This window comes from Pseudomonas sp. IT-P294 (genome assembly GCF_949767865.1).
Lineage (GTDB): Bacteria > Pseudomonadota > Gammaproteobacteria > Pseudomonadales > Pseudomonadaceae > Aquipseudomonas.
This window is the reverse complement of the sequence record NZ_CATKQW010000004.1, coordinates 1-54,791: the sequence shown is the minus strand read 5'-3', so window position 1 is coordinate 54,791 and position 54,791 is coordinate 1. Positions and strand designations below refer to the sequence as shown.

The 54,791-nt window shown below is 60.7% G+C and carries 57 protein-coding genes and 1 pseudogene (1 of these 58 running past the window's edge); 28 read left to right on the top strand and 30 right to left on the bottom strand.

Annotated features, from left to right (window positions below; translation table 11 throughout):
* Both ACM6I0_RS03600 and ACM6I0_RS03595 read left to right on the top strand, forming a co-directional pair.
* A protein-coding gene (locus ACM6I0_RS03600; RefSeq protein WP_414921468.1) for a methyl-accepting chemotaxis protein crosses the window boundary here: on the top strand, positions 1-600 show its 3' portion. 1,005 nt of this gene lie to the left of the window's left edge; the window shows 600 of its 1,605 coding nt (coding positions 1,006-1,605); the start codon falls outside the window, past its left edge; the stop codon is at positions 598-600.
* Between the two features lie 121 nt (positions 601-721).
* Positions 722-925, top strand: coding sequence for a hypothetical protein (locus ACM6I0_RS03595; RefSeq protein ID WP_285435854.1), 204 nt, complete (start codon positions 722-724; stop codon positions 923-925).
* A gap of 9 nt (positions 926-934) precedes the next feature.
* Here the strand turns inward: ACM6I0_RS03595 and ACM6I0_RS03590 are convergent, their stop codons facing one another.
* The 3 genes from ACM6I0_RS03590 to ACM6I0_RS03580 form a co-directional block, all read right to left on the bottom strand.
* Positions 935-1,174, bottom strand: a complete 240-nt coding sequence (locus tag ACM6I0_RS03590) for a DUF2789 domain-containing protein (RefSeq protein WP_084323168.1) — start codon at positions 1,172-1,174, stop codon at positions 935-937.
* Positions 1,175-1,305: 131 nt separating this feature from the next.
* A complete protein-coding gene (locus tag ACM6I0_RS03585) occupies positions 1,306-1,536 on the bottom strand; it encodes a hypothetical protein (RefSeq protein WP_414921467.1) in 231 nt (76 codons plus the stop codon).
* Positions 1,537-1,694: 158 nt separating this feature from the next.
* On the bottom strand, positions 1,695-1,883 hold the full coding sequence (locus ACM6I0_RS03580; protein WP_414921527.1) for a hypothetical protein: 189 nt from the start codon (positions 1,881-1,883) through the stop codon (positions 1,695-1,697).
* 471 nt (positions 1,884-2,354) lie between these two features.
* Between ACM6I0_RS03580 and ACM6I0_RS03575 the strand changes: the two genes are divergently transcribed.
* The 4 genes from ACM6I0_RS03575 (at position 2,355) to ACM6I0_RS03560 (ending at position 4,722) form a co-directional block, all read left to right on the top strand.
* A complete protein-coding gene (locus ACM6I0_RS03575) occupies positions 2,355-2,825 on the top strand; it encodes a hypothetical protein (protein ID WP_090185257.1) in 471 nt (156 codons plus the stop codon).
* On the top strand, positions 2,825-3,028 hold the full coding sequence (locus tag ACM6I0_RS03570; protein WP_414921466.1) for a hypothetical protein: 204 nt from the start codon (positions 2,825-2,827) through the stop codon (positions 3,026-3,028). Before ACM6I0_RS03575 ends, ACM6I0_RS03570 begins: the two co-directional genes overlap by 1 nt.
* Before the next feature lie 116 nt (positions 3,029-3,144).
* The gene (locus ACM6I0_RS03565) at positions 3,145-4,164 is read left to right on the top strand and encodes an ABC transporter substrate-binding protein (RefSeq protein WP_414921465.1); all 1,020 of its coding nucleotides are present in this window, start codon (positions 3,145-3,147) and stop codon (positions 4,162-4,164) included.
* Positions 4,165-4,284: 120 nt separating this feature from the next.
* Positions 4,285-4,722, top strand: coding sequence for a DUF3995 domain-containing protein (locus ACM6I0_RS03560; protein WP_285435860.1), 438 nt, complete (start codon positions 4,285-4,287; stop codon positions 4,720-4,722).
* A 27-nt stretch (positions 4,723-4,749) separates the two neighbouring features.
* Here the strand turns inward: ACM6I0_RS03560 and ACM6I0_RS03555 are convergent, their stop codons facing one another.
* From ACM6I0_RS03555 to ACM6I0_RS03525, 7 genes are all read right to left on the bottom strand, one after another.
* Positions 4,750-5,112: a Na+/H+ antiporter subunit G gene (locus ACM6I0_RS03555; RefSeq protein WP_414921464.1), complete on the bottom strand. Its 363-nt coding sequence runs from the start codon at positions 5,110-5,112 to the stop codon at positions 4,750-4,752.
* Positions 5,109-5,387, bottom strand: a complete 279-nt coding sequence (locus ACM6I0_RS03550) for a K+/H+ antiporter subunit F (protein ID WP_222587271.1) — start codon at positions 5,385-5,387, stop codon at positions 5,109-5,111. The genes ACM6I0_RS03555 and ACM6I0_RS03550 overlap by 4 nt, the downstream gene beginning before the upstream one ends.
* Positions 5,384-5,872: a Na+/H+ antiporter subunit E gene (locus tag ACM6I0_RS03545; RefSeq protein ID WP_285435864.1), complete on the bottom strand. Its 489-nt coding sequence runs from the start codon at positions 5,870-5,872 to the stop codon at positions 5,384-5,386. Before ACM6I0_RS03545 ends, ACM6I0_RS03550 begins: the two co-directional genes overlap by 4 nt.
* On the bottom strand, positions 5,869-7,554 hold the full coding sequence (locus ACM6I0_RS03540; RefSeq protein ID WP_414921463.1) for a monovalent cation/H+ antiporter subunit D: 1,686 nt from the start codon (positions 7,552-7,554) through the stop codon (positions 5,869-5,871). Before ACM6I0_RS03540 ends, ACM6I0_RS03545 begins: the two co-directional genes overlap by 4 nt.
* A complete protein-coding gene (locus ACM6I0_RS03535; RefSeq protein ID WP_007986256.1) occupies positions 7,551-7,895 on the bottom strand; it encodes a Na+/H+ antiporter subunit C in 345 nt (114 codons plus the stop codon). The genes ACM6I0_RS03540 and ACM6I0_RS03535 overlap by 4 nt, the downstream gene beginning before the upstream one ends.
* Positions 7,895-10,813: a monovalent cation/H+ antiporter subunit A gene (locus ACM6I0_RS03530; RefSeq protein WP_414921462.1), complete on the bottom strand. Its 2,919-nt coding sequence runs from the start codon at positions 10,811-10,813 to the stop codon at positions 7,895-7,897. The genes ACM6I0_RS03535 and ACM6I0_RS03530 overlap by 1 nt, the downstream gene beginning before the upstream one ends.
* A 300-nt stretch (positions 10,814-11,113) precedes the next feature.
* Complete coding sequence (locus tag ACM6I0_RS03525) at positions 11,114-12,136, bottom strand: DMT family transporter (protein WP_414921461.1); 1,023 nt, start codon at positions 12,134-12,136, stop codon at positions 11,114-11,116.
* On the opposite strand from ACM6I0_RS03525, the gene ACM6I0_RS03520 reads away from it, so the two are divergent.
* The 11 genes from ACM6I0_RS03520 to ACM6I0_RS03470 all read left to right on the top strand — a co-directional run bounded on the left by ACM6I0_RS03520 (position 12,131) and on the right by ACM6I0_RS03470 (position 23,508).
* Positions 12,131-12,694 (top strand): helix-turn-helix domain-containing protein, encoded by a 564-nt coding sequence (locus ACM6I0_RS03520; protein ID WP_414921460.1) that lies wholly within the window; start codon positions 12,131-12,133, stop codon positions 12,692-12,694. The genes ACM6I0_RS03525 and ACM6I0_RS03520 overlap by 6 nt on opposite strands.
* 156 nt (positions 12,695-12,850) lie before the next feature.
* The gene (locus tag ACM6I0_RS03515) at positions 12,851-14,050 is read left to right on the top strand and encodes an SfnB family sulfur acquisition oxidoreductase (protein WP_285435877.1); all 1,200 of its coding nucleotides are present in this window, start codon (positions 12,851-12,853) and stop codon (positions 14,048-14,050) included.
* 10 nt (positions 14,051-14,060) lie between these two features.
* A complete protein-coding gene (locus tag ACM6I0_RS03510; RefSeq protein ID WP_414921459.1) occupies positions 14,061-14,498 on the top strand; it encodes an acyl-CoA dehydrogenase in 438 nt (145 codons plus the stop codon).
* Entirely contained in the window at positions 14,498-15,901 is a 1,404-nt protein-coding gene (locus ACM6I0_RS03505) for an LLM class flavin-dependent oxidoreductase (protein WP_414921458.1), read from the top strand. Before ACM6I0_RS03510 ends, ACM6I0_RS03505 begins: the two co-directional genes overlap by 1 nt.
* Positions 15,902-16,255: 354 nt before the next feature.
* Positions 16,256-17,161, top strand: coding sequence for an AMP-binding protein (locus tag ACM6I0_RS03500; RefSeq protein ID WP_414921457.1), 906 nt, complete (start codon positions 16,256-16,258; stop codon positions 17,159-17,161).
* Positions 17,158-17,934, top strand: a complete 777-nt coding sequence (locus ACM6I0_RS03495) for an ABC transporter ATP-binding protein (RefSeq protein ID WP_285435883.1) — start codon at positions 17,158-17,160, stop codon at positions 17,932-17,934. The genes ACM6I0_RS03500 and ACM6I0_RS03495 overlap by 4 nt, the downstream gene beginning before the upstream one ends.
* Entirely contained in the window at positions 17,934-18,815 is an 882-nt protein-coding gene (locus ACM6I0_RS03490; RefSeq protein WP_285435886.1) for a branched-chain amino acid ABC transporter permease, read from the top strand. Before ACM6I0_RS03495 ends, ACM6I0_RS03490 begins: the two co-directional genes overlap by 1 nt.
* A 4-nt stretch (positions 18,816-18,819) precedes the next feature.
* The gene (locus ACM6I0_RS03485) at positions 18,820-19,869 is read left to right on the top strand and encodes a branched-chain amino acid ABC transporter permease (protein WP_285435888.1); all 1,050 of its coding nucleotides are present in this window, start codon (positions 18,820-18,822) and stop codon (positions 19,867-19,869) included.
* 25 nt (positions 19,870-19,894) lie between these two features.
* Positions 19,895-21,235: an ABC transporter substrate-binding protein gene (locus ACM6I0_RS03480; RefSeq protein WP_285435889.1), complete on the top strand. Its 1,341-nt coding sequence runs from the start codon at positions 19,895-19,897 to the stop codon at positions 21,233-21,235.
* 3 nt (positions 21,236-21,238) lie between these two features.
* Positions 21,239-22,006 (top strand): ABC transporter ATP-binding protein, encoded by a 768-nt coding sequence (locus tag ACM6I0_RS03475; protein ID WP_285435891.1) that lies wholly within the window; start codon positions 21,239-21,241, stop codon positions 22,004-22,006.
* Between the two features lie 14 nt (positions 22,007-22,020).
* Entirely contained in the window at positions 22,021-23,508 is a 1,488-nt protein-coding gene (locus tag ACM6I0_RS03470; RefSeq protein ID WP_285435892.1) for an FAD/NAD(P)-binding protein, read from the top strand.
* 62 nt (positions 23,509-23,570) lie between these two features.
* On the opposite strand, the gene ACM6I0_RS03465 is transcribed toward ACM6I0_RS03470, so the two are convergent.
* The 8 genes from ACM6I0_RS03465 to ACM6I0_RS03430 form a co-directional block, all read right to left on the bottom strand.
* Positions 23,571-24,305, bottom strand: coding sequence for a substrate-binding periplasmic protein (locus ACM6I0_RS03465; protein ID WP_414921456.1), 735 nt, complete (start codon positions 24,303-24,305; stop codon positions 23,571-23,573).
* 1,010 nt (positions 24,306-25,315) lie between these two features.
* The gene (locus tag ACM6I0_RS03460) at positions 25,316-25,879 is read right to left on the bottom strand and encodes an NUDIX hydrolase (RefSeq protein ID WP_285435896.1); all 564 of its coding nucleotides are present in this window, start codon (positions 25,877-25,879) and stop codon (positions 25,316-25,318) included.
* Between the two features lie 2 nt (positions 25,880-25,881).
* Positions 25,882-26,634, bottom strand: coding sequence for a GntR family transcriptional regulator (locus tag ACM6I0_RS03455; RefSeq protein WP_090185187.1), 753 nt, complete (start codon positions 26,632-26,634; stop codon positions 25,882-25,884).
* An 86-nt stretch (positions 26,635-26,720) separates the two neighbouring features.
* The gene (locus ACM6I0_RS03450; protein WP_008059553.1) at positions 26,721-27,110 is read right to left on the bottom strand and encodes a carboxymuconolactone decarboxylase family protein; all 390 of its coding nucleotides are present in this window, start codon (positions 27,108-27,110) and stop codon (positions 26,721-26,723) included.
* A 136-nt stretch (positions 27,111-27,246) separates the two neighbouring features.
* The gene (locus ACM6I0_RS03445) at positions 27,247-27,732 is read right to left on the bottom strand and encodes a flavin reductase family protein (RefSeq protein WP_090185184.1); all 486 of its coding nucleotides are present in this window, start codon (positions 27,730-27,732) and stop codon (positions 27,247-27,249) included.
* 12 nt (positions 27,733-27,744) lie between these two features.
* Complete coding sequence (locus ACM6I0_RS03440) at positions 27,745-29,226, bottom strand: aldehyde dehydrogenase (protein WP_285435902.1); 1,482 nt, start codon at positions 29,224-29,226, stop codon at positions 27,745-27,747.
* The gene (locus ACM6I0_RS03435; RefSeq protein WP_090185179.1) at positions 29,223-30,056 is read right to left on the bottom strand and encodes an alpha/beta fold hydrolase; all 834 of its coding nucleotides are present in this window, start codon (positions 30,054-30,056) and stop codon (positions 29,223-29,225) included. Before ACM6I0_RS03435 ends, ACM6I0_RS03440 begins: the two co-directional genes overlap by 4 nt.
* A gap of 43 nt (positions 30,057-30,099) precedes the next feature.
* Positions 30,100-30,690 carry an amino acid synthesis family protein gene (locus tag ACM6I0_RS03430; protein ID WP_285435904.1) on the bottom strand — a complete coding sequence of 197 codons (591 nt, stop codon included), beginning with the start codon at positions 30,688-30,690 and terminating at the stop codon, positions 30,100-30,102.
* Positions 30,691-31,019: 329 nt separating this feature from the next.
* Between ACM6I0_RS03430 and ACM6I0_RS03425 the strand changes: the two genes are divergently transcribed.
* Positions 31,020-31,217, top strand: a complete 198-nt coding sequence (locus tag ACM6I0_RS03425; RefSeq protein ID WP_285435905.1) for a hypothetical protein — start codon at positions 31,020-31,022, stop codon at positions 31,215-31,217.
* A gap of 124 nt (positions 31,218-31,341) precedes the next feature.
* Here ACM6I0_RS03425 and katG read toward each other — a convergent pair whose 3' ends face one another.
* Entirely contained in the window at positions 31,342-33,597 is a 2,256-nt protein-coding gene (gene katG, locus ACM6I0_RS03420; protein WP_414921455.1) for a catalase/peroxidase HPI, read from the bottom strand.
* Positions 33,598-34,093: 496 nt separating this feature from the next.
* Between katG and ACM6I0_RS03415 the strand changes: the two genes are divergently transcribed.
* A complete protein-coding gene (locus ACM6I0_RS03415; RefSeq protein ID WP_414921454.1) occupies positions 34,094-34,453 on the top strand; it encodes a hypothetical protein in 360 nt (119 codons plus the stop codon).
* A gap of 67 nt (positions 34,454-34,520) precedes the next feature.
* Here the strand turns inward: ACM6I0_RS03415 and ACM6I0_RS03410 are convergent, their stop codons facing one another.
* Complete coding sequence (locus ACM6I0_RS03410) at positions 34,521-35,381, bottom strand: CAP domain-containing protein (protein WP_414921453.1); 861 nt, start codon at positions 35,379-35,381, stop codon at positions 34,521-34,523.
* Positions 35,382-35,587: 206 nt separating this feature from the next.
* Here ACM6I0_RS03410 and ACM6I0_RS03405 point away from each other — a divergent pair.
* Together ACM6I0_RS03405 and ACM6I0_RS03400 are read left to right on the top strand one after the other, a co-directional pair.
* A pseudogene (locus ACM6I0_RS03405) lies at positions 35,588-36,364 on the top strand (MCP four helix bundle domain-containing protein); the annotation flags it as partial.
* Positions 36,359-37,222, top strand: coding sequence for a methyl-accepting chemotaxis protein (locus ACM6I0_RS03400; protein WP_414921526.1), 864 nt, complete (start codon positions 36,359-36,361; stop codon positions 37,220-37,222). The pseudogene ACM6I0_RS03405 and the gene ACM6I0_RS03400, both read left to right, overlap by 6 nt.
* A gap of 164 nt (positions 37,223-37,386) precedes the next feature.
* Here ACM6I0_RS03400 and ilvD read toward each other — a convergent pair whose 3' ends face one another.
* The gene (gene ilvD / locus ACM6I0_RS03395) at positions 37,387-39,069 is read right to left on the bottom strand and encodes a dihydroxy-acid dehydratase (protein WP_414921452.1); all 1,683 of its coding nucleotides are present in this window, start codon (positions 39,067-39,069) and stop codon (positions 37,387-37,389) included.
* 88 nt (positions 39,070-39,157) lie between these two features.
* Positions 39,158-40,060: a LysR family transcriptional regulator gene (locus ACM6I0_RS03390; protein WP_414921451.1), complete on the bottom strand. Its 903-nt coding sequence runs from the start codon at positions 40,058-40,060 to the stop codon at positions 39,158-39,160.
* 129 nt (positions 40,061-40,189) lie between these two features.
* Here ACM6I0_RS03390 and ACM6I0_RS03385 point away from each other — a divergent pair, with 129 nt between their 5' ends.
* Positions 40,190-41,593 (top strand): MFS transporter, encoded by a 1,404-nt coding sequence (locus tag ACM6I0_RS03385; protein ID WP_414921450.1) that lies wholly within the window; start codon positions 40,190-40,192, stop codon positions 41,591-41,593.
* A gap of 477 nt (positions 41,594-42,070) precedes the next feature.
* Here ACM6I0_RS03385 and ACM6I0_RS03380 read toward each other — a convergent pair whose 3' ends face one another.
* The 5 genes from ACM6I0_RS03380 to ribBA all read right to left on the bottom strand — a co-directional run bounded on the left by ACM6I0_RS03380 (position 42,071) and on the right by ribBA (position 47,407).
* Positions 42,071-43,225 (bottom strand): ABC transporter ATP-binding protein, encoded by a 1,155-nt coding sequence (locus tag ACM6I0_RS03380; RefSeq protein ID WP_090183083.1) that lies wholly within the window; start codon positions 43,223-43,225, stop codon positions 42,071-42,073.
* 17 nt (positions 43,226-43,242) lie between these two features.
* Complete coding sequence (locus ACM6I0_RS03375) at positions 43,243-44,052, bottom strand: ABC transporter permease (protein WP_090183084.1); 810 nt, start codon at positions 44,050-44,052, stop codon at positions 43,243-43,245.
* A gap of 6 nt (positions 44,053-44,058) precedes the next feature.
* Positions 44,059-45,003 (bottom strand): ABC transporter permease, encoded by a 945-nt coding sequence (locus ACM6I0_RS03370; protein ID WP_285435926.1) that lies wholly within the window; start codon positions 45,001-45,003, stop codon positions 44,059-44,061.
* Complete coding sequence (locus tag ACM6I0_RS03365) at positions 45,000-46,025, bottom strand: ABC transporter substrate-binding protein (protein WP_285435913.1); 1,026 nt, start codon at positions 46,023-46,025, stop codon at positions 45,000-45,002. Before ACM6I0_RS03365 ends, ACM6I0_RS03370 begins: the two co-directional genes overlap by 4 nt.
* Before the next feature lie 272 nt (positions 46,026-46,297).
* On the bottom strand, positions 46,298-47,407 hold the full coding sequence (gene ribBA, locus ACM6I0_RS03360; RefSeq protein ID WP_414921449.1) for a bifunctional 3,4-dihydroxy-2-butanone-4-phosphate synthase/GTP cyclohydrolase II: 1,110 nt from the start codon (positions 47,405-47,407) through the stop codon (positions 46,298-46,300).
* Positions 47,408-47,477: 70 nt separating this feature from the next.
* On the opposite strand from ribBA, the gene ACM6I0_RS03355 reads away from it, so the two are divergent.
* Positions 47,478-47,774: a DUF1330 domain-containing protein gene (locus ACM6I0_RS03355; protein ID WP_222586130.1), complete on the top strand. Its 297-nt coding sequence runs from the start codon at positions 47,478-47,480 to the stop codon at positions 47,772-47,774.
* 233 nt (positions 47,775-48,007) lie between these two features.
* Here ACM6I0_RS03355 and ppnN read toward each other — a convergent pair whose 3' ends face one another.
* The gene (gene ppnN, locus ACM6I0_RS03350) at positions 48,008-49,381 is read right to left on the bottom strand and encodes a nucleotide 5'-monophosphate nucleosidase PpnN (protein ID WP_285435915.1); all 1,374 of its coding nucleotides are present in this window, start codon (positions 49,379-49,381) and stop codon (positions 48,008-48,010) included.
* Positions 49,382-49,592: 211 nt separating this feature from the next.
* On the opposite strand from ppnN, the gene ACM6I0_RS03345 reads away from it, so the two are divergent.
* Positions 49,593-50,120, top strand: a complete 528-nt coding sequence (locus ACM6I0_RS03345) for a DUF3087 domain-containing protein (protein ID WP_285435916.1) — start codon at positions 49,593-49,595, stop codon at positions 50,118-50,120.
* Positions 50,121-50,271: 151 nt separating this feature from the next.
* Positions 50,272-51,849 carry a sensor domain-containing diguanylate cyclase gene (locus ACM6I0_RS03340; RefSeq protein WP_414921448.1) on the top strand — a complete coding sequence of 526 codons (1,578 nt, stop codon included), beginning with the start codon at positions 50,272-50,274 and terminating at the stop codon, positions 51,847-51,849.
* 2 nt (positions 51,850-51,851) lie between these two features.
* Here ACM6I0_RS03340 and ACM6I0_RS03335 read toward each other — a convergent pair whose 3' ends face one another.
* Both ACM6I0_RS03335 and ACM6I0_RS03330 read right to left on the bottom strand, forming a co-directional pair.
* Complete coding sequence (locus tag ACM6I0_RS03335) at positions 51,852-52,769, bottom strand: LysR family transcriptional regulator (RefSeq protein WP_414921447.1); 918 nt, start codon at positions 52,767-52,769, stop codon at positions 51,852-51,854.
* A 22-nt stretch (positions 52,770-52,791) separates the two neighbouring features.
* On the bottom strand, positions 52,792-53,166 hold the full coding sequence (locus ACM6I0_RS03330; protein ID WP_285435919.1) for a DUF2784 domain-containing protein: 375 nt from the start codon (positions 53,164-53,166) through the stop codon (positions 52,792-52,794).
* 148 nt (positions 53,167-53,314) lie between these two features.
* Here ACM6I0_RS03330 and ACM6I0_RS03325 point away from each other — a divergent pair, with 148 nt between their 5' ends.
* Genes ACM6I0_RS03325 through ACM6I0_RS03315 form a run of 3 tightly spaced genes read left to right on the top strand, consistent with a single transcriptional unit; the run spans position 53,315 to position 54,540 of the window.
* Positions 53,315-54,013, top strand: a complete 699-nt coding sequence (locus tag ACM6I0_RS03325) for an AzlC family ABC transporter permease (RefSeq protein ID WP_414921446.1) — start codon at positions 53,315-53,317, stop codon at positions 54,011-54,013.
* Complete coding sequence (locus ACM6I0_RS03320; protein WP_162830874.1) at positions 54,013-54,324, top strand: AzlD domain-containing protein; 312 nt, start codon at positions 54,013-54,015, stop codon at positions 54,322-54,324. The genes ACM6I0_RS03325 and ACM6I0_RS03320 overlap by 1 nt, the downstream gene beginning before the upstream one ends.
* 60 nt (positions 54,325-54,384) lie before the next feature.
* Positions 54,385-54,540 carry a hypothetical protein gene (locus ACM6I0_RS03315; protein ID WP_414921445.1) on the top strand — a complete coding sequence of 52 codons (156 nt, stop codon included), beginning with the start codon at positions 54,385-54,387 and terminating at the stop codon, positions 54,538-54,540.
* The last annotated feature ends 251 nt before the right edge of the window (positions 54,541-54,791 follow it).

The window sequence follows — 54,791 nt, the reverse complement described above, 5'->3', positions numbered from 1 at the left end:
CAGCGTCTGGCTCAGGCGGCGGTGCAAATGGAGGGGCAAGCCGAAACCATCAGCGAGCGCCTCGCCGAAGTCGGGCTGGATGACTATCACCAAAGGATTTATGACCTGGCTCGCGAAGGCGCAAGTCAGATCACTGCGCGCTTTGAGGCGGATATCGACGAGGGCCGGATCAGTCTCGACGACTTGTTTGATCGCAACTATCAAGCGATCCCCAACACCAACCCGGCCAAGTTTCAGACGCGCTTCGACCGCTACACCGATCAGGTTTTGCCGGCCATTCAGGAACCGTTGTTGCCGCGCCACGACGGGCTGGTGTTTGCCATCGCCTGCACTCAGCAAGGTTATGTGCCGACCCATAACAAGGCATTCAGCCTGCCGCTGACCGGTGATGCGCAGGTCGATACCTTGCAGAACCGCACCAAGCGCAAGTTCGCCGACCGCACCGGCATTCGCTGTGGCAGCCATCAACAGCCTGTGTTGTTGCAAACCTATACCCGAGACACGGGTGAACTGATGCACGACCTCTCGGTGCCGATCATGCTCAAGGGCCGACACTGGGGCGGATTGCGATTGGGCTACAAGCCGCAGAGTGCTCGCTGAACGGCTGACCATTGTTACGGGATTGGCAACGAAGCTGTGCAGGCTCATTGCTGTTTCCACGCGAATGAACTCATTAACATACCTGCATAGTTAGGTTGCTAATGAAATTCGAGAGGTCAGCATGCACAGTAAAGTCGATGTCGCCGTCATGATTGGCAGCGGTGTACCCGCCTATTTGCGTGCGATGGGGCAGAGCGTTTGTTGGGTCGTGTTGCTCAATGGCGAGCGCCGGGGGACGGTGTATTGCAGCCGCGATGAAGCCGAGGAGTGCAAGGCTGCCTGGCTGGCGCAATTGAACGCCGTAGCACCTGGCAGCCTGCATTGACCGTGCGGGTCAGTGAACCTGGTGCATGCGCAGGTTCAGGTCGTCGACCACCCGCGCCCAATCGGCGTCTTCTCGCAATTGCTCTTTGAGGAAGCCAGCTTGTTGTGGGGTCCAGAACTCGGCGTCGATGAGTTTCTTGTCATCAGCCAAAGGGGAATGGCTGGCGATGAAGTCATCGATGGCTTTCTCGCTGGAATCAAGGCCGAGCTGGTCGAACAAGCCCTTCAAGTCGTGTGTAGGTGAATCCATTGTCATCTCCTTGCGTGTCGCGTCGAATGCGATATCTGAGTGCGGCTTCATTGCATCTGAGGGGGCCGCGCGTCAGGAGTTCGAAAGCGATGGTGGAAAGCAGGAGAGAGCATAGACTGCAAATCTGAGGATCAGGCGTTCAATGCACCGTTGTCGACAGCAGTTTTCAGGGCCTGTGCAGCTTCCTTTGCGGCAACGTCGGCGACATCCGAGGTTTTGAACCAGCGATCTTTCTCGACCTGGTGATACGTCACAGCGGTCAACGGTGGTTTGGCGCGCATGACAATGACAGCCTGGAATTCGCCTTCGACCTCTCTGGCTTCGCCCCGGATAAAAAATTCACCGATATCAAATTCCGTCACGTAGCTGCCTTCCCTTGGAAATTTTCTGTTGTGTTGAACGCCGTCCGCCCTGGGGACGGATTTCATTGGTCGGGCAGTATGGCAGTTGTTGCCTGTCGACGGCTGAGTTAAGTCATCGGTGTGACGAAACGTCTATGGCAATCAAACCCTGGAATTCGTCAACCGCGTGACTCGAGCACGCGGGCAAGGGCACAGGCTGCGTTATGGCTGGCGCGGAAACCTCTGACGCGGCCGGTGGCCGTTTCCTTGATATGAAAGAACGCGCTCCCTGCCAATACGACCTGAAATTGCGGAATTCGGAGGCTTTCAGACGCATACGCATGGGGCTGAAAGTCCACCGCAAGCATCGAGCGAGCGCTATCGTTGTGTCGTGCCATGGGGATGGCGAAGTGAGTCATGGTGCACATAAGAAGTCCTTTTCCTTGTTTTGCCGACGTGCGTACGTCGTTATGGGTAGTCTCAATGAGCATGGCTGCTCTAGAATCGCCATCACTGTCCGGCGGATGGCGTTCATCTAAAGCAATTTTTTGCTGGCGATATGTCGGAAAAGTGCTTTTTTTAAAGAGTTTTTTCCTTAAAGTTGGTAATCCGGTTTCCTCTGGCGGCAAGAAGGGCTTTTTCCTTCAACTTCTGACGACTTTCACAGAGGACGGCGCGAGTGATATTCCAGTAGTCTCACTGACCTCGCGACGCCTGAGCGCTACGCTCAGCTCAGGATTTCAACCCGGGCCTCATGGCAACACCTTCGGCATGGCCGCTTTTTTCTGCTGTGCGCTTTTTCTGCGTGCGGCATCATTTTCAAATGTGGGGATGTTTCCTTGGCAGTAAGTAATCTCGATATGCATGCTTTGTTCGTGCTGGGTGATTTGCGCGCAAAGCTGGTTAAACAGTTCCAGTCACGTTTCGTTTACATCACCGAACAAAACGCTGAAGGCATTTACATCGCCGAACTCGACACTGAAGAAGCGCTGGTGGTCGATGACAAACCAGGGCTCAAGCTCAAGGTTGGCGATCACTTCAGCGCCTCTGTGCTGCCCAGTCGTGAAGGCGGCAAGCTCGACATCAAGTTCCGCGAAATCAAACTGACGGTGTATGGCCTGGGTGATTACGCCTTTGTCACCACAGCAGATGGTCATGGGATCGTGTTCAAGGAAGGTCATAGCGTCGTCATGGTCTTCGCCGCCCACCAACAGCTGCAGGAAGGCCTGACCAAGACCCTGAAGGCTGTGACCGCCAAAGCCGCCAAGTGGCGCAAGGGCGAACTGGTGACGTTCAAGGCCAGCGAGTAATGACCCTGACCCGCGCCGATTTCCACCAGCAAAACCAGGCCAGTGCATGCGTCGAAGCCCGGCGATTGTTCGAACACAAGGCGATTCTGCAGGGAGCCTGGCTGAGTTGGGTGGCGTCACAGATATACGCGCTGCGTCCGGCGGCCTACGCCAGCATGGTAAGAAGAGAGCTGGCGCGGTTGCAGGAAACTTCCGAAAATTAATTCGTGCCCCTCGAAAGCAGGAACCTCTACTACAGTCAGATGACTGAGTATTCAGAGGCTTGCGGTCTTCTGTCAGGCCATCCTGCTAATGCTGTGAAAGCACGAGGTGCAAAGGCATGAAAGGATTTCGACGGTTGTGGGTCGCTACCCTGGCCACGTTTGTAGTGTTGAGTTCACCTGCTCCGGTATCCGCCGCGGCGCAGGCGCCGATTCATTTCGCCGATCTGAACTGGGAAAGCGGCAGTCTGATCACCGATATCCTGCGGATCATCGTCGAGAAGGGCTACGGCTTGTCGACCGACACGTTGCCCGGGACCACCATCACCCTGGAAACCGCACTGGCCAACAATGACATTCAGGTCATTGGCGAAGAATGGGCCGGACGCAGCCCGGTCTGGGTCAAAGCCGAGGCTGAAGGCAAGGTCGCGAGCCTGGGTGATACGGTCAAAGGTGCCACCGAGGGCTGGTGGGTGCCCGAGTATGTGATCAAGGGCGACCCGGCCAAGGGCATCAAGCCGCTGGCGCCAGGCTTGCGCAGTGTCAGTGACCTGCCCAAGTACAAGGATGTGTTCAGTGATCCGGAAAGTCCGGGCAAGGGGCGCTTCCTCAACAGCCCGATTGGCTGGACGTCGGAAGTGGTCAACAAGCAGAAACTCACGGCGTATGGCCTGAACGACAGCTATGTGAATTTCCGCAGCGGTTCGGGGGCGGCGCTGGATGCCGAGATCAGTTCATCGATTCGTCGCGGCAAGCCGGTGCTGTTTTACTATTGGTCACCGACGCCTTTGCTCGGCCGCTACAAGCTGATTCAGCTGGAGGAACCGCCCTTTGATGCCGAAGCGTGGAAAACCCTGACCGACGCTGACAACCCCAATCCAAAACCGACGCGCTCGCTGCCCTCGAAGCTGTCGATTGGTGTGTCCACGCCATTTCAGAAACAGTATCCGCAGATCGCTGAATTCTTCAGCAAAGTCGATTTGCCGATTGATCCGTTGAACAAGGCCCTGGCGCAGATGAGCGAAAAACACACCCCGCCACGTCAAGCGGCCGAGGCGTTCATGAAGGCACACCCCGATGTGTGGCAAGCCTGGGTGCCCAAGGATGTCGCGGATAAAGTCGCTGCCGGGTTGAAGTGATACAGACGTTTGGCAAATGCCTCATTGGCCAGGTCATGTACCCGGCCAATGACGAATGTCCTTACAAAAACGTTCAAGGAGGTCCATCCTCCTGCGACATTTTACGTTGGATGTCTGAATATGAGCTTGATGATTGCGCAATGGATCGCTGCCATCTTCCTGTTGATCAGCTTGATCCACCTGTATTGGGCGGCGGGTGGCACGTTGGGTAGCGAGGCGGCGGTGCCACGCGTGCCCGGGGAGGGCGGGGGGGAATCAAAGCCTGCCTTCAAGCCTTCTGGATTTGCCACGCTACTGGTGGCGGTCGGGTTGCTGCTGATCGCGATGCTGGTGTGCCTGCGGGTCGGCCTGTATTTGCCCACGGTGCAGCACTGGTCGCTGCAATGGGTGATCAGCGCGATTGCGATGCTGATGTTCGCCCGGGCAATCGGCGATTCGAATCTGATGGGGTTCTTCAAGCAGGTCAAGGGCTCGAAGTTTGCCCGACTCGACACCTGGGCTTACTCGCCATTGTGTGTGGTGCTGGGAGCCGGGTTGTTGGCTGTTGCCTGGATGTGAGCTGAGGTAATGCAACAGTAAAAGCGTCTAGCTCCCGCTTTCGGTGCGCCGGCTACTCACTTCAGCCGGCACATCGTCCCCTGACATACGCTTGCGAAACAGCGCCGCCCGCGCCAGCAGCAATGTGGTGACCGGAACCGTGATCGACAACAGAATCGGAATCAGCCAGGCGTGCAGCACGGGCGCGGATTTGAGCGCCGAAAAGTAGACGATCGAGGCCAGGGCCACGCACCATGCGCCCAGCGTCGAGGCCAGTGCTGGCGGGTGCATGCGCTGAAAGTAGTCCTTCATCCGCACCAGGCCAATCGCCCCGATCAGCGCGAACAGGCTGCTGAGCACCAACAGGATCGCCACTGGAATTTCCACCCACAGGGACAGTTGAGCAGTCATTCGATCACCTCGCCACGCAGCAGGAATTTGGCCAGGGCAAACGAGCCGACGAAGCCGAACAGGGCGATCAGCAGCGCCGCCTCGAAATACGTGTCACTGGCATAACGAATGCCCAGCGTCAGCATCATCAGCATGGCGATGATGTACAGGTAGTCCAGGGCCAGAACCCGGTCCTGGGCCGAAGGCCCTTTGAACAGCCGGATCAAGGTCAGGATCATCGCCAGGGAAAAGATGAACAGGCTCAGCAGGACCGCGTTCGACAGTAATTCGCTCATTCGAAGATCTCCATCAAGGGGCGCTCATAGGTCGCCTTGAAATGCTCGATAAACAGCGCTTCATCCTCCAGATCAAATACGTGCAGCAACAGGATGCTGCGGTCCAGCGCCAGTTCCGACCAGACCGTGCCGGGAACCACCGTGCAGATCATCGACAACGCGGCCAGGCCATTGGCGTCGCGCAACGAAAGCGGCACCTTGACGAACTGCGAGCGGGGCGCACGACGCCCGGCGTTGAGCACGCCCCAGGCCACGGCGAGGTTGGACACCACCACATCACGGCCCACCAGCAGGAACAAACGCACAATCACACCGGGCCGACGAATGCGGATCGGTAGCGGCCGCAGTTTGCGCATCATCAGCGGCGCACAGAACCCGAGCATCGCGCCCAACAACAGATTGCCGGGGCTCAGCGACAGGTTCAGCAGCAGCCACAACAGCCACAGCGCCAGCGACAGCCATGGAGCAGGCAACAGACGCTTCATGGCTGCACCTCCAGCATCGCCGCCCGGGATTCGGGGCTCGGCACCGCGCGCGTGCCCAACACCGCCATGACGTATTGCTGCGGGTTGTTCAAGGCATCGGCAGCGGCCTGGGTGTAGCGCAACAGCGGTTCGGCCTTGAAGGTCAGGGCAACGCTGAGCCCCAGCAGCACGATGATCGGCACGCATTCGAAGCGGCGCAGCAAGGGCGATGGCCGTTCCTGAGGCGTCCAGAAGCGCTGGATGCCCACGCGCGCGAAGGCAATCAGCGACGCCAGTCCGGACAGGATCAACAACGCCAGCAACCCCCACGCCGCGTTCGACACCGGTTCGTCAACGCCATTGCCCAGGCCCGACGGATTGAGCAGGGCGCTGAGCAGGCCAAGCTTGCCGATAAAGCCCGAAAGCGGCGGCATGCCGATGATCAGCAACGCACAGGCAATAAAGCTCAAGCCGAGGAACGCCATCGTCCAGGGAATCACCTGGCCCACCACGGCTTTCTGTTCGTCGTCCAGGTTGATGCCCTTGGGCGGTTGCAGGGATTCCATGGGGCGGGGCAGCAGGTCGCCGTCGTCGAACAGCGGCATTTCATTGGCAGAGCGTGAGCGCTCGATCAACTCGGACAACAGGAACAGCGCACTCAATGCCAAGGTCGAGCTGACCAGATAGAACAGCGCCGCGCCGATCAGGTTCGGTTGGGCGAAACCGATGGCCGACAGCAGAATCCCCGCCGACACCAGAATGCTCAGGCTGGCCATGCGTTCCAGCCGCTGTGCCGCGAGGATCGCGATGCCCGCGCAGACGATGGTTGCCATGCCGCCGTAGATCAGCCAGTCGCCGCCGAAATACGCCGAGGCGCCGGCCTGCCCCGAGAACAGCAGCGTCCACAGGCGCAGCAAGGTGTAGACGCCGACCTTGGTCATGATCGCGAACATCGCCGCCACCGGCGCGCTGGCCGCGGAATAGGCGGGCACCAGCCAGAAGTTCAGCGGCCACATCCCGGCCTTGGCCAGGAACGCTACCGCGAGAATCCCCGCGCCGGCATGCAACAGTCCGCGATCGGCTTGCGGGACCAGCGGGATTTTCAGCGCCAGGTCGGCCATGTTCAAGGTGCCGGTGACGCCATAGATCAACGCCGCGCCGATCAGGAACAGCGACGAAGCCAGTAGATTGATCGAGATGTAATGCAGCCCCGACGACACCCGCGCCCGACCCGAACCATGGAGCATCAGGCCGTAGGACGCCGCCAGCAGCACTTCGAAAAACACGAACAGGTTGAACAGATCCGCCGTCAGGAACGCGCCATAAAGGCCCATCATCTGAATCTGGAACAGCGCATGGAAACTCGAACCGGCTCCGTCCCAGCGGGCCATCGCGAACAGCAGGGCGCTGACGCCGATGATCCCGGTCAGCACCAGCATCAATGCCGACAGGCGATCAACCACCAGCACCAGGCCGAACGGCACCTGCCAGTTACCCGGCAGGTAAACACCGATGGAGCCGGGCACACCGGTGGACTGTGTCCATTGCAGCAGCGCCACGGAAATCCCCAGGCCCAGCAGGCTGGAGAACAGATTGATCTTGGCCTTCAGCGGGCGATGTTTTTCGCCCAGCATCAGCATGATGGCGGCGGTCAGCAGCGGCAGCAGAATCGGTGCGGCGATCAGGTGCGTCATCGCATTCATTCTTTAGGCTCCCGGCCATCGACATGGTCGGTCCCGGTCAAACCGCGAGAGGCCAGCAGCACCACCAGAAACAGCGCGGTCATGGCGAAGCTGATCACGATGGCGGTCAGCACCAGCGCTTGCGGCAGAGGGTCGGTGTAATGCAGCAAGTCCTGCGGCACGCCGTCCTTGATGATCGGCTCCTTGCCGATGAACAGGCTGCCCATACTGAAAATGAACAGGTTGACGCCGTAGGACAGCAGACACAGGCCCATCACCACCTGGAATGTCCGTGGCCGCAGGATCAGCCAGACGCCGGACGCGGCCAGAACGCCGATGGCGATTGCGATGACTTCTTCCATCAGACGGCTCCTTTGCTGGCGACGGACTTGGGCAGGGCCGCAGTTTTGTGGCCCCGTACCGATTGGTGAGCGATGGCGGTGAGGATCAACAGCGTCGAACCGACCACCACGGCGTACACGCCGATGTCGAAGAACAACGCGCTGGCGATATGTATGTCACCCAGCACCGGCAGGTCGACATGCCAGGTGTGGGTGGTCAGGAACGGATACCCGACTGCCATCGCCCCAAGCCCGGTGACCGTGGCGAACAGCAGTCCGGTGCCCATCCAGCGCAGCGGTCGCAGGCTCATTTGCGCCTCGACCCACTGGGTGCCGGCGACCATGTATTGCAGGATGAACGCCACGGACATCACCAGTCCGGCGACAAAACCGCCGCCCGGTTGATTGTGCCCGCGCATGAACAGGTAGACCGACACCACCAGCGCAATCGGCAACAGCAAGCGCACCAGCACCGCTGGCACCATCATGAAACCGAGCGCGGTGTCGCTGGCGTGACGCGGGTTGACCAGGTCGGTGACGACATCGGGTGCCAGCAAGCGCTGTTGGGCCGGCAGTTGCAGGCTTTCCTTGGGCGGGCGGAAGCGTCGCAGCAGCGCGAACACCGTCAGGGCCACGGCCACCAGCACGGTGATTTCACCGAGGGTGTCGAAGCCGCGGAAGTCCACCAGCATCACATTGACCACGTTGCTGCCACCGCCTTCGGGCAGGGCGCGGCTGAGGTAGAACGAGGAAATGTCGTTGGGGGTCTGGCGCGTCAACATCGCGTAGGCCAGCAACGCCATGCCGCCGCCGACCACGGTCGACAGCAGCAAGTCGCGTATCCGCCGGATGCGCGCTCTGCGAAGGCTGCCCGGCAGCGGCGAAACCTCTTCAATACGTCGTGGTAGCCAGCGCAGGCCCAGCAAGATCAGCACGGTGGTCACCACCTCGACCACCAATTGCGTCAAGGCCAGGTCCGGCGCCGAGAACCAGACGAACGTGATACAGGTCATCAGGCCGCAGACGCTGACCATGGTCAGGGCCGCGAGCCGGTGATATTTGGCCTGCCACGCCGCGCCGAGGGCACAGGCAATCGCCAGCAGCCAGAGAATCACAAACACGATCGAGCCCGGAATCTTCGGCCGCTCGCCCCAGCTCAGACTGCTGTGGAGCATTGGGATCAACCCGGCCAATACGGCGACGAGCACCATCAGGAACAACTGCGCTTGCAGGCGGCGCGTGCTGATCCGCCGCTCCAGGCGACGGGCCAGGCGCATCATGATCACCAGACCGCGCTCGAACAGGCGCTTGCCGTTGAAACCGCCAATGAACGGCGGGTATTTGAACCGTCCGCGCTTGAGCTGATTGCGCAACAGCAGGTACAGCACGATGCCGCCGGACATGGCGATCAGGCTCATGATCATCGGCGCGTTCCAGCCGTGCCAGATCGCCAGGCTGTATTCCGGCAGGGTGCCGCCCACCACGGGCAGGGCGGCGGCGGCCAGCAATGAGCCGACCACTTGCGCGGGGAAAATCCCGACGATCAGGCAGGTGAACACCAGCAATTCCACGGGCGCGCGCATCCAGCGCGGCGGCTCGTGCGGGGTGTGTGGCAGGTTGGTGGCGGTCGGGCCGAAGAACACGTCGACCGTGAAGCGCAGGGAGTAGGCGACGCTGAACGTACCGGCGATGGTCGCGACAATCGGCAAGGTCATCTCGACCCAGGCGGTGGCGTTGATGAACACGGTTTCGGCGAAGAACATCTCTTTGGAGAGGAAGCCGTTGAGCAAAGGTACGCCGGCCATCGAGGCGCTGGCGACCATGGCCAGGGTCGCGGTAAATGGAATCAGCTTGATCAGGCCGCTGAGCTTGCGAATGTCGCGGGTGCCGCTTTCGTGGTCGATGATCCCGGCGGCCATGAACAGCGACGCCTTGAAGGTGGCGTGGTTGAGGATGTGGAACACGGCGGCCACGGCGGCCAGCGGACTGTTCAGGCCCAGCAGCAGCGTGATCAGGCCGAGGTGGCTGATGGTCGAGTAAGCCAGCAGACCCTTGAGGTCGTTCTGGAACATCGCGCAATACGCGCCGAGCAACAACGTACACGCGCCGGCACCGCTGACGATGTAGAACCATTCTTCACTGCCGGACAGCGACGGCCATAGTCGTGCGAGCAGGAACACCCCGGCCTTGACCATGGTTGCCGAGTGCAGATAGGCCGAGACCGGTGTCGGCGCCGCCATCGCGTGGGGCAGCCAGAAGTGGAAGGGGAATTGCGCGCTTTTGCTCAGGGCGCCGATCAAAATCAGGGGCAGCAGGATGGGGTAGAGAGGGTGCGCGCGAATCAGATCGCCAGCGGCCAGGACCTTGTCCAGGTCATAGCTGCCGACCACATGGCCGAGCAGCATGACCCCCGCCAGCAGGCACAAACCGCCTGCGCCCGTGACCATCAACGCCATGTAGGCGCCGCGTCGCGCATCGGCGCGGTGATGCCAATAGCCGATCAACAGGAACGAAAAGAGACTGGTCAGCTCCCAGAAAAATACGATCTGTATCAGGTTGCCGGAGATCACCAGCCCGAGCATCGCGCCCATGAACGCCAGGAAAAACGCGAAGAACCGTGGCACCGGATCGTCGGGCGACATGTAATAGCGGGCGTATAAAGAAACCAGCGTGCCGATGCCCAGCACCAGCAACGAGAACAGCCAGGCGAAGCCGTCCATGCGCAGGACGAAGTTCAGGCCGAGGCTGGGTAACCAGAAAAATTCTTCACGTATCACGCCGCCATCGGCAATCTGCGGGTACAAGAGGGCCACCTGGAGGGTGCCAATCAAAGCAACCAGACCCGCCAGCAAGGATTCGGTGTTACGCGCGTTGTGTGGCAGCAAAGCCGCCAGACAGCTGCCGATAAAAGGCAGAAGCAGTAGAACTATCAGGGACATAGGCTTCTAATCTGCGGAAGTTTGTGAAGCATCATACGTGCCAGCTCCCCGATCACCAAACGCCAAGCTGTCGCAGAATCCTACAAGGTAGACGGAATTTTCCTGATTCACATTGTTTCGGAGGCGTGATTTCAGCAGGTCCGGCCCCATCGAGGGCTTGCCCGCGAAAGCAATCTTTCAAACACCGCAGATTAGATCGTTCCCACGCTCTGCGTGGGAATGCCTCAATGGACGCTCTGCGTCCGCTCGTGGGACGCGGAGCGTCCCGGGCTGCATTCCCACGCGGGAGCGCGGGAACGATCAGTGCTCTGATTCACGCTCCAGATCAACTTGCGCCTGGGACACGGACTTGGTCTTCAACTCACTGACAATCACCGCTGCCACAATCAACCCCGCGCCCACCAGCGCAATTGCCGGCAACCGCTCCCCGGCGATCCTTCCGACAATCCCGGCCCACACCGGCTCCCCTGCATAAATCAGTGTCGCCCGGGTCGGCGAGACGCTTTTCTGCGCCCAGTTCATCGCCACCTGAATCGCTGCGCTCGCCGCGCCCAGGCCCAGTGCGCTGCACAACAGCAACCATGAGAAGTCGGGAATCACTTCCCGAGTCGGCACCACCATCAGGAACGACAGCACCGAGGTGGTCGCCAATTGCACCACCGTCACTCGGCGCACATCGACCTGTCCGGCATAGGTGCTGATCAAGATGATCTCTGCGGCAATCGCCACGGCGCTGATCAACGTAGCGATTTCACCCGGGCTGAAATTGAACGAAGCACCGGCAGGCCCCGACAGCAACATCAACCCGGTAAACGCCAGCATGATGCCGATGCTCGGCATCAACCCCGGACGCCGCCCCAGCACCAGCCATTGCAGCAACGGCACGAAGGGCACGTACAACGCGGTGATAAACGCCGATTGACTGCTGGGAATGCTCTGCAACCCCACGGTCTGCAGGCCATAGCCGAGCATGATTGCCACACCGATAAAGGCGCCGGCCTTGAGTTCGAACAGGGTCAGTTCCCGCAGGTGTCGCCAGGAAAACAGCGAAACAATGATCGCCGCCGCGGCAAAGCGCAGGCCGACAAAAAACATCGGCCCGCTGACGGTCATGGCGTGCTGCACCAGAAGGAATGTCCCGCCCCAGACCATCGTGATCAGCACCAGCACGCACTCGGCCTTGCTGAACCGCGAGAAACGGGGAGAAGTGTGAGAGGAGTTCACCGACGTCATGACCTTGCGCGCTACCTGAGGGGGACGCACAATGCGCCGAATGTTGCGCAGTATACTGCCCAACCCCACCAAGTGAGCAATATAGTGCACAAAGATTCTCCCCCGCGGGCTTCGGTCCTCCAGCACGTCAGCCACAACGTTCGACGCTTGCGCCATGCCGCCGACATGAGCCAGACCGCATTGGCTGAAAAGTCCGGTGTCAGCCGGCGCATGCTGGTGGCCATCGAGGCCGGCGAGAAGAACGTCAGCCTGACCACCCTCGACCGCGTGGCCGAAGCGCTGGACGTGGCGTTCAGCGACCTGATCCAGGCCCCGGATGCCCGCGACCCCAGCCGCATCAACGAGGTGGCCTGGGCCGGAAAGATTCCCGGCAGCAAAGCCGTTCTACTGTCCAAAGCCACCGCCACCCGAGAAGTTGAACAATGGGAGTGGTGCCTGCAACCGGGAGAAATCTACCCCTCGCAACCGGATGCCGAAGGCTGGAGCGAGCAGATTTTTGTCTTCGAAGGCTGCCTGACGTTGATGCTGGGCGAAACGCCGCATGAGATCGCCGCCGGCGAGTTCTACATGTTCGCCAGCGACCAGCCCCATGCCTATCGCAATGATGGGTTGGTGGCTGCGCGGTTTGTGCGAAATGTGGTGATCTAACTGTTTGCCGATCAACACTTGATAGACACTTTGTTGATTTAAAGCTGATGAGGTTTCTCTAAATTATTCATTAAGCTGTTGAAATTAAACGGTATTAATTTCAGGCACGACTCCTGCAAAAGCCCTGGTGCATTCATCAGAATCCCGGAGTCGCCCATGACAGCCTCTGCCCAACCCCGCACCGCCCACGTGATCCGTTCGGACGCCGAAGCCATCGCCGTCGCTCACAAGCTCGCCGCGCGCTTCGCCATCGAGGCCAGCGTCCGCGACCGCGAGCGACGTTTGCCGGTCGCCGAGCTCGACGAGTTCTCCGCCAGTGGCCTCTGGGGCATCACCGTTCCCAAGGCCTACGGCGGCGCAGGCGTTTCCTATGTGACCGTCGCAGAAGTGATCAAGATCATTTCCGCCGCCGACTCGTCCCTCGGCCAGATCCCGCAAAATCACCTCGGTGTGCTCGACATTCTGTTGCAAACCGCCACTGAAGAGCAGAAGCGCTACTACTTTGGCAAAGTCCTGCAGGGTTATCGCTTCGGCAACGCCTTTTCCGAATCCAAGAGCAAACATGCCGGCGCGTTCGAAACCCGTATCCGGTTTGATCAAGACACCGCGCAAATCGATGGTGAGAAGTTCTACTGCACCGGCGCCTTGTTTGCGCACATCGTGCCGGCGGTGGCGGTCGATGAAGAGAACAAGGCGTTCATCGCGTTTATCGAGCGCGACACGCCCGGCCTGACGGTGATCGACAGCTGGGACGGTTTCGGCCAGCGCACCACGGCCAGCGGTGGCGTCACCTTGAACGCGGTCAAGGTCCCGCTCAGTGCCGTGATCCCGGCGCACAAGGCGTTCGACGAACCCACCGCCGACGGCCCGATCTCGCAGATTATTCAAGCCGCCGTGGATACCGGCATCGCGGTGGGCGCCCTGGAAGAAACCAAACGCTACGCCCGTGAAGCCCGGCCATGGATCGACAGCGGGCAGGATCACGGCTGGCAGGACCCGTTCAGCATTGCCGCGATTGGCGACCTCGAATGGCGCGTCCACGGCACCGAAGCGATCCTGAAAAAAGCTGGCCACGCCGTCGACGCGGCATTGCTCAATCCCAACGAAGACACAGTGGCGCACGCTTCAGTGGTGGTCGCCCAAGCCAAAGTGCTGTCCGCCGAAATCGCCTTGCTTGCCAGCAGCAAGCTCTTCGAACTGGCCGGCACCCGCTCGGTACTCGGCAAATACAACCTCGACCGGCATTGGCGCAACGCTCGCACCCACACCCTGCACGACCCGGCACGCTGGAAATACCACCTGATCGGCAACTACTTGCTCAACGGCGTGAAGCCTGCGCGCCACGCCTGGAACTGAGGAGCCCACCATGAACGCCTTGACCCAACCGATAGTTGCCGGGCAGCCCCTGGCCAAAAGTCAGCATGACCTGCACAACGCTCGCAGCTTGCTGGATGCAACGTTGCGGTTTGTCCGCCAGCAAAAAAATGTCGCAGAGGATCCTTACATCATCAGCCGTTTCGGCGATTTGCACATCCGCATTGAAGTCGCCGCCGCGCTGCTCGAACGCGCTGAAGATTTCTTGGACAGTCACCAGGACGATACGGAAATCAGTCTCGCCGTTGCCGAGTCGCACCTGGCCAGCGCCGACGCGCTCAACGCCGTCAGCAATGCTGAATTCGAACTCACCGGGCAACGCACGGCGTTGCCGGGGTCGCTACACGATCCGCTGCGCTGGAAACTCCACCTCATCGGCAACTTTCGCCTCAACGGCATCCATCCCCCAAGCGTTCGGAGTGCTGTTTGATGGCCCGTGAAATCCGCCTCAACGCTTTTGACATGAACTGCGTCGGCCACCAGTCGCCGGGGTTGTGGGCGCATCCACGCGATCGCTCATGGCAATACAAGGATCTGGAGTACTGGACCGATCTGGCGAAAATTCTCGAGCGTGGCAAATTCGACGGCTTGTTCATCGCTGACGTGCTGGGTATTTACGACGTCTACAACGGCAACGGTGATGCGGCGATCCGCCAGGCGGCACAGGTGCCGGTCAACGATCCGCTGCAACTGATCCCGCCGATGGCGCTGGTCACCGAGCACCTGGGCTTTGGCCTGACCGCTTCGCTGTCGTTCGAGCATCCGTATCCGTTCGCCCGGCGCCTGTCGACCCTCGACCATCTGACCAAGGGCCGCGCCGGCTGGAACATCGTCACCTCGTATCTGGAAAGCGGTGCGAAGAACCTCGGCCAGAAAGCCCAGACTGAACACGACGCGCGTTACGACTACGCCGAGGAATACCTGGAGGTTTGCTACAAGCTCTGGGAAGGCAGTTGGGAAGAGGGCGCCATTGTGCGTGATCGCGAACGGCGGATTTTCAGCGACCCGAGCAAAATTCATGAGATCCGCCATGTCGGCAAACACTTCCAGGTGCCGGGCATTCACCTCTGCGAACCCTCGCCGCAACGCACGCCGGTGCTCTATCAGGCCGGTGCATCGAGTCGCGGCAAACAGTTTGCCGCCGAACATGCCGAGTGCGTGTTCGTCGCCGCACCCTCGAAAGTGCTGCTGAAGAAAACCGTGGCCGACATTCGTCGACGCGCCGCCGAGGCCGGTCGCGATCCGTCGAAGATTCTGATCTTCAACCTGCAAACGGTGATCCTCGGCGAGACCGATGCCAAGGCCAAAGCCAAGTTCGAGGAATACAAAACCTGGGTCAGCTACGAGGGCGCGATGGCGTTGATTTCGGGCTGGACCGGGATCGATTTCAGCCAGTTCAAACCGGATGAAGCGCTCAAGCATGTGCACACCAACGCGATTCAATCGGCGGTGGAGGCGTTCTCCACGGCAGACCCGAACAAGGTCTGGACGCCTAACGAGTTGGCCGATTGGGTGGGCATCGGCGGGTTTGGTCCGTTGTTTGTGGGCAGCCCCGAGACGGTTGCCGATCTGCTGCAGGAGTGGGTTGAAGAAACTGATGTCGACGGTTTCAACCTGGCCTATGCGCTGACTCACGAGACCTTTGTCGACGCCGTGGAATTGTTGGTGCCGGAGCTGCAGAAGCGCGGCGTGTACAAGACCGACTACGCGCCGGGGACTTTGCGCGAGAAGTTGTTCGGGGAAGGGCCGCGATTGCCGGAGATTCATCCGGGGGCGGGGTATCGGGACCTGGGAGTGTTGCGACAGCAGGAAAAGAAAGTGGTGTCGGCCTGAACTCATTCAATGTGGGAGCGAAGTCGCATGCAAATACCAGGTACACCAGAGATCCAATGTGGGAGCGAGCCTGCTCGCGATGAGGCCAGTACATCCAGCATTGATGTTGTCTGACCGACCGCTATCGCGAGCAGGCTCACTCCCACAGTTGACCGAGTCGTACACAAATGATCGTTCCCACGCTCCGCGTGGGAATGCATCTCGGGACGCTCCGCGTTCCCTGCTCCAAAAGCAGACGCAGAGCGTCCATGGCGGCACTCCCACGCGGAGCGTGGGAACGATCATCAGCGCCGTTAAATAGATTTCAGCCCAGCGGACCACCGCACGCTTTTGCCCATGAACAGGAGGTCACCCATGAGCGTGCACGAACTCAAACGTCCGCCCGTCGCGGACACCGCCCAATGGCGGGTCGAGCTGCCCCAGGCGCTGGAGCAACTGCGCCATTGGGCGCAGGTCAGTCCGTTGCAACCGGCGTTGCGCCACAAGCGCCACGGTCAGTGGTTTGTCTGGCGCTGGATCGATGCCTTGCGTGATGTCGAGCGCCTGGCCGACGGCTTGCGCCAGCAAGGTTTTACCGAAGATTCGCGCCTGGCCCTGAGCGGTGCTTTCGAACCGAATCTGATACTGCTGGCCCTCGCCGCGCAGCACCTGGGCGGGCAATCGCTGACGTTGCCGGACAACCTCGATCCCCCAACCCTGCGCAAGATTCTGGGGCGCAGTCGTCCCACTCACGCCTTCGTTCAGGATCGGCAGACGCAACAACGGTGGCTGGAGCAGGGCCAGACGCTACTGGATTTCAACCGGTTACTCGGTCCGGTGGACACCCCGCAACGCCTCAAGCGTTGGAGCCAAAGCACGCAACTGTGGAGCGAAGAGGGCACGCAATGGCAAACCGGCCTGACGGTGTTGCTTGAGCAATGGCTGAGCAGCGGCCACTCCCTGGCCTTCCCGGAAAGCCTGGGCAGCGCCAGCCGGGATCGTCGCGAAGTCGCGCCCTCGGGGTTACTGCTGTCCGCCGAACGCTTGCAACGATTGGCCGATGAAATCGACAGTCGTCTCGCCCCACACGGCACCTGGCGCCGCCGCCTGTGCGAGTGGGCCATCGCCCACCCGGAAAAAGGTCTGCAACGCCTGATCAAAAATCGCGTTCGCCGACTGCTCGGTTTTCACAACCTGCATTTCATCTGGCAAGCCACCCGCACCCCACACACTCAACCGACGCCAACCTGGCTCACCGAATTCAAACGGGACATCGCATGAGCTCGACAGATTCCATCCTGCAAGTCAGCGGTATTTCCCTGTCGTTCAAAGGCGTGAAGGCGATCAATGAATTGTCGTTCGAAGTGCGCCGAGGCGAGATCTGCGCGCTGATCGGCCCTAACGGTGCGGGCAAGAGTTCGCTGCTGAACGTACTGAACGGCGTGTACCGGTTTGACGCCGGTTCGATTGTCTTTGAACAGCAGCCGTTCACCCACATCGATCCCTTGACCGCTGCGCGGCGGGGCATCGGCCGCACATTCCAGAACAACGCGCTGTTCAAGAAGATGAGCGTGATCGACAACATCCTGACCGGGCTCTCGCGGCACATGCGCAGCCGCTTCATCGAGCAGGCGTTGAACCTGCCGCGAGCCCGGCGCGAAGCCGAAAACTTCCGCCAGCAAGCCCAAGCCATTCTCGAATTCCTCGAACTGCAAGCGCACCGCGATGTGCCGGTCGGCAACCTTTCCTATGGCCTGCAAAAACGCGTGGAGCTGGGCCGCGCCTTGATCGCCGGGCCGCGCCTGTTGCTGCTCGACGAGCCGATGGCCGGGATGAACGCCGAAGAAAAACAAGAGATGGCCCGTTTCATCGCCGACATCAATCGCGACCTCGGCATCACGGTGGTGTTGATCGAGCACGACATGAGCGTGGTCATGGGCTTGTCCGACCACGTCGTGGTGCTCGATTACGGACGCAAGGTCGGCGACGGCACGCCCGCCGAAGTGCAGGCCGACCCCGAAGTGATTGCGGCTTATCTGGGAGTGGTGCACTGATGACGTTTTTCTTTGAAACCCTGCTCGGTGGCCTGCTCGCCGGGACCATGTACTCGCTGGTCGCCATCGGCTTCGTGCTGATCTACAAGGCCAGCGGCGTGTTCAATTTCGCCCAGGGCGCGATGCTGCTGTTTGCCGCGCTGACCTTTGTCAGTCTGCACGATCAAGGTGTGCCGTTTGCCCTGGCGTTGTTGCTGACCGTGGCGGTGATGATCATCGGTGCGCTGCTGATCGAACGGCTGGTGTTGCGGCCCCTGGTCAATCGCTCGCAGATCACCTTGTTCATGGCCACGCTCGGACTGTCGTTCATCATCGAAGGCCTGGCGCAGGGCTTGATGGGCTCGCAGGTGCGGGCGCTGGACCTGGGCATCGATGACGTGCCGCTGTTTATCGGCGGCCTGATGGTCAGCCAGTTCGACCTGATCGCGGCGGCGGCCGCCATCGTGTTGGTGACGGTGCTGGCGTTGCTGTTCAACAAGACCCGCATGGGCGTGTCGTTGCGCGCGGTGGCCGATGACACCACCGCCGCGTTATCGATTGGCATCAACCTGAACCGCATCTGGCAGATCGTCTGGGCGGTGGCGGGCATTGTCGGCCTGGTCGCCGGATTGCTCTGGGGCGCACGCCAGGGGGTGCAGTTTTCCCTGTCGCTGGTGGTGCTCAAAGCCTTGCCGGTGCTGATCATCGGCGGATTCACTTCGATTGGTGGGGCGATTGTCGGCGGGCTGATTGTCGGCGCCGCGGAAAACCTCGCCGAAGTGTACGTCGGCCCGCTGATCGGTGGCGGCATCACGCCGTGGTTCGCTTACGTCCTGGCCCTGGCCTTCCTGTACATCCGTCCCGCCGGCCTGTTCGGCGAGCGCGCCATCGAGCGAGTCTGAACCCATGACGATTTCCCTTACCCGCGAAACCGCGCCGTCGGTGTTGATCGAGCGTCGTATGCCGATTGGCCTGGGCGCTTTGCTGTTGATCGCCTTCGTCGTCGTGCCGCTGACTGGCAATGACTATTGGCTGAACGCCATTCTGATCCCGTTCCTGGTGTTGTCCCTGGCCGGGCTCGGCTTGAACCTGCTTACCGGCTACACCGGCCAGACGTCGGTCGGTGCGGCCGGGTTCATGGCGGTCGGGGCGTTTGCCACTTATGGCTTCCTGCTGCGCTTGCCCGAACTTGGCCTGCCGGTGGCGCTGCTCGGCGGCGGGCTGATCAGCGCCGTGGTCGGTTTCGTTTTCGGCTTGCCAAGCTCACGGATCAAGGGTTTTTACCTGATGGTCACGACCCTGGCCGCGCAGTTCTTTCTGGAGTGGTTGTTCGTCAAATTTCCCTGGTTCTACAACTACGGATCCTCCGGGACCATTTCTGCGCCAAAACTGGCGTTGTTCGGCCATGACCTGAACACACCGCTGGGTCGTTACCTGCTGACCTTGACCACGGTGCTGGTGCTGACCTGGGTCGCGGTGAATCTGGTGAAAAGCCAGATCGGCCGCAACTGGATGGCGATTCGCGACATGGACACCGCCGCCGCGGTAATCGGCATTCCCGTGGTGCGCTACAAACACCTGGCGTTCGCCGTCAGCTCCTTCTACCTGGGCATCGCCGGGGCGCTGTGGGCCTTCGCTTATCTGGGCACCGCCAGCGCCAGCAGCTTCGATATCAATCGCTCATTCCAGATCCTGTTCATCATCATTATCGGCGGCATGGGCAGCATCTCCGGCAACTTTGTCGGCGCGGCGTTCATCAGCCTGCTGCCGATCCTGCTCAGCCACGCCGGGCAGGCGCTGTTCGGCGGTTCCGTGGACGCCGGCCAGTTGCAGAACCTGCAAAAAATCATCTTCGGCGTGCTGATCATCGTGTTCCTGATCAAGGAACCGGAAGGTCTGATCCGCCTGCTGAGCAACCTTCGTGACCGGCTTAGCCACTGGCCGCTGCGCTTCTGAATTCCTCAACGATTAGAGAGACAACATGCGTACATCCTTGAAACGTTCGTTGGTGGGCGCCGCTCTGGCGCTGGCGGTTTATGGCGCTACGGTGCCGATGGTCCAGGCATCGCCGGACCAGCAATTCTTCCCGTTGGCCACGTACCGCGTTGGCGCGTATGCCTCCAGCGGCGTGCAGGTCTGGGCCGGCATGCTCGATTACCTTAACTACATCAACGAGGTGGAAGGCGGGATCAACGGCGTCAAACTGGTCTGGCAGGAATGCGAAACCGAGTGGACGGCGGAGAAGGGCATCGAATGCTACGAGCGCTTCAAGAAAGGCCTGGATGGCGCGCCAGTGGCGATCTATTCGCCCAATGGCGCCCCGGCTGCCTATGCGCTGAGCGAGCGGGCAGAGGTCGACAAGATTCCGTTGATCACCCTCGGCTATGGCCGCACCGAGGCCACCGACGGCACGGTGTTTCCCTACAACTTCCCGGTGATGCTGACGTTCTACAGCGAGGCGTCGAGCCTCATCAATTACATCGCCCAGCGCGAGGGCGGTTTCGACAAACTCAAGGGCAAGAAGATCGCCACGGTGTACCACGACTCGGCGTACGGCCGGGAAACCCTTGGGCCGCTGAAGTTGCTGGCCGAGAAGTACGGCTTCGAAAACATCCAGATTCCGGTGGCCGATCCGGGTAACGAGCAATCGTCACAGTGGCGGCAGATTCGTCAGCAGAATCCGGACTGGGTTTTCCTGCGCACCTGGGGTGTGTCGACGCCGGTGGCGGTCAAGACGGCGGCACGCTTCGGCTTTCCGGTGGACCACATCGTCGGTGATATCTGGGCCAGCTCCAGCGAAGATGTACTGCCCGCAGGCGCTGCCGCCAAAGGCTATCTGGCGCTGACGCCATACCCGGCCGGCACCGATTTCGAGATCCACAAACGCCTCAAGCAATACATCCTCGACAAGGGCAAGAGCGACCTCAAGGACCTGAAGAATTTCGGCAGCGTCTACTACAACTCAGGGCTGGTGAACGCCGCCGTGATGGTGGAAGCGATCCGCACCGCCCAAGGCAAATTCGGCAAGCGGCCGCTCAACGGCGAGGAAGGACGCTGGGGCCTGGAGCACTTGAACATCGACGACGCGCGACTCAAGGACATGGGCTATCTGGGCCTGATGCAGAACCTCAAGCTGTCCTGCAAGGATCACGAGGGCGGCGGTTCGGCGCGGGTGCAGCAGTGGGACGGCGCGAACTGGACGCTGATCAGCGACTGGATCGCCGCCGACCGTGCCCTGTTGCGGCCGTTGATCGACGAAAAATCGGCGGCGTTCGCCAAGGAAAAAGGCCTGACGCCGCGCACCTGCACCGGAGATGAATAAGTCATGAACCAAGCCGCCAGCGACATTGCCGTCCCTGACCTGTTGCGGGTCAAAGACATCGAAGTCATTTACGACGGCGCGATCCTGGCCGTGGCCGGGGTGTCGCTGACCGTGCCCAAGGGGGGCATCGTCGCGCTGCTCGGTGCCAACGGCGCGGGCAAAAGCACCACGCTCAAGGCGATATCCGGGTTGGTGCGGGCTGAACGCGCAGAGGTCAGTCGCGGGGGCATCGAGTTTCTCGGGCGCGATACCGCAGGCGTCGATCCCAGCCTGCGGGTGCGCCAAGGCATGGTCCATGTGCTCGAAGGCCGCCACGTGTTCCCGCAGCTGACGGTCGAGGACAACCTGCGCAGTGGCGGGTTTGTCCGGCGTCTAAGTCGTCAGGACATGGCCCATGATCTGGAACGGATCTACACCTGGTTTCCGCGCCTGAAAACCAAGCGCAAGACCCAGGCCGGATTGACCTCTGGCGGCGAACAGCAAATGGTCGCCATCGGCCGGGCGTTGATGACGCGTCCTACTTTGGTACTGCTTGACGAACCTTCCATGGGTTTGGCGCCTATTATCGTCCAGGAGATTTTCGAGATCGTCGCCCAACTCAATCGTGACGAGCAGGTGAGCTTCCTGATTGCCGAGCAAAATATTAACGTGGCACTCAAGTACGCATCGACGGCTTACGTCCTCGATACCGGCCGCGTGGTGCTGTCCGGCAGCAGCGAGTCGTTGCTGGCGCGGGGCGATCTGCACGATTTCTATCTAGGAAAACATTGACCAGTGAGAACGCCATGACTCAAACCCCAAGCGGACAGGCGACCGACGCCATCCGCCACGCGGACATCCTGATCGTCGGCGGCGGCCTCAGCGGCGCGATGCTTGCGGCGCAGTTGTTGCGCTTGCCTGGCCACCGCTCGGTGCTGGTGATCGAGCCCCGCGCCGAACTTGGCCGGGGCGAGGCGTACAGCGCGGTCGAACTGGGCCATACGCTCAACGGCAACGCAGCGCGCATGAGCGTCGACCCGGACAACGCCGATGACTTGACCCAATGGCTGACCGATTACATTGCCGCCGGTGGCTGGCCGGAGTCGGATGAACAGCATGTGCCGGTCAGTGAGTTGTTCCCGCCCCGCGGGCTGTTCGGTGTGTACGTGCAGCAGCGTCTGGCCGAGGCGCAAGCGGTGGGGGCGTTGAACGGTTCAACGGTCGAGCATGTGCGGGCCGAAGTGGTCGACTTGCAAACCGGGGACGATTCGGTGCTGCTGAGCTTGAGTGACGGGCAGCGTCTGCAAGGGGCTTACGCGGTGTTGGCCACGGGAATGTTTCCCGCTGCTCGCACGCCGCAGACCGAGTCCAGCGGTTTGAACGCGGCGGCGCTCGACCCGTGGGATGTGGCCGCCATGCGCCGGCTCAACCCGCAATCGACGGTGCTGATCATCGGCTCGGGCCTGACCATGGTCGATGCCGTGGTGTCGCTGGAACAGGCCGGGCATCGCGGGCCGATCGAAGTGTTTTCCCGGCATGGCTTGCTCCCGCACGTGCGCCGGCAACCGCCGGCCTGGGCGGATTTCCTTGCCGAAGATCCAAGCATTCGCACCCCACGCCAACTGGTGCGCGAACTGCGTCGGCATTGCCGGGACGCCATCGCCCAAGGCATCGACTGGCAAGCGCCGCTCGATACGGTTCGGGCGCATATCGGCCGGTTGTGGAATCAGGCGACGGATGTGCAACGCCGGCAGTTTGTGCGTCATGTGCGGCCGTGGTGGGAAAGTCATCACCACCGCTCGCCACCGTTGAGTGCCGAGTTGGTGGCGCGGTTGCACGAGCAAGGGCGATTGCGGATTCACGCCGCGTCGTTCAAGGGGCTGGAGCCGACAGTCGCGGGGCAGGTGAGCATTCGCATCCGCCGCCGTGGCGAAGTTGAAACCACGGTTGTCAGCGGCGCGGCGTTGATCAATTCCAGCGGCATCGAATACGACTGGCGTCGTGTCGCCCGGCCGCTGCCACAGCAACTGTTGGCGCGCGGATTGATTCGACCTGGGCCGTTGGCGTTGGGTATTGCGGCCGCAGCCGATGGCGCGGTGCTGGACGCCGAAGGGCACGTTGCCAGCCGGTTGTTCGCCATGGGGCCACCGCTGCGCGGCATGTGGTGGGAAAGCACGGCCGTGACTGATGTCGCGAGCCAGGCAAAAAATCTCGCCGCCCGCTTGGCCAAAACACGCCCCTTGCAGGAGTTGTCGAGCGGTGTTGACGGAACTCCAGATGGCACTAGGCGGTGAATCAATAGCGCTGATAGGCCGAAAGGGTGAAACCAGGACCGAAGGTGTTTTTCATTCCATCATCAGCGGGGTGTGTGCTCGCTTAGCCAACGCTGTTTGAGGTGTTCGAGGCGGCCATCGCGGCTCATCTCATCAAGCGCCTGTTGCCAGCGGATGACCTGACGCGTATCGGTCTGCGGGGAAAAAGCGATGTAGGTGCCTTGCTTCATCAGCGGCATCTGGTAATGCAATTGGGTGGGTGGCAACCCTTCTTCACGGGCTATCGTCGCCACGGAAAGGGTATCGGCCACTACAAAATCGGTGCGACCAAGGCGCGCCAGACGCATCATTTGCTCGGGCGTTTCCACTCCATACAGGTTGGTCAGACCTTGTTTTTGCAAGTAGCTGTAAGCCAGCCATTTACGCGGGACGGCGATACGGCCCAGGTTCTTGACGTCCTGCAAACTGCGCACCGGTTGTTGGATGTCGCGTGCGGCATAGAGGGCGATTTCGACGTCCATCAGTGGACCGACCCATTGGTACTGTCCTTCGCGTTCGGCGCTACGCAGCACGGTAAACACGCCGGTGGCAGGCTCGGTGGCGGCAACGCGTAAGGCGCGCAGCAAGGGCATTTGTTGCAGATGCACTTGATCGCCGGTGCTTTCGGCCAGTGCCTGCACCACATCCACACCGAACCCCACCAGTTTGCCATCTTGTTGGAAATGCAGGGGTGGGTGGTTGTCGGTGAGCAGGTTGAGGTCGGCTGCGAGGGTGGTAAAGCTCAGGAAAAACAATAGACAGGCGGCAATGCGCTTCATGAATCGTCCTTGATTGAATGAGGTGCAAATATTAGTACGTGCTTGACGCGACTGTCCTGACGAATTGTCGGACTATTGCGTCAGATTTGAGGATTTATAGGCTGGGGGGCATTTTGTTTGTAGGTGTACATATCCGTTGTTGCGGTAACGGCGGCTTAGGGTTTCGCCCTTACGGCGACTCACTTTTTTTGACAAACGCCTCAAAAAAAGTAAGCAAAAAAAAGGCTCGCCCCGGCGTCCGGCCCCTCGCTTAGGCTCGGTGTTCCTTCGCTCCGACATTCATCTGGGGGCATCGCCTCCGGTCGGCTTCGCTTCGACCTCCTCTCGATGTGTGCGGCTTCGCCGCACGGCGCTACGCGCCTACCCCCCAGATGAATGCCTCCACTCAGCCTGCCGAAGGGGCGGGTAGATCAAGATCAAAAGCAGGCGAGCTACCGCTCGGCCTGTTGAGTGGTGAAAAGCGGGGGTACACCTCGATTTACTGTGGGAGCTGGCCTGACAGCCGACCAGCCTCCTGCAGGTGTGCACCAAACCCTGTGGGAGCTGGCCTGCCAGCGATGACGACCTACCAGCCGACCAATCTCTCGCAGCTGTACAAAATTCAATTGTGGGAGCCGGCCTGCCAGCGATGGCGCCCTGACAGCCGACCAATCTCCTGCAGATGTACACCAAACCCTGCGGGAGCCGGCCTGCCAGCGATGGCGCAGTCTCCTGCAGATGTACACCAAACCCTGTGGGAGCTGGCCTGCCAGCGATGGCGGCCTGACAGCCGACCAGCCTCCTGCAGGTGTGCACCGAACCCTGTGGGAGCTGGCTTGCCAGCGAAGACGCCCCGCCAGCCGACCAATCTCTCTCAGATGCATCCGAAGGGGCGGATAAATCAAAATCTAAAGCAGATAAAGACAATAGATGAGCAACTACGCCTGCTCTAACAGCAAGCGCCGAGCCCCAAATCCATAAAAGCGTTCAGGCGTCATGACGCGCCCTCAAGACCACTAGCCGCATGCCCACTACCGAATGAAGTGAATCTTGCCGGTGTCATCGTTGCCGATGTAGATGCCGTAGACCCCGGCCTGGCGTTCTTCGATATAGCGTTCGAGTATTTGCCGGATCGCCGGGTAATAGATGCTGTCCCAGGGAATGTCCTCGGGTGCGAAGAATTTGTAGTCGAGGGTTTCCGGGCCGTATTGGCCGGTTATCTCCAGCGCGATGGCGCGGAAGATGATGTACACCTCGCTGATCTTCGGCACGCTGAAGATCGAGTAAGGCGAGAGAATTTCTGCGCGTACGCCGCTTTCTTCCCAGACTTCGCGCAACGCGGCTTGTTCGGTGGTTTCGCCACCTTCCATGAAGCCCGCCGGCAGCGTCCATGTGCCAGGGCGCGGTGGAATCGCGCGCTGGCACAGCAGGTACTTGCCGTCCTGCTCGATGATGCAGCCGGCGATGATTTTTGGATTGACGTAATGGATGTAGCCGCAGCCGTTGCACATCAGGCGCTCGTGCGTATCGCCCGGCGGCAGCTGCGACTTCAAGTCATTGCCGCCGCACTTTGGACAAAAGCTCGGGCTGAACATGTTCAGCGGCCTATGCGCGGTTCTTTGAGCGCGATCGGCAGGGTGATCTCGGGGATTGCCCCGGTTTCTTCCTGTTTGCGCTTCAGGTAATCCAGCGCCACGGCGGCAGCGGCGCGAACGTGGTCGACGCACGCCTGGTGAGCGGCCAGCGGATCGCCGCTCTTGATCGCTTCAACCATGCGCTCCATCTCCTGATTGCTCGAGCCGCGACGGTTTTCCTGGGACACCGAGGTCGCACGCAAGTAGCTGATGCGCGCCTGCAACTGGCGCAGTTGAGTGGCCGCGACATGGTTGCCGGAGCCTTCGAGCAGCACGTCGTAGAAACCCTGAACCGAATCGATGACCTGTTGCAGTTCGCCATCCTTGAGGGCCTTGCGGTTTTCCTCGAGGGCTTTCTCCAGGGCCTTGATGTTCTTGGCCTTGGCGCGAAGGGTGAACAACTGCACGATCAGCCCTTCAAGCACGCAACGCAGCTCATAGATATCAACGGCATCGGCGAGGGTAATAATGGCGACCCGTGGCCCTTTGGCATCGGCGAACTCCACCAGACCTTCGGATTCCAGGTGACGCAAGGCTTCACGCACCGACGTGCGGCTGACCCCGAGGCGATCGCACAGGTCGCGCTCGACCAGACGGTCTCCCGGCAGTAGCTGGAAGTTCATGATGGCGCTTCGCAGTTTATCCAGCACGATTTCGCGCAGGGTAACGGGGTTGCGATTGACCTTGAAGCTGTCGTCGAGTGGCAGGCGTTTCATGGGGTCCGCTCTGAATGTGGCTGTCCATGCAAAAAGAGCACTACGATCCAGGATCATCGTGCTCAGGTCATCACAACAGCCAAGGGTTAACTGGAGGCCTCGGCATCGGCTTCGGCGAACGCTTCACGGGCAAGCCGGAAACTGTCTACGGCAGCGGGGACACCGCAATAAATACCGACCTGAAGCAGAATTTCGCGTATTTGTTCACGACTCAGCCCGTTACGCAAGGCGCCGCGTACATGCAGCTTGAGTTCGTGAGGCCGATTGAGGGCCGAAATCATGGCCAAGTTTATCATGCTGCGTTCTTTAAGCGACAAACCCTCACGGCCCCAGACGTGGCCCCAGCAGTACTCGGTGACCATCTCCTGCAGTGGCCGGGTGAAGTCGTCGGCGTTCTCGATGGAACGGTTCACATAAGCCTCGCCCAGCACCTGAGTGCGGATTTTCAGGCCTTTTTCATACTTCTCGTTGCTCATCTTCATCATCCTTTCACCGCAGATCCCCTGTGGGAGCGAGCTTGCTCGCGATGGCGTCAGCTCATTCAACATCTATGCAAGCTGAACCACCGCTATCGCGAGCAGGCTCACTCCTACAAGGGTTTGTGTAGACCTTTCAGGCCAGCGCGGGCAGGGGGCCCAGTTTGCCTTTGTGGTAAATCATCGGCGTGACGGGTTGCTCGGGCAGAATCAGATTCTTCACCGCGCCGACGATGATCGCGTGATCACCGCCATCGTATTCACGCCACAGTTCGCACTCGATGATCGCCGTGGCTTTGCCCAGCAGCGGATTACCCAGCTCGCTCAGGTGCCATTCGATGTGTTTGGCCTTGTCCTTGCCTTTGCTGGCGAACGCATAGGCTTCGGCGGTCTGGTCGGCGGACAGCAAGTGAATCGCGAACTGCTTGCTGTCGCGCAGGATCGGGTACGTGTCCGAGGCGTAGTTGGGGCAGAACAGCACCAGTGCCGGGTCAATCGACAGCGCACTGAAGGCGCTGGCGGTGATGCCGACGATGCCGCCGTCCGGGTCCAGGGTGGTGACCACCGTGACCCCGGAAGGGAACGAGCTCATGACGTCTTTGTAGATGCCGGGTTCGATCATTTCGCAAATCTCCTAGCGCATCACAAATGGATCAGGCATTGGCGCCTGGGACAGGTTGATCCACACCGTTTTGAGCTCGGTGTAGGCCAGCACCGAATCGATGCCGCTTTCGCGTCCATAACCGCTGTTCTTGAAGCCACCGATCGGCGCCATGGCTGATACGGCACGGTAGGTGTTGACCCAGATGATCCCGGAACGCACGTCTCGGGCCAGGCGATGGGCACGGCCCAGATCGCGTGTCCAGATGCCGGCAGCCAGACCAAACTGGGAGTCGTTGGCAATCGCCAGCGCTTCGGCTTCATCTTTGAAGCGAATCACCGACGCCACGGGGCCGAAGACTTCTTCCTGCATGATCTTCATCGAGTTGTGGTCGCATTCGAACAAGGTCGGCTCATAGAACCAGCCTTCTCCCAGGTTCTCTGGACGCTTGCCACCCAGGCGCAGGCGGGCACCTTCGGCGATGGCGTCGGCGACTAGTCCTTCGACCACGGCCAGTTGCTGTGCGGTGGCCATCGGGCCCATTTCGCTGCTGTCTTCCTGCGGGTTGCCAATACGGATGCGTTTGGCACGCTCCACCAGGCGCTCAACGAACTCGTCGTAGATTTCATCCTGAACCAACAGGCGCGAGCCCGAGACGCAGCTTTGACCGGACGCAGCGTAGATCCCGGCAATGGCGCCATTGATTGCGCTGTCGAGGTCGGCGTCGGCAAAGATGATGTTCGGCGACTTGCCGCCCAGTTCCAGCGACAGCTTGGCGAAGTTCTCGGCGCTGCTGCGCACCACATGCCGGGCCGTGGCCGCGCCGCCGGTGAAGGCAATCTTGCGCACCAGCGGATGGCGGGTGAGGGCGGCGCCAGTGCTTGGGCCGTAACCGGTGACGACGTTGACCACGCCCGGTGGAATGCCGGCTTCCAGCGCCAGGCGGGCCAGTTCCAGAATGGTTGCCGAGGCGTGCTCGGACGGCTTGATCACGATGGTATTACCAGCCGCCAGGGCTGGCGCCAGTTTGATTGCGGTCAGGTACAGCGGGCTGTTCCAGGGAATGATCGCGGCGACCACGCCCATGGCTTCGTGCACGGTGTAGGCAAACAGGTCCGGCTTGTCCAGCGGCAGGGTGCCGCCTTCAAGCTTGTCCGCCAGGCCTGCGGTGTAGTGGAAAAATTCCGGTAGGTAACTGACTTGACCACGGGTTTCACGAATCAGCTTGCCGTTGTCGCGGCTTTCCAGCTGCGCCAGGTGTTCCTTGTTTTCGGCAATCAGATCGCCCAGGCGGCGCAGCAATTTGCCCCGCGCCGTGGCGGTCAGGCCGCGCCAGGCAGGGCTGTCGAAAGCCGTCTGTGCGGCCTGTACGGCGCGCTCGACGTCGGCTTCGTCGGCGTCGGGCAGTTCGGCCCAAGGCTCGGCCAGCGCCGGGTTCAGGCTTTCGAAGGTCTTGCCGGAGAGGGCATCGACCCATTCACCGCCGATGCACATCTGGAAGCGTGCGAGTGTCATGCAACGATCCCCTTGATCTGGTTTTGTCGGGAGTGCGCGTTGTCGAGAAATTCCAGCAACAGCTGGTTGACCAGGCGCGGCGATTCTACGGGCATCATATGCCGCTGCTCGGCGAGCACGGCAACGGTTGCACCCGGAATATGTGCGGCCAATTGCTCAGCCATTTGCGGTGTCGAACCCGGATCCAGTTCGCCGGTGGCGACCAGCGTCGGCACCTGGATGCTGCCCAGATCCTCCGCGCGGTACATGTCCTGGGTGGCGAACAGTTCGTAAGTCGTCAGGTAACCCTGGGGGTCATTACCGGCCAGGGTCTGACGCAGGGCAGCGATCTGTGCCGGATTGGCAGCCTGGTATTCACGGCTGAACCAGCGCGACAGCGCGGCCTCGGCGTTGGCATCCGGCCCGTGTTCGGCCGCCTGTGCGGTGCGGGCAATGACGCCGGCACGTTGCTCGGCACTGCGATTGAACACGCTGTTGAGCACGACCAGGCCTTGCAGGCGTTGCGGGTAATGCAAGGCAAACGCCCGCGCGACCAATCCGCCCATGGAAAAGCCGATCACCGTCACCTTGGGCAGTTGCAGGTGGTCGAGCAACTCCAGCAACTGATCGGCATAGCCAAGCAGCGGCGTGCCGCTTTCCGGGCGCGGGCTGGCGCCGTGGCCGAGCATGTCGTAGGCAATCACGCGGTATTTCGTGGCCAGGCCAACGACCTGGCCGCCCCACATTTCTTTGTTCAGGCCCACGCCGTGGATCAATACCACGGGCTGGCCTTGGCCGGTCGCCAGGTAACTGGTGCCAGCCGGGGTGCGTTCAGCGGTGAGCCGAATCATGGAGCGCTCCTGCATGCCTTTTTGTTGTTGTGACCGACCGTGATTACTGAGCTTTCTCGGCAGCCAGTTCTTCCAGATCGATGTAACGGTTGCCGATACGCGGGTGCAGGCGGCCGCCATCGGCGCAACCCAGGACCACCACGATTTCGTCGGCACGCGGCGCATCTTCGATCTTCATTTCCAGAGTGATGTAGTGCGAACGCAGGCCTTCGTCGTCCTTGTGCATCATCGGGATCTGGATCGAGGTGCCCGGGCCGCCGCGCTTGTTGGTGAAACTGAGGTAGCTTTTGGCCTTGACCGCTTCACGGTAATGGTTGCCGAAGCGCAGGGTATGGATGACCGCCGAGGCGTGCTCGATCTCGCCATCGGCACCGACCACGGCCGCCTTGCCGTAGGCCTCGATTTTTTCGGCACCACCGATGATGCCGACCAGACGCTCAACCATCAGTGCACCGAGGTCAGAGCAGTTGGCGCGGATTTCCGGTTTCAGGTCTTCGACGAAGCCGCGACCCAGCCATGGGTTTTTCATGACGACGGCCAGGCCGACCATGGTGACGGGCTTATCGGTGGCCTTGCCGCCTTCGATGAAGGTCTCTTCGACATAGCTGACGATCTTGCGGATTTCGAAACTCATGAGCTGCTCCGTATGAGGTTTTGGGGTGTCTGTGCGTATGATGGTATACCATAATATAGGTTGTGCAAGCGCCAGATTCAATTTGCGTCAGGAAGGCGACAAAAAGCAGGCGAGGGGATAGCTGGCCGGATGGCTGGGCAGGAAAGTCACGCCCCGACCGTTCATCTCGTAAGCGCCATCGGACAAGCGCTGCCTGGACATTTGTGGCTTAATGCCACCACTGGTCGGCTTAAACGTCATCCGTGTGAACGGTCTCGATTGGCAGGTATCCATTTGCCTGAGACGAATACAGGGGGGGCACCATGAGAGAAGCACAGAGAAGATTGGCCATGACCGCGTGGAGCAAGTTGTTTGCGCTGCCTGCAAACCTCATCAGTGCAGAGGAAAGGTACTTCAGGTTACTGAGGACGGCGGATGAGATGGAACGCGCTGATCTCATCACTGCCGACGAGTGGCGCAAACTCGTCCAGCAGGCCGGCATGGCGCTTGCCACGACGGCGGAGTGCATGGGCGGCACGGGGCATTAAGCTTGCGCACATGGCAGGAAGGTTTCGCCGATTTCGGCCTTGCCGTGTAAAAGAATGAGGCCGCCGCGATCCGTATCACCGGGTCGCGGCGGCCCGTTCAAGGCCTCACAGGTTCACGATTGCATCACTTCACGTCGAAGCGATCCAGGTTCATCACCTTGGTCCACGCCGCCACGAAGTCTTTGACGAATTTCTCCTGCGCGTCACTCGTCGCATAGACCTCGGCCAACGCGCGCAACTGCGAGTTCGAGCCGAAGACCAGGTCAACGCGTGTCCCGGTCCATTTCACGTCCCCGGTTTTGCGGTCACGTCCTTCGAACTCTTCGTTGTCTTGGGACACGGGTTTCCATTCCACGCTCATGTCCAACAGGTTTTTGAAGAAATCGTTGGTCAGTGCCTCCGGCCGCTGTGTGAATACACCGTGGCGGGTTTGTCCGACGTTGGTGTTCAGCACGCGCAGGCCGCCGATCAGCGCGGTCATTTCCGGTGCGGTCAGGGTCAGCTGTTGCGCCTTGTCGATCAGCAGCTGCTCGGTCGGTACGCGGTAACGGGTTTTGAGGAAGTTGCGAAAGCCATCGGCGACCGGTTCGAGGAAGCCGAACGACTCGACATCCGTCTGCTCTTGCGAGGCGTCCATCCTTCCCGGCGTAAACGGCACCGTGACGCTGAGGCCAGCATTTTTCGCCGCTTGTTCGATGCCGGCATTACCGGCCAGCACGATCAGATCCGCCAGCGAGACTTTCTTGCCGCTGTTGTTGAACTCGCTCTGAATGCCCTCGAGTTTGGCCAGCACATTGGCCAATTGCTCGGGCTGGTTGGCTTGCCAGAATTTCTGTGGCGCCAGACGCAGCCGACCACCGTTGGCGCCGCCGCGTTTGTCGGAACCACGGAAGGTGGAAGCCGCCGCCCAGGCCGTTGACACAAGCTGCGCAACGCTCAAGCCCGACGCCAGGATTTTGCTCTTGAGTGCGGCGGCGTCACTGTCGTTGATCAACGGGTGATCGACCGCTGGAATCGGGTCTTGCCAGAGCAGCTCTTCGTTCGGCGTTTCCGGGCCGAGGTAGCGTGAGAGGGGGCCCATGTCACGGTGGATCAGTTTGAACCAGGCGCGTGCGAAGGCATCGGCCAGTTGATCCGGATTGGCCAGGAATCGCCGTGAAATCGGCTCATAGATCGGGTCGAATCGCAGCGACAGGTCGGTGGTCAGCATGGTCGGATTACGGCGTTTGGACGGGTCGTGAGCATCTGGAATGATGCCGGCACCGGCGCCGTTTTTTGCCACCCACTGGTTCGCTCCCGCCGGACTTTTGCTCAGCTCCCACTCGAAGCCGAACAGGTTTTCCAGGTAGTTGTTGCTCCATTTCGTGGGCGTGGTGGTCCAGGTCACTTCCAGGCCGCTGGTGATGGTGTCTGGGCCTTTGCCGGTGCCGAAGCTGTTTTTCCAGCCAAAGCCTTGTTGTTCAAGACCGGCGGCTTCGGGCTCGGCGCCGACGTTGTCGGCAGGCCCTGCGCCGTGGGTTTTGCCGAAGGCGTGGCCGCCAGCGATCAGCGCCACGGTTTCTTCGTCATTCATTGCCATGCGCGCAAAAGTTTCGCGAATGTCTTTACCGGCAGCGACCGGGTCGGGGTTGCCTTCCGGGCCTTCCGGGTTGACGTAGATCAGGCCCATTTGCACGGCCGCGAGCGGGGTTTCCAGGTTGCGTCCCTGGTCGGTACGGCTCTCCTCATTTTCCCCCGGCTCAGCCACCAGCGGGCCTTCGCCGGGCTCTTGCATCGGTTCTTTGTGCTTGCCGTAGCGCACGTCGCCGCCCAGCCATTTGTTTTCCGAGCCCCAATAAACGTCTTCATCCGGTTCCCAGACGTCGGGACGGCCACCGGAAAAACCGAAGGTCTTGAAGCCCATGGACTCCAGCGCGACGTTACCGGTGAGGACGATCAGGTCAGCCCAGGAGATTTTCCGGCCGTATTTTTGCTTGATCGGCCAGAGCAGGCGGCGGGCCTTGTCGAGGCTGACGTTATCCGGCCAGCTGTTGAGCGGTGCAAAGCGCTGCTGGCCAGAGCCGGCGCCGCCACGACCGTCACCGGTGCGGTAGGTGCCTGCAGCGTGCCAGGCCATGCGAATGAACAGAGGCCCATAGTGGCCGAAGTCGGCAGGCCACCAATCCTGGGAATCGGTCATCAGCGCAGTCAGGTCTCTTTTGACCGCCGCAAAGTCCAGGGTTTTGAATTCTTGTGCATAGTTGAAGCCTTCGTCCATGGGGTCGGACAGGGACGAGTGCTGGTGCAGGATCTTCAGGTTCAGTTGGTTCGGCCACCAATCGCGGTTCGTCGTGCCACCGCCAGCGGCGTGATTGAACGGGCATTTCGATTCATTTGCCATGTGCGAGCTACCTTTGGTCGTGTTCATCCGGCTATCCGGCCCGGGATTGGGCGTCAGATAGCAACGAGCGAAATTCATGACATAGGCTGCCGGGCCAGCAGTTGGATCAACTGGTTGTCTTGACCACACGAGGATGCTGAACAGCGGCAATCGAGTTGCCTGTGCGGTGGCCCACGGATGGCCTAGTCAAGCTTCGGGCTCATTCCTGTCTCCATATCAGCACTAAACCGGCCAGCGTGTTCTGCCAGCGCTGGATACAGGTTAGACCCCACTCGGGAAGTCAGCTAATAGGTGGAGTATTGGGGGACGATAGGCAGGGTCTTTTAGCGGCGATGTGGCAGGAACCTCTGTCTTTCTGGATTATAGGTGCCGGTTCACGGGGGGGTGAGAAGGATTGATCCACTTTGAAAGAACTTGCGGGGCGTTGCCATGCAATGCTCAGAACAGGTACATGATTGCGTCCGGTCCACATTGTCGAAGGTCACAAGGATTCCCCATGGGTTCAAGCAAACGCGAACAGGCACACATCGAACGACTTCTGGTAGCCACCCTGACTGAGGCTTGTGAAACAGCCAAGGCTGAAATCGTCGGGTTCGAATGGTTGACCCACGAAGTCGATTACAGCGATTTCCCCTCAAGCCTGAGAGTGATTTGGGTCTTCGACACGCAAGCCAGCAAAGATCAGGCATTGGCCAGCGGGCAGGGCGAACGCATGGTTGAGCTGACGGCGATGGCGTTACAGAATGCCGATGTGCTTGTCAGCCCGGTCTCTGCCCACGTGCATTTTGATTCGGAAGAACAATGCCAGCGCGCCAATGGCGGCAACTGGCAGCAGCGCCTGGCGCGCCGGCGCTAGCCCTGGCAGGCACGCAGGCGGCTGTTTCTCGTTGTTCCGCTTATCGGCGCCGTCCATTACTGCGGTCTTACGGCGCCCCAAACAGCATTGTCCAATAAACCCCTTCATCGCTGCGCGCATCCGCTGCATACGCGGCGCCCACTTGAGTAAACATCGGATTCATCAAGTTGGCGCAATGCCCGGGGCTGGCCAGCCAGCCTGCCATGGCCTTGCCCGGTGAGCTCTGCCCGGCGGCGATGTTTTCGCCTATCTGCCGGCCACGGTAGCCGGCCGCTCTTGCTCGATCAGCCGGCATATCACCGTCGGGGTCGCGGTGCGCAAAATAATTACCATAAGCCATCGCCTTGCTGTGCCCCTGCGCTGCGGCACCGAGGGCGGCGTTCCAGCTTAGTGGTCGGGCGGCGGCAAAGCGCTGGCCACCGCACATCCGTGGCTTGGCTCGCGCGGCATTGACCTCGGCCAACAGGGCCTTGCTCGCCGAGCGCGTATCACCCACGCGGCTATCGAGAACGGGTTGCGCCAGCACGATCTGCCATTCGTTTCGGGCGCGGCTGACGCCAATGTCGGCGTACTGGTTATCGAGCAAGGCCCCGCAGTATTCGTCCTCAAACAGATCGAAAGCCTCATCGGCATCCTGCGCGCCGACCACCCGCAGGGTGCGCACCGTCACTGCCGCGTAGCCGGAAGCCTTCAACCCATCCCGCAAACCGCCGCGATAACCAATCGGCAGCGCCAGGTTCTGTTTCAGTGACAGCGGCGATAAGCGCTGTGCCGGGCGTCTGTTGCAGCGTTGCGGGTGGGCGCGGTAGTCGTTGATGGCTTCCACCAGTTGTCGTTCCCCGCTGGCATGGGCGGGACTGGCAAACAGGGGGATCAAAGGCATGAAGCAGAGCGAAATGAAGCGCAAGGCGAGGGCAGTTGGGCGCATGAGGCGGACAGCTCAGGTCAGAAGACAAGGGTAATGGGAATTCACGGCTCGCCTAAGACTGGCGTTTAAGCACTAGGTTCACGAGGTACAGCGGCAAATTTTCGTCGCAAACGGGCCTGTACCTACCGCATGTCGCAAAACACTGAAAGTCCGGCTCAAGGCTTAAATAAGCGGTTGGCGGCGCCGATAGCGTGTTCATAAAAGCGATGTGCCCAGAGGACTACACCGTGTCGATAAAATTACGCTTGTTGTTGCTGATTGGTACGAGCTTGCTCACCGCGTTGATCGTGAGCCTGGTCAGTTATGTGGGAAACACCCGGATGGCTGAAGCAGTGAAGGACAACGAGGTCAGCATGACCGCGCTGCGCAATCACCTTGAAGCCGACATGATGCACGACGCGCTGCGCGCCGATGTGTTGTCGGCGATGCTGGTCGGGCTGGGAAAAAGCACCAGCACCAAGGCTGAGGTGCACACTTCCATCGAGGAACATGCGGCGCATTTCCGGGAGGTGCTGGGTGAAAACCTCAAGCTGCCGGTCAACGACACCATCATGGCGGGCCTGAACAAGGTCAAACCGAGCCTCGACACCTACATCAACGCCGCCGAGCGTATCGTCGCGCAGGCGCTGGACAATCCGGATTCGGCGCAAAAGGAACTCGGCAGCTTCAATACCGCGTTCAGTCAGCTTGAAGAGCAGATGGCTGCCCTTAGCGAGCTGATCGAAACCAACACCCAACAGACCAGCCAAGGCACCCAACACGCGATCAACAGTGCCAATTTCACTTTGGGCATCGTGCTGGTTGCGAGCCTGTTGTTGCTGCTGATCCAGGGACGCTGGGTTATTTCGAGCATCATGGCACCGTTGCAGACCGCCAGCCGGATCGCCGAAAGCATCGCCCATGGCAACTTGAGCGAGCCGATTGTCGAGCCCACCCACAAGGACGAAGCCAGCGCGCTGATTCGCAGCCTGGCGACCATGCAGCGCGACCTGCGCGGCATGATCGAGGTGGTTCGCAGCAACGCACACGGCGTGAGTGGCATGAGCGTGCAACTGAGCAGCGGCTGCCACCAGGTGGCCGACAGCAGCCAGCAGCAAAGCGTCGCAGCCAGCACCATGGCCGCAGCCGCCAGTGAAATGACCGCGAGCATCGAGGAAATCACCCGGCATGCCGAGCGGGCGCTGAACATGGCCAACCAGGCCGAGGCACTGGCCAAGGATGGCGGCCGGGTGATTCATCAGGTGGTCAACGACATGGACGGCATTGCGCGTTCGGCGCAGCAGTCAGCCCAGGTGATTCGCACACTGGACAAGGAGTCCGAGGGCATTTTCAGCATCATTCAGGTGATCAAGGGTATCGCCGATCAAACCAACCTGCTGGCGCTGAACGCTGCCATTGAAGCCGCCCGTGCCGGTGAGCAGGGCCGTGGTTTTGCGGTGGTGGCGGACGAAGTGCGCAGTCTGGCCGGACGCACGAGCGCCTCCACTCAGGAAATTGCCAGCATGGTCTCGCGCATCCAGCAGAGCACCCGCGAGGCGGTAACCAGCATGGAAGCCGGCGTCGCCCAGGTCGACAAAGGCATGGCCGTGACCGCCGACGTCGAACGCGCCATCCGCGAAATCCTCGAAGCCACGCTCAATACCACTCAGCTGGTCAACGACATCACCCGCACGATTGGCGAGCAGAGCCTGGCCAGCAACGAAATCGCCCATCAGGTGGACATGATTGCCGGCATGTCCGAAGGCAACAGCAAGGTCATCGGCAAGACCGCCTCGACGACTGATGAACTGTCGACGCTGGCGGGCAAGCTGTCGCAATCGGTGGACCGGTTCCGGCTTTGAGGTGTGTGCCGATCAGTTGATTTTCGGTGATTGTGAGGGCCTCTTCGCGGGCAAGCCCGCTCCCACAGGGGGCTTGCGCCGTTCAGAAATCCAGTGTGGGAGCGGGCTTGCCCGCGAATGCGCCAGATCTGACGGTGCAGAACTAAAGGCCCTGCGCCAATTCCCTAAAGGTATTTGTCCGTCACCGCGCCTTCCGAGGCGCTGGACACGGTTTTCGCGTATTTGGCCAACACCCCGCGCTTGTATTTGGATTCCGGGCGCACCCAGCGGGTCTTGCGCTCGGCCAGCACGGCATCGGTGACATCCACCGTGATCTGCCGGGTTTCGGCGTCGATGGTGATTGTGTCGCCGTCTTCAATCAACGCGATCGGCCCGCCATCGAAGGCTTCCGGGGTGATGTGCCCCACCACGAAACCGTGGGAACCACCGGAAAAGCGTCCGTCGGTGATCAGCGCAACGTCCTTGCCCAAGCCTTTGCCCATGACCGCCGAGGTCGGCGAAAGCATTTCGCGCATGCCCGGCCCGCCCTTGGGGCCTTCGTAGCGAATCACGATCACATCGCCTGCCTTGACCTCGCCATTGAGAATCCCGGCCAGCGCGCCTTCCTCGCCGTGATACACGCGCGCCGAGCCCTGAAAACGCAGACCTTCCTTGCCGGTGATCTTCGCCACGGCGCCGGTGGGCGAGAGGTTGCCGCGCAGCACCACCAGGTGCGAGTCCTTTTTGACCGGCTGATCTAACGGCAGGATCACGTCCTGACCGGCGGGATAATCGGGCACGTTCGCCAGGTTTTCCGCCAGGGTCTTGCCGGTCACCGTCAGCACATCTCCATGCAGCATGCCGGCGGCGAGCATGCGTTTCATCAGCGGCTGGATACCGCCGATGGCGACCAGCTCGCTCATCATGTATTTGCCGCTGGGGCGCAGATCGGCGACCACCGGGGAAATCTTGCCCAGTTCTACGAAATCGTCCAGCGTCAGCTCGACATCCACCGCATGGGCCATCGCCAGCAAGTGCAGCACGGCATTGGTCGAGCCGGCGAGGGCGATGACCACGCGAATGGCGTTCTCGAAGGCTTTGCGGGTCATGATGTCGCGCGGTTTGAGGTCCAGTTTGAGCAGCTCCATGACCTGCTGGCCGGCGCGGAAACTGTCTGAGGCTTTGTCGCTGCCGACCGCGTCCTGAGAGCTGGACCCCGGCAGGCTCATGCCCAATGCTTCTATAGCCGAGGCCATGGTGTTGGCCGTGTACATGCCGCCGCAGGAGCCGGGGCCGGGAATCGCCACTTCCTCGATCTGCTTGACCTGAATCTCGTTGATATCGCCGCGCGCATTCTGGCCCACGGCTTCGAACACGGAAATGATGTCGGTGTGCCCGGCGCCCGGGCGGATGGTGCCGCCGTAGACAAAGATCGATGGGCGATTCAGGCGCGCCATCCCGATCAGGCAGCCCGGCATGTTCTTGTCACATCCGCCCACGGTCACCAGGCCGTCAAAGCCTTCGCAACCGGCCACCACCTCGATGGAGTCGGCGATGACCTCGCGCGACACCAGGGAATACTTCATGCCTTCGGTGCCATTGGCGATGCCGTCGGAAATGGTGATGGTGTTGAAAATCACCCCTTTGGCACCGGCGGCATTCGCGCCTTTTTCGGCTTCGATGGCCAGTTTGTCGATGTGCATGTTGCACGGGGTGACCATCGCCCACGTGGAGGCGATGCCGATCTGCGGCTTCTTGAAATCTTCGTCGGTGAAACCCACCGCGCGCAGCATGGAGCGGCCGGGGGCGCGTTCCACGCCGTCGACCACTTGAGAGGAGTATTTACGCAGCGTGTCTTTGTCGCTCATGACGTTCCCTCATATCCAGATCGCTAGCCTGACCGGTGTGGTCTGAAGCAACCGATTGAGTCTAGTCCTGCAGGCCACAAAAATCAGTTCAAGGTTCCTGGAATCCTGCGCACACCTCACGAATGCAGCCGCGCAACCATTGATGCGCGGCATCGGCGTCCATTCGCGGGTGCCAGAGCATGGAAATCGTAATCGTCGGCGTGGCCACCGGCAGAGGGAAACAGTGCAGGCCGGCGCGTAGATTGTGCGTGTGGCGTTCCGGCACCGTCGCGATCAGGTCCGAGGCCCGGGCCAGCGCCAGTGCCGCAGAAAAACCTCCGACAATCGTGACGATCTCCCGCACCAGGCCAAGGGGTTTCAAGGCGTCATCCATCGGCCCTTGGTCCCGTCCGCGTCGCGACACCAGAACGTGCTTGCCGGACGCATAACGGGCGGGCGTGATCTTGCCCTTGCTCAGTGCATGCCCCATGCGCACGACGCCGATGAACCGGTCCTGGTACAAGGCGCGGGTGCGCACCTCCGGGCTGGTCGTGTCGCCGACCACGCCCGTTTCCAGATCGACCGTTCCCTCACGCAGCAGCGTGCTGTCCTGGTTGAGCTTCTGCAAGAAATGCAGGCGTACACCGGGGGCTTCTTCGCCGAGGCGGGCAATCAATGCCGGGCCGAAGTTCTCGACGAAACCGTCACTGGTGCGCAGGGTGAACGTGCGCACCAGTTGGTTGAGGTCGAGCTGCTCGGCAGGGCGCAAGACCGCTTCGGCGTCCTGCACCAATTGGCTGACTTGTTCACGCAATTGCAGCGCGCGGGGTGTCGGCACCAGACCGCGTCCGGCCCGGACCAACAACGGGTCGCCGGTGGTTTCACGCAATCGCGCCAACGCCCGGCTCATCGCCGAAGGGCTCAGGCGCAAGCGCTGGGCGGCGCGCGCCACACTGCCTTCGATGAGCAGCGCATCCAGGGTAATCAGCAGGTTCAGGTCGGGAGTCGTCATGCATCAACGTTAGCACGGTTGTCGCTGACATGGCGTCGCGTGCAGGTATTCAGTGCAAGGCGTGCGTCTTCCGCCCTGTCATCCGCAGGCGTACGCTGAAGGTCAACTTTTCATCAGTGGCCAAAACCCATGAAACTCATGACGCAATCAGGTTCGGTGCGCTGGGCGCTCGCCAGCCTTTGCCTGTCGATGTTGATGCCGTCGCTCGACACCAGCATCGCCAATGCCGGCTTGCCGACGTTGGCCCAGGCACTCGAGGCTTCTTTTCAGCAAGTGCAGTGGATTGTCCTGGCTTACCTGCTCGCGATCACCACGTTGATCGTCAGCGTCGGACGGCTCGGTGACCTCATCGGTCGGCGACGTTTGATGCTGTCGGGCATTGTCATTTTCACAGTGGCGTCGCTGGCGTGTGGTCTGGCGCCGACGCTGTGGTGGCTGGTCGCAGCCCGGGCAGTGCAGGGCCTTGGGGCGGCGATCATGTTGGCGCTCACCGTGGCATTCGTCGGCGAGACCGTGCCCAAAGCACAGACCGGCAGCGCCATGGGCTTGCTCGGCACGATGTCGGCAATCGGCACCACGCTGGGCCCCTCGCTCGGCGGCCTGCTGATCTCGGGCTTTGGCTGGCAGGCGATTTTTCTGGTCAACCTGCCATTGGGCGTCTTGAACGGGGTCCTCGCGTTTCGCTACCTGCCCGCCGATCGCCCCATGCCAAAGGCACAACGAGCCGCGTTCGACGTTGCCGGCACGCTGGTCCTGGCGCTGACACTCGGCGCCTACGCGTTGGCGATGACCTGGGGCGGCGGCGAATGGGGTTCGCTCAACCTTGTGTTGCTGCTGATGGCAATGGCCGGCAGCGCGATTTTCCTGTTCGTCGAGGCAAAGGTGGCATCGCCACTGATCAAACTGGCGCTGTTGCGGGACCGAGGCTTGTGCGCGGGCCTGGCCATGAGCCTGCTGGTCTCGACCGTGATGATGGCGACACTGGTGGTCGGGCCGTTCTACCTCTGCGCAACGCTAGGGTTAAAGGCTGCACTGGTCGGACTCGCCTTGTCAGTCGGCCCGTTGGTCGCCGCGCTGGCAGGCGTCCCCGCCGGGCGCCTGGTCGATCGATTTGGCGCGCAACGCATGACCGTCTCCGGACTGACCTGCATGGTGCTTGGTGCCTGCGTATTAGCGACGATGCCGACAGGTTTCGGCGTCCTCGGCTACCTCACGCCCATCGCAGTCATCACCGCCAGCTACGCACTGTTCCAGGCGGCCAACAACACACGGATCATGACCGGCATCAGCCCCGACCAGCGAGGCGTCATTGCCGGCCTGCTCAGCCTGTCGCGCAATTTGGGGCTCATCACCGGAGCCTCCGTCATGGGCGCAATCTTTGCGCTCGCCACATCCGCCAGCGACATCACGCGAGCAGCGCCAGAGGCTGTTGCCAACGGCATGACAATCACCTTCGCGGTAGCGGCAGGGCTTTTAATCCTGGCACTCGCCATCGCATTACCAGCCCTGAAAAGTGAACCCATACCCGCCTAAATCCGAATACAACAGCAACAGCAACAGCATCGCGAGCAGGCTCACTCCCACATAAAAGCGGATCTGCGCAAAGCTTTTGATCTTCACCACTCATCAGGTCGAGCGTTAGCTCGCCTTCAGTTTTTGATCTTGATGCACACGCCCCCTCGAGAGGCCGAGCGCAGGTTCTGCGCAGTGGGCAACCCGGCATGGATGCCGGGTTAGCCGCCCCCGGCCATGGATGGCCGATGGCGGCGGGCCCACGGAGCAGGACCGGAGCGAGGGCATGCCGAGCCTAGGCGAGGCACCGAACGTCAGGGGCAAAAGCGCTTGGTTACTTGGCGCTCTTCCAAGTGACCCGCTGTAAGAGCGGAACCAATAGTCGCCGTAACCGCAGAAACGGATACGCCCCCAATCAAAACCCAAAAAAAAGGGCCACCACAACCCGACGTTGCAGCGACCCGAGGGTGACGCTATGTAATACGGCCCAGCCGAAAATCAGTGAGCCCCGGCCGCCTTGTTCAAATCACTCTCAGCCCACTCGGTATACACACAAGCATCCGCAGTGGCCCAACGCACACGAACCGGATCCCCCGTCTTGAGCGGCATACCCGCAGCAGACAGCGCTTTCACAGTCATCGAAGTCCCACCCAGCGTCTTGACGGTGCACGTCTGGCTTTCACCCAGAAACAACACCTCACCGACAATCGCCGACACCTCATTCCAGCCCGCCGCCAGAGGCTCGCGAGCCGCTTGCTCAACACTCAACGCCAACGCCTTCTCCGGACGCACCATCAGCAGCACATCCTGATCGATCTGCAACCCGGCAGTCAGGCGAATCGACAGCGACTGCCCTTCAAACGACGCCACCGCATTGCCCTGAGCCTTGAGCTTGAGGAAGTTCGAATTACCGAGGAACGACGCGACAAACGCATTCGGCGGGTTCTGATACAAATCAAAACCACTGCCCAGCCCGACGATCTTCCCATGGCTGAAAATCGCAATGCGCTGAGACAAACGCATGGCTTCTTCCTGATCGTGGGTCACGTAGACAATGGTGATGCCCAGGCGCCGGTGCAGCTGGCGCAGCTCGTCCTGCAAATCTTCACGCAGTTTCTTGTCGAGCGCGCCGAGCGGTTCGTCCATCAGCAAAATACGTGGCTCATACACCAGCGCTCGCGCAATGGCGACCCGTTGCTGCTGGCCACCGGAGAGTTGCGAAGGGCGGCGATGGGCGAACTGTTCCAGTTGCACCAGCTTGAGCATGGCATCGACCCGACGCTCGCGCTCGGCGGCGGGCAGCTTGCGGATGGCCAGCGGGAACGCGATGTTGTCGCGTACCGACAAGTGTGGGAACAGCGAATAACGCTGGAACACCATGCCGATGTCGCGCTTGTGCGGCGGCACGTTGACCAGCGATTGGCCATTGACCAGGATCTCGCCGCTGCTCGGGGTTTCGAAGCCGGCGAGCATCGACAGCGTTGTACTTTTACCCGAGCCGCTGGAGCCGAGGAAGGTGAGGAATTCACCGTCCTTGATGTCCAGCGAGATGTCGTCCACGGCGGCAAATTCGCCGTAGTACTTGTTCAGGTTGCGCAGGCTTACCAGGGGTTGGTCACTGTGTTGGGCGGAATCTTTGATCACTGCACTCATGTCGTACTCCTGGGCGCTCAGGCGCTGATTTCATTGCGCCGGCGAACGGCGGCGGCGATCACCATGACCAATACCGAGAGGCCGATCAGCAACGTCGAAGCGACGGCGATCACAGGCGTCAGGTCCTGGCGCAGAGTGGTCCACATTTTCACGGGAAGGGTTTGCAGGGTCGGGCTGGCCATCATCACGCTCAGCACCACTTCATCCCACGAGACAAGAAAGGCGAAGAGGGCGCCGGCCACCATGCCTGGGCGGATCGCCGGGAAGGTCACCTTGAACACCGCTTGCAGGCGCGAGGCGCCGCAGATCACGGCCGCATCTTCAATCGACTGATCGAACAGCTTCAGCGAGTTGATGATCGAGATGATGGTGAACGGCAACGCGACAATCACGTGGCTGACGACGAAGGCAAACATCGTCCCGGTATAGCCGAGCTTGAGAAACAGCGCGTACACCGCCACCGCAATGATCACCAGCGGCACGATCATCGGCAGGGTGAACAAGCCGTAAAGCATCTCCCGACCCGGGAAGCGTCCGCGCACCAGTGCAAACGCGGTGGGCAAGCCCAGCGCCACGGCGAAGAAGGTGGTCAGCACCGCGACCTTGAGACTGGCCACGGCAGCGTTCATCCAGTCGGCATTGGAGAAGAACTGGCCGTACCACTTCAGCGTCCAGCCCGGTGGCGGGAATACCAGCCACTGGGAGGAGCCGAAGGACAGCAACACGATGAACACGATCGGCAGCAGCAGGAACAGCGCGATCAGCCCGGTCGTGAAGTACAGGCCGAAGCGCATGCGCCGGCTCATGGCATTGGGAGTCAGTAGCATGATGGCTTACCTCGCGTTGCTGGCGCCAACCGGGGATTCCGGCTGAAGCTTCAGGTAGAAGTAGAACAACACCAGCGTGATCACGATCAGCAACGCGGCACCGGCGCTCGCCAGGCCCCAGTTGAGGAAGGACTGCACCTGTTGAATGATGAATTCGGGCAGCATCATGTTCTGCGCACCGCCGAGCAAAGCCGGGGTGACGTAGTACCCGAGCGACATCACAAACACCATCAGTCCACCGGAAAACAGCCCCGGCCGGCATAGCGGCAGGAACACCCGGAAGAAGTTGGTCCAGGGACTGGCACCGCAGATCGAACCGGCTTGCAGGATCATCGGATCGATGGCCTGCATGGTCGCCTGCAGCGGCAGGACGATGAACGGAATCATGATGTAGCTCATGCCGATCACTACGCCGGTGAGGTTATGCACCATTTCCAGCGGTTGATCGATGATGCCCATCGCCATCAGTGCCTTGTTGATCACCCCTGAGGCTTGCAGCAGCACCAGCCAGGAATAAGTGCGGGCGAGGAGGCTGGTCCACATCGACAGCAGCACGATGTTAAGGATCCAGCGCCCCCAGCCACGTGGCACCAGGGTGATGGCCCACGCCAGTGGGAAACCCAGCAGCAGGCTGAACAGCGTCACCAGGCCAGCCACGGAGAAGGTGTTGAGCAAGACCCGGGCATACGCCGAGTTGGCGAACAACTGCTCGTAATTGCCAAGGCCCGGAACGGGCTCCAGCACACCACGCAGCAACAGGCCGATCAGCGGCGCCAGGAAGAACAGGCCCAGAAACAGCAGGGCCGGAATCAGGTTGCTCGCACCGCGCCAGCGCTGCGCCAAGGACGCAGATTGCTTGCGCACAGCGGCCTTGCCGGGAACTGCCCCGGCAGCGCCAGCGGCGCTCCCGGGTTTGGTTGCTGGAGAGGAAGCTGTTGCCGCCATTTTCATTTGACCAGCCATTCGTTCCACCGTGTCGCGATGGCCGGACCGTTCTTGGCCCAGTACGCGAAATCAAGAGTGATTTGATCCTTGACGTAGGCAGTCGGCAGATTAGGCGCCAGCACCGAATCCAGGCGTGCCACGCTGTCGACGTTGACTGGCGCATAGGCGGTCAGGTTGGAGAAGTCGGCCTGTCCTTTGGCGCTGCTCGCGTTGGCCAGGAACTTCATGGCCGCTGCCTTGTTTTTCGTGCCTTTAGGCACGACCAGGATGTCGGCCATGACCAGGTTCTGTTTCCAGCTCACACCCACCGGCGCGCCATCTTCTTGCAGGGCGTGAATTCGGCCGTTCCAGAACTGGCCCATGCTCGCTTCACCCGAGGCCAGCAGCTGTTGCGACTGAGCGCCGCCGCCCCACCAGACGATGTCTTTCTTGATGGTGTCGAGTTTCTTGAAGGCCCGGTCCAGGTCAAGCGGATAGAGCTTGTCGGCAGGCACTCCGTCGGCCAGCAGCGCGAGTTCGAGCACGCCAGGGCTTGGCCATTTGTAGAGGGCACGTTTGCCGGGGTAAGTCTTGGTGTCGAACAGTGCGGACCAGTCTTGAGGTTTGCTGGCGCCGAGCTTGCTTTCGTTGTAACCCAGGACAAAGGAGAAGAAGAACGAACCGACGCCGTAATCGGAAACAAACCGCGGGTCGATTTTGTCGCGCTGGATCACCGAAAAATCGAGGGGTTCGAGCAAGCCTTCGGAAGCGGCGCGCAGGGCGAAGTCGGCTTCGACGTCAACCACGTCCCATTGCACGTTGCCGCTTTCGACCATGGCTTTGAGTTTGCCGTAGTCGGTTGGGCCGTCCTGGACCACCGTGACGCCGCTGGCTTTGCTGAACGGATCGGCCCAGGCCTGCTTCTGCGCGTCCTGGGTGCTACCGCCCCAACTGACGAAGTTGACGCTTTCAGCCGCAATGGCCGCGTGACTGACCGTGGCCAGTAAACCCGCGAACAGTACTGCGGTTGCACGTTTGTTCAACACCATTTTCACGCCCTCATTTGTTGTGTTTTTGAGCGGGCTTGGTAATGCCCGCCTATCGGGAGCAGTAGGTCCATCTGGTCTCTAACGGCGACCGTGCCAAGGGCTGTTATGGGTGCTTTCCCTGTCGGGGGCACTTGGCTGAAGCGTCCGGTCTATGGAATATCATATTATGGTATTCCAAACTTTGTGCAAGCACTTTGCCTTACCGGCCATCAGCCAAAAGCGGGTTTTTTTCCGTCAGGCCGCCCTGTGGCGACCTGCGGCGGGTCTACGGTTTATCCAGTGAACGGAATGCTCTCGACGACTTCCAGGTCGTAACCGGTCAAGCCTGCGTATTTGAGCGGCGGGCCAAGGTGACGCAACTTGCCCACGCCGAGGTCTTGCAGAATTTGTGCCCCGGTCCCTACTTCAGAATAGATGCGCGATTGCGAACGGCTGAACTGACGGGGCGCCTGGGTCAATTGCGGCACCCGTTCGAGCAAGGCCTGGGACGATTCATGATTGGCCAGCACCACCACCACGCCGCAGCCTTCGGCCGCCACCCGTTGCAAGGCTGCCCATAACGTCCAGTTGGAAGGACCGCTGTATTCGGCGCCCACCAGGTCCCGCAACGGGTCGATTACGTGCACGCGCACCAGCGTCGGTTCGTTGCGTTGCGGGTTGCCCATGACCATCGCCATGTGAACGCCGCCTTCAATGCGGTCTTCAAACGTAATCAGGCGGAAAGTACCGTGCACCGTGGGCAGTTCACGCTCACCGATTCGCACCGCGGTGTGTTCAGTGCTGAGGCGGTAGTGGATCAGGTCGGCGATGGTGCCGATCTTGATTCCATGCTTGCGCGCGAAGACTTCCAGGTCGGGGCGTCGCGCCATGGTGCCGTCGTCGTTCATGACTTCGACGATCACCGAGGCGGGCGTGAAACCGGCCAGGCGGGCGAGGTCGCAGCCGGCCTCGGTGTGCCCGGCGCGGGTCAGCACACCACCTTCCTTGGCGCGCAATGGAAAGATGTGGCCTGGCTGCACCAGATCAGCCGGAACGGCGTCGACGGCAACGGCTGCGGCCACTGTCCGTGCGCGGTCGGCGGCGGAAATGCCGGTGGTCACTCCGACGGCAGCTTCGATGGAGACGGTAAACGCGGTGCTGAACACGCTGCCGTTGCTTGGCACCATCTGTTCCAGTCCGAGCCGCTGGCAGTGGTCGTCGGTCAAGGTCAGGCAGATCAGGCCGCGGGCCTCTCGCGCCATGAAGCTGATGGCTTGCGGTGTGCAGCAGTCGGCGGCGAGCAGCAGGTCGCCTTCGTTTTCCCGGTCCTCATCGTCAACCAGCAGCACCATCTTGCCGAGTCGATAGTCTTCGATAATTTCTTCGATGCTGTTGAAGGCCATGTTGGGTTCTCAGTGTTTGGTGGGAATGTAATGTGGTATACCATAATACAAAATAAACCGAGAGGTCACTATGAAGGCGTACTGGATTGCTCATGTTGATGTCACTGATCCCGATCAATACAGCCAATACACCCAGCGGGCGCCGGCGGCTTTTGCGCTGTACGGCGGGCGGATGTTGGCGAGGGGCGGGCGTAGCGAAGCGATGGAAGGCCGGCCGACGCCGCAACGCAGCGTGGTGATTGAATTTGATTCGTATGAGCAGGCGCTGGCTTGTTATCACAGCGAGCAGTATCAGGAGGCGAAACGGCACCGTGAGGGCGTGGCGCGGGCTGAGGTGATTATTGTCGAGGGTGTGGCGCCGGTTTGATTTGTGGCAGTGTCCACGGAGTTTGGCTTGGTTGCCGGCTGAGTTATGTGGATGTACTCAGGACCATTGTGGGAGTGAGCCTGCTCGCGATGGCGGTCTGACAGGCGATAGAGAGCTCGGAGGCAGTGCCTTCGCAGGCAAGTCAAACCGCCGCACAGCCTCTTGCAGAGGCAATTGCGGCAGCTTGTCAGTTCGTTGGTGGTCGTTCCCGCGCGAGTGCGGGAACGGTTTTTTTATGAGACGACTTGATAGCACGGCACATAGGCCGCGCCACCCGGGAGTTTCATCCGGTGTTGGGCCACGAAAGCCTTGAGCAGTTGATCCAGCGGTTTCATCACGCCGACATCGCCACGGATCTGGTAAGGACCGTGTTTTTCGATCAAGCGGATGCCTTTGTCCTTGACGTTGCCAGCGACGATGCCGGAGAAGGCGCGGCGCAGGTTGGCCGCCAGTTCGTGGGCGGGCAGGTCGCGGCTGAGTTTGAGGTTGGCCATGTTTTCGTGGGTCGGGTCGAACGGGCGCTGGAAGCCTTCGTCGATTTTCAGCAGCCAGTTGAAATGGAAGGCGTCATTGCGCTCGCGACGGAATTGTTTGACCGCTTTGAGGCCTTGAGTCATGTGCCGTGCGACTTCAGCCGGGTCGTCGATGATGATTTGGTAATGCTGCTTGGCCGCTTCACCCAACGTTGCGCCGACGAACGCGTCCAGTTGCTCCAGATACGGCGCCGCATGTTTCGGCCCTGTGAGGACCACGGGGAAGGGCAGGCCAGCGTTGTCCGGGTGCATCAGGATGCCGAGCAGGTACAGGAACTCTTCGGCCGTGCCGGCGCCGCCCGGGAAAATGATGATGCCGTGGCCGACACGGACAAACGCTTCCAGGCGTTTTTCGATGTCCGGCAGAATCACCAGTTCGTTGACGATCGGGTTTGGCGCTTCGGCGGCGATGATGCCCGGCTCGGTCAGGCCCAGGTAGCGGCCGCCGTGGATGCGCTGCTTGGCGTGGGCGATGGTTGCGCCTTTCATCGGGCCTTTCATCACGCCGGGACCGCAACCGGTGCAGATATCCAGGCTGCGCAGGCCCAGTTCATGGCCGACTTTCTTGGTGTATTTGTATTCTTCAGTGTTGATCGAGTGGCCGCCCCAGCACACCACGATCTTGGGCTCGACGCCGGGACGCAGGGTGCGGGCATTGCGCAGCAGGTGGAAAACGTAATCGCTGATGCCCTGGGAGTTGCTCAGGTCGATGCGCTGGCTGTCGAGTTCGTTTTCGGTGTAGACGATATCGCGCAGGGCGCTGAACAGCATTTCCCGGGTGCTGGCGATCATTTCCCCATCGACGAAGGCGTCGGCCGGGGCGTTCAGCAGTTCCAGGCGCACGCCGCGGTCTTGCTGGTGGATGCGGATTTCGAAGTCTTTATAGGCTTCTAGGATGGTCTTGGCGTTATCAACATGGGCGCCGGTATTGAGGATGGCCAGGGCGCACTGGCGGAAGAGGGTGTAGATGCTGCCGGTTCCGGCTTCACTCAGTTGTTGGACTTCACGTTGAGAGAGGGTTTCCAGGCTGCCTTTAGGGCTGACGGAGGCGTTGATTACATGGCGTTGGGTCATTCAATGATCCTTAAAACGATGCCACTCATACAGGCAAATGGCATCCGAATATTATGTATCCATGAAAGAAGATGGCACGAACTGCGCTGTATCGCCATTTCCCCGTTTAACGATGAAAAGATGAAAAGGAGCCTCAGCATAGCTAAATCCTGCGCAGGGGCGATAATGCCCCGCAGTCTTTTTGCCCTCCGACCCAAGGAAACCCGACGCAATGTTCGAAATCCAGCCGATGAACGCCGAACGCTTTCGACAACAGACACGGCGCAGCACGGTGATTATTGCCCTGATTTTCCTGGCGCTGGCAATGGTGCTGTCCACGGCGGCGGTGGCGCTGTTCGGTGAGCCCGGCGGCGACAATCTGCGGTTTAACGTCGGCGGGGTGTTTGTCTCGGTGCTGCTGATGGCGGCGCTGATGCGCGGCAAATTCTGGAGCCAGGACTGGATGGCGCCGGCGGTCTACGGCTGGCGGCTCAAGCGCAGCCTGATGAGCATCACCAACATCATGCACCAGGTCACGGCGGCGGTGGAGCAGGGTGATCCGACGGCCATGAAGCTGTTGCGCTTCTACCATCTGGGCCTGAACCAGATGCATGAGCTGGACGGCAACTCCAGCGACCACAGCCAGTTGACCCGTGAAATGGATCAACACAAGGCGCGGATGGAAGCGCTGGGTATCGACACTCAACAAACGCAGTTGGATCCGGCCTGGCTTGAGGCAATGAAACCGCTGTCGCGATAAATCGGTGGCGTAGGCACAAACCGCACCATTGGCTCTGGGGTATCGGGGAAGTGAAGGTTAGGCTGAATCCGGCAAATCACCTATCTTGTTGAGATGCCATTGCACGGGCGAACAGGAACATTCGCCCTGTCATCAGGAGCCAGGGAACGTCATGGGGCATCCGTCCATTAAAGACCGAATTGAAAATACCGTCACCGCTGCGCCTTGGCTGCCCGATCTGGTTGACTCTCGATTCAGGGTCCGACACGCGGTGCTGCTGCTCGTGGCGGTGTGTCTGTCCATGACCGCAATTGCGACTTGGGAAGCCTGGAACTCGCGCCAGTACCATTTGCATGACAAAGAAGTGGCGATGTCCAACCTTGCGCAGACCTTGGCGTCGCAAGCGCGAGCGTCGATCAAGCAGGCTGATACGCTGCTGTTCACCTTGGTTGATCGTCTCGAAAACGACGGCATGGACCCGGCTCGGCTCCCCAGGTTGCAACGTTTGCTCAGCGCTCAGCGCAGCGAGTTGCCCCAGCTCCATGGCCTGTTCGTATTTGACGAAGAAGGGCGCTGGGTGGCCAATTCCAATGGCGCGCAGGTGCCGGGCGCAAACAATTCCGACCGCGAGTATTTCATCTTCCATCGTGATCATCCTGACCGTGGGCCGCATATCGGGCCGGCGATCAAAAGCCGGTCGAGCGGCGAATGGATCATGACTGTGTCGCGCCGGATCAACCACCCGGATGGCCGCTTCGCCGGGGTGGCGCTGGCGACGATCTATCTCAGCCATTTCCTTGAGCTTTACGACAGTATCGACATGGGCAGCAATGGCGTGATCAACCTCATTGCCGACGATGCCAGTATCATTGTTCGACGGCCGTTCAAAGAGTCGGAGGTCGGTGCCAGCCTCGCCAATGGCCCGCTGTTTACCCAACTGTTGCCCGGCGCCAGTTATGGCACGGCAACGGTCAAGTCCTATCTGGACGGTGTTGAACGGGTGGTCGGGTTTCGACGGGTCGATGGTTATCCGCTGATCATTTTCGTAGCGCTCGACAAGGAAGAGGTCCTGGCGGGCTGGCGTCAAGAGACCGCGTTGAGCGCGGGCATCGTGCTCTTGCTGCTGATGTTTCTGGGAGGGTTGGGTTATCGCCTCATTCGTTTCATGAAACAGCAGAATCATATTCAGGGCGTCTTGCTCGATGCCCGGGAAAAACTGATCGAGGTCAATCGCAGTCTGGAACTGCTGGCGCTGGAAGACGCCTTGACCGGTCTTTCCAATCGACGACAGTTCGACCTGTTTATCCTGGCGGAAATGGGCCGTGCCCGACGCACCCAAACCCACCTTGCCCTGCTGATGATCGATGTCGATCACTTCAAGAATTTCAATGACCGTTACGGTCATGTGGCCGGTGATGAGTGTCTGCGTAAGATCAGCGCGATCATCCAGGACAGCATCAAGCGTCCTGGGGATCTTCCCGCCCGTTATGGCGGCGAGGAATTTACCGTTGTGCTGCCCGGCACCGACTATGTCGGTGCGTTTCTGGTGGCCGAAAAAATCCGCCGCGCGGTTCAGCAAGCCAACATCGAACACAACGAAAGCCCGGAGGGGACGGTGACGGTCAGTGTGGGGGTTTGTGCCTATGACATGGCCTTGCAAGAGTCGCCCGACGACCTGATCGGCGCGGCGGACAAGGCCTTGTATGTGGCCAAGACCAGCGGGCGCAACATGAGTGTGATTGCCAACTGATTTCAAACGAACCGGTCGATGCCCTGGACCAGTTGGGTGGACAAGTACGATTGCTTGAGTTTTTCCAGCCACCAGCCCAAGGCACGGCCGTCATGATCGCCGCGCCAGCCAGCATAGAGAATGTTCGGTTCCCGTGGATCGGCCATCTGCTTCTCGATCAGCGCGCCGTTTTTCAGGAGCGAGCCGACCCGGTGCTTCGGCAGCCACCCCACGCCAAGGCCATCGCGTTGAGCGAGGATTTTTGCGCGCATGGTCGGCACGGCGAGCACGGGTTGCCCACCGGAGACGCCGTACGTGCTGCCTTCCGTGGCCCGAGACGAGTCGGCGACGACAATCGCCTGGTGCTGCGCCACCATCGCCCGTGAAATCGGCTCCTTGGCCTTGGCCAGCGGGTGCTTCGGCGAAACGGCGAACACCCATTCCATTTCACCCAATTGCATCCAGCGCAGGCTGGGGATGGCCGGCGGTTCGTTGGTGGCGCCGATGATCAGGTCCGCGCGCCCCTCGCGCAGGGCTTCCCACACGCCTTTGAGCACTTCCTGGGTAATGCGCAGCGGCACGCCGGACTTCAGCGCGTCGAACTCTTGAATCACCGGAATCAGGGTGTCGAACTCAAGCAATTCGTCGGTGACGATCCACAATCGACTCTCCCAGCCATTGGCCACTTGTTGCACCCGTTGGGTCAGCCGAGCGACGTCCTGCATCAGCCGCGCCGCTTCATTGACCAGCAACTCCCCGGCCGGGGTGAGTTGTAACCGGTAGCGACGCCGGTCAAAGAGCAAGGCATCGAAGCGCTCCTCCAATTGCCGCGCGGCGTAGGAAACGGTCGACGGTGCTTTGCCCAAGTGAGCCGCCGCCCGCGACAGGCTGCCGGTTTCGCGGATGGCTTGGAGCAACGTCAGGTCTTCGATCGACAGCATGTTTCACATCCTCGGCGGTGTTTCAGGCGGTCCGGCGTAACTTCCACAACTTGAACAGCCGAAGATAGACCAATACGTTGACCGCCAACACCACGCTGCCCAGTGCCAATTGAATCGCCGGCGTGAGACCGGCGGGATAGATCACGGGCCACACGTAGTGCTCGATGAATCCACCGCCGTAACCGGTTTGTCCGGCGGCAAGGCGCATGCGGTTTTCCCACTCGGTCAGCGGACACGTCAGGTGCAAGACTTCCACGCTCACCCCCCACGCCACAGCGGGCAGATGCCCCCAGATCAGCGGGCGCCACTTGAGCACCAGCAGCCCGCCGAACAGCACGAAGAGTATGAACAACAGGTGAAACAGCACCAGTCCATCGGCGGCTATCCGGTAAAGCATGTCGACTCCCTCACGCGTTTTTGCCAATGGCTCCATGCTACTCGGTTGCATAGCTGACAGCGGCTTGTCTGCAAGTGCGCAAGATTGTTCAAGCCTTCGGCCGTAGCGGCTGGCACAGTTGCAAGTCTTTCCCTGGCTGTAGAGCGTTATGTCGAACTCACTCATGCCACGCAGTGCCTTTCTTCGCGGCGCCGTAGCGATCATGCCGTTGTCCCTGGCGACCGCGCCCTGGGGACTGTTGGCCGGCTCCATGGCCATCGAGGCCAATCTCACGCCCCTGCAAGGCCAGGGATTGTCGAGCATCGTGTTCGCCGGTGCCGCGCAGCTGGTGGCCATCGGCATGCTCAAGGGCGGTGCCGGGATTTTCTCGATTCTGCTGACCACGCTGTTACTCACCTCGCAGCATTTGCTGTACGGCATGAGCATGCGTTCGGTGATTTCCCCGCTGCCGGGTCGCTGGCGTGTGGGACTGGGCTTTTTGCTCACCGATGAATTGTTCGCCCTGACCAGTCAACATGACCGACACCAGTTCAATCGCTGGTATGCCCTGGGCGTGGGCCTGACGTTTTATGTCGCCTGGAACCTGTTCACCTTGGCTGGCATCGTGCTGGGCAGCAGCATTCCGGGGCTTGAGCACCTGGGGCTGGACTTCTCGATCGCAGCGACCTTCATTGCCTTGATCACCCCCGTGGTGCGCAATGTTCCGACGGTGATCTGCGTGGCGGTTTCGTTGTTTTGTTCGGTGTTGTTCAGCTATTGGCAGTGGGGCTCGGCGCTGGTGCTGGCGGGGTTGGCGGGTATGACGGCAGGCTTTGTCTGCAACAAACTGTACAGGGGGCGTGCATGATGGTCTGGGCGGTGATTATCGGGATGGGCGTGCTCGTCTTTCTCAACCGTTACGTGTTCCTCGAACCGCGACTGCCGGTCCGGCTGAGTAGCAATGCCCGGCAGTTCCTCGGTTTTGCCGTGCCGGGGATGTTGACCGCGATTTGCGGGCCTATTGTGTTCATGCCGGACAAACAACTGAATCTGCAGTGGGACAATCCCTACCTGATCAGTTCGCTGGTGGCGGTGGGGCTGGTGCTGTACACCCGCAATACCTTGCTCAGCATGCTGTTGAGCATGGGCTTCTTCTTTTTGCTGCGCTGGTGGCTCTGAGTCGGGGGCTGGAAATTGTTCTACGCTTAAAGGTGGATCCCTTCAGGCAGTGAGGTGAGTATGGCCAATGACCCTAAGCGTGCAGACCTGGATGAAGAGGAAGATGAACCCTCGGAAGAAGAGATTAAACGTCAGGAGCGTACGAGACAGGATTGGAAGCATGATGACAGCCGAGAACTGTCAGACCGCGACGAAGAGCGTCCGCTGAAGCCCTGACTCCACAGCAAAATCTCTGCGTAAGAGCGTAATGTTTTGGGGATGGGATTGAGATTGGGGGCATATCCGTTTCTGCGGTAACGGCGGCTGTTGGTTCCGCCCTGACGGCGGGTCACTTGGAAAAGCCCCAAGTAACCAAGGGCTCTTGCCCCTGACGTTCGGTACCTCGCCTAGGCTCGGTATGCCCTCGCTCCGGTCCTGCTCCGTGGGCTCGCCGCCATCGGCCATCCATGGCCGGGGGCGGCTACCGC

Coding starts and splice junctions, on each gene's coding strand:
- ACM6I0_RS03590 (WP_084323168.1), bottom strand. CDS start 1,174: ATGGATTCACCTACACACGACTTGAAGGGCTTGTTCGACCAGCTCGGC.
- ACM6I0_RS03560 (WP_285435860.1), top strand. CDS start 4,285: ATGAGCTTGATGATTGCGCAATGGATCGCTGCCATCTTCCTGTTGATC.
- ACM6I0_RS03390 (WP_414921451.1), bottom strand. CDS start 40,060: ATGACGACTCCCGACCTGAACCTGCTGATTACCCTGGATGCGCTGCTC.
- ACM6I0_RS03340 (WP_414921448.1), top strand. CDS start 50,272: ATGGGGCATCCGTCCATTAAAGACCGAATTGAAAATACCGTCACCGCT.
- ACM6I0_RS03530 (WP_414921462.1), bottom strand. CDS start 10,813: ATGTCCCTGATAGTTCTACTGCTTCTGCCTTTTATCGGCAGCTGTCTG.
- ACM6I0_RS03430 (WP_285435904.1), bottom strand. CDS start 30,690: ATGAGTTTCGAAATCCGCAAGATCGTCAGCTATGTCGAAGAGACCTTC.
- ACM6I0_RS03365 (WP_285435913.1), bottom strand. CDS start 46,025: ATGGTGTTGAACAAACGTGCAACCGCAGTACTGTTCGCGGGTTTACTG.
- ACM6I0_RS03565 (WP_414921465.1), top strand. CDS start 3,145: ATGAAAGGATTTCGACGGTTGTGGGTCGCTACCCTGGCCACGTTTGTA.
- ppnN (WP_285435915.1), bottom strand. CDS start 49,381: ATGACCCAACGCCATGTAATCAACGCCTCCGTCAGCCCTAAAGGCAGC.
- ACM6I0_RS03375 (WP_090183084.1), bottom strand. CDS start 44,052: ATGCTACTGACTCCCAATGCCATGAGCCGGCGCATGCGCTTCGGCCTG.
- ACM6I0_RS03415 (WP_414921454.1), top strand. CDS start 34,094: ATGGGTTCAAGCAAACGCGAACAGGCACACATCGAACGACTTCTGGTA.
- ACM6I0_RS03545 (WP_285435864.1), bottom strand. CDS start 5,872: ATGAAGCGTCTGTTGCCTGCTCCATGGCTGTCGCTGGCGCTGTGGCTG.
- ACM6I0_RS03495 (WP_285435883.1), top strand. CDS start 17,158: ATGAGCTCGACAGATTCCATCCTGCAAGTCAGCGGTATTTCCCTGTCG.
- ACM6I0_RS03370 (WP_285435926.1), bottom strand. CDS start 45,003: ATGAAAATGGCGGCAACAGCTTCCTCTCCAGCAACCAAACCCGGGAGC.
- ACM6I0_RS03385 (WP_414921450.1), top strand. CDS start 40,190: ATGAAACTCATGACGCAATCAGGTTCGGTGCGCTGGGCGCTCGCCAGC.
- ACM6I0_RS03320 (WP_162830874.1), top strand. CDS start 54,013: ATGGTCTGGGCGGTGATTATCGGGATGGGCGTGCTCGTCTTTCTCAAC.
- ACM6I0_RS03465 (WP_414921456.1), bottom strand. CDS start 24,305: ATGAAGCGCATTGCCGCCTGTCTATTGTTTTTCCTGAGCTTTACCACC.
- ACM6I0_RS03445 (WP_090185184.1), bottom strand. CDS start 27,732: ATGATCGAACCCGGCATCTACAAAGACGTCATGAGCTCGTTCCCTTCC.
- ACM6I0_RS03315 (WP_414921445.1), top strand. CDS start 54,385: ATGGCCAATGACCCTAAGCGTGCAGACCTGGATGAAGAGGAAGATGAA.
- ACM6I0_RS03335 (WP_414921447.1), bottom strand. CDS start 52,769: ATGCTGTCGATCGAAGACCTGACGTTGCTCCAAGCCATCCGCGAAACC.
- ACM6I0_RS03425 (WP_285435905.1), top strand. CDS start 31,020: ATGACCGCGTGGAGCAAGTTGTTTGCGCTGCCTGCAAACCTCATCAGT.
- ACM6I0_RS03505 (WP_414921458.1), top strand. CDS start 14,498: ATGGCCCGTGAAATCCGCCTCAACGCTTTTGACATGAACTGCGTCGGC.
- ACM6I0_RS03480 (WP_285435889.1), top strand. CDS start 19,895: ATGCGTACATCCTTGAAACGTTCGTTGGTGGGCGCCGCTCTGGCGCTG.
- ACM6I0_RS03330 (WP_285435919.1), bottom strand. CDS start 53,166: ATGCTTTACCGGATAGCCGCCGATGGACTGGTGCTGTTTCACCTGTTG.
- ACM6I0_RS03380 (WP_090183083.1), bottom strand. CDS start 43,225: ATGAGTGCAGTGATCAAAGATTCCGCCCAACACAGTGACCAACCCCTG.
- ACM6I0_RS03345 (WP_285435916.1), top strand. CDS start 49,593: ATGTTCGAAATCCAGCCGATGAACGCCGAACGCTTTCGACAACAGACA.
- ACM6I0_RS03580 (WP_414921527.1), bottom strand. CDS start 1,883: ATGCTTGCGGTGGACTTTCAGCCCCATGCGTATGCGTCTGAAAGCCTC.
- ACM6I0_RS03500 (WP_414921457.1), top strand. CDS start 16,256: ATGAGCGTGCACGAACTCAAACGTCCGCCCGTCGCGGACACCGCCCAA.
- ACM6I0_RS03550 (WP_222587271.1), bottom strand. CDS start 5,387: ATGAGCGAATTACTGTCGAACGCGGTCCTGCTGAGCCTGTTCATCTTT.
- ACM6I0_RS03455 (WP_090185187.1), bottom strand. CDS start 26,634: ATGAAACGCCTGCCACTCGACGACAGCTTCAAGGTCAATCGCAACCCC.
- ACM6I0_RS03555 (WP_414921464.1), bottom strand. CDS start 5,112: ATGACTGCTCAACTGTCCCTGTGGGTGGAAATTCCAGTGGCGATCCTG.
- ACM6I0_RS03325 (WP_414921446.1), top strand. CDS start 53,315: ATGTCGAACTCACTCATGCCACGCAGTGCCTTTCTTCGCGGCGCCGTA.
- ACM6I0_RS03435 (WP_090185179.1), bottom strand. CDS start 30,056: ATGATTCGGCTCACCGCTGAACGCACCCCGGCTGGCACCAGTTACCTG.
- ACM6I0_RS03490 (WP_285435886.1), top strand. CDS start 17,934: ATGACGTTTTTCTTTGAAACCCTGCTCGGTGGCCTGCTCGCCGGGACC.
- ACM6I0_RS03355 (WP_222586130.1), top strand. CDS start 47,478: ATGAAGGCGTACTGGATTGCTCATGTTGATGTCACTGATCCCGATCAA.
- ACM6I0_RS03450 (WP_008059553.1), bottom strand. CDS start 27,110: ATGAGCAACGAGAAGTATGAAAAAGGCCTGAAAATCCGCACTCAGGTG.
- ACM6I0_RS03460 (WP_285435896.1), bottom strand. CDS start 25,879: ATGTTCAGCCCGAGCTTTTGTCCAAAGTGCGGCGGCAATGACTTGAAG.
- ACM6I0_RS03540 (WP_414921463.1), bottom strand. CDS start 7,554: ATGAATGCGATGACGCACCTGATCGCCGCACCGATTCTGCTGCCGCTG.
- ACM6I0_RS03410 (WP_414921453.1), bottom strand. CDS start 35,381: ATGCGCCCAACTGCCCTCGCCTTGCGCTTCATTTCGCTCTGCTTCATG.
- ACM6I0_RS03510 (WP_414921459.1), top strand. CDS start 14,061: ATGAACGCCTTGACCCAACCGATAGTTGCCGGGCAGCCCCTGGCCAAA.
- ACM6I0_RS03470 (WP_285435892.1), top strand. CDS start 22,021: ATGACTCAAACCCCAAGCGGACAGGCGACCGACGCCATCCGCCACGCG.
- ACM6I0_RS03485 (WP_285435888.1), top strand. CDS start 18,820: ATGACGATTTCCCTTACCCGCGAAACCGCGCCGTCGGTGTTGATCGAG.
- ACM6I0_RS03515 (WP_285435877.1), top strand. CDS start 12,851: ATGACAGCCTCTGCCCAACCCCGCACCGCCCACGTGATCCGTTCGGAC.
- katG (WP_414921455.1), bottom strand. CDS start 33,597: ATGGCAAATGAATCGAAATGCCCGTTCAATCACGCCGCTGGCGGTGGC.
- ACM6I0_RS03400 (WP_414921526.1), top strand. CDS start 36,359: ATGCAGCGCGACCTGCGCGGCATGATCGAGGTGGTTCGCAGCAACGCA.
- ACM6I0_RS03440 (WP_285435902.1), bottom strand. CDS start 29,226: ATGACACTCGCACGCTTCCAGATGTGCATCGGCGGTGAATGGGTCGAT.
- ACM6I0_RS03475 (WP_285435891.1), top strand. CDS start 21,239: ATGAACCAAGCCGCCAGCGACATTGCCGTCCCTGACCTGTTGCGGGTC.
- ACM6I0_RS03570 (WP_414921466.1), top strand. CDS start 2,825: ATGACCCTGACCCGCGCCGATTTCCACCAGCAAAACCAGGCCAGTGCA.
- ACM6I0_RS03535 (WP_007986256.1), bottom strand. CDS start 7,895: ATGGAAGAAGTCATCGCAATCGCCATCGGCGTTCTGGCCGCGTCCGGC.
- ribBA (WP_414921449.1), bottom strand. CDS start 47,407: ATGGCCTTCAACAGCATCGAAGAAATTATCGAAGACTATCGACTCGGC.
- ACM6I0_RS03595 (WP_285435854.1), top strand. CDS start 722: ATGCACAGTAAAGTCGATGTCGCCGTCATGATTGGCAGCGGTGTACCC.
- ilvD (WP_414921452.1), bottom strand. CDS start 39,069: ATGAGCGACAAAGACACGCTGCGTAAATACTCCTCTCAAGTGGTCGAC.